Origin of the sequence: Paraburkholderia franconis (assembly GCF_009362735.1) — a bacterium.
GTDB classification, from domain to species: Bacteria; Pseudomonadota; Gammaproteobacteria; order Burkholderiales; family Burkholderiaceae; genus Paraburkholderia; species Paraburkholderia franconis.
Window position 1 is genome coordinate 229038 of sequence record NZ_WHNP01000003.1, and the last position, 55854, is coordinate 284891.

Sequence of the window (55854 nt, forward strand, 5' to 3'; positions counted from 1 at the left end):
GACGACGGGCAAGATGTTCGTCGGCGATTACATCGGCAGCTTCGCGCCGGGCAATCTCGTGCTGATGGGGCCGAACCTGCCGCACAACTGGGTCAGCGAAGTGCCCGAGGGCGTGACGATCGCGCAGCGCAATCTCGTCGTGCAGTTCGGCCAGGACTTCGTCGCGCATTGCACCGAGAGCTTTCCTGAATGGCGCACGCTCGAAGCGCTGCTCGCCGATTCGCGGCGCGGCGTGTCGTTCGGCGCGCAGACGAGCGCCGCCATCCAGCCGCTTTTCATGGAACTGCTCGAAGCGCGCGGCCTGCGCCGCATCGTGCTTTTCCTGTCGATGATGGAAATCCTGCTGAACGCGAGCGACCGCGAACTGCTCGCGAGTCCCGCGTATCAGAGCGACCCGACCAGCTATGCATCGACACGCATCAACCATGTGCTCTCGTATATCGGCAAGAACCTCGCGTCGGAGTTGCGCGAATCCGATCTCGCGCAGCTCGCGGGGCAGAGCGTGAGCGCCTTCTCGCGATATTTCCGCCGCCATACGGGCCTGCCGTTCGTGCAGTACGTGAACCGCATGCGCATCAATCTCGCGTGTCAGTTGCTGATGGATGACGAGCTGAGCGTGACCGACATCTGCTATAAGGTCGGCTTCAACAATCTGTCGAACTTCAACCGGCAGTTCCTCACGGCGAAAGGCATGGCGCCGTCGAAGTTCCGCCGCTTCCAGCAACTGAACGACGCGAGCCGCGCCGCTTCGGAAGCAGCAGCGGCGCTCGGCAAGGGCATCGCGAACGCGCCTTCGATCGTACCCGCCGTGCAGGCGCGAACCCATGCGCACGCTCAGCCACGCGCCGCGCCCACGGCGTATCCGCCTCCGGGCTCGCCTCTGACGACGACCTGACGCACTTCCCCGATACCAGTGTTTCACCTGCTCATCGCGCGCCCGAACCGCGCGAGGGACGCACTCATCCTCATAAACGGAGACAACCATGACGCACACCACTTCGAACCTTTCGCATCCTTCGCGCACGTTGCGCCTGCGCGCCGCGCTGACCTTCGCCGCCGTGATGCTCGGCGCGCCGCTTCTTGCACCGGCGACTGCCAACGCCGCGCCGCTGAAAATCGGCATGACGTTCCAGGAACTGAACAACCCGTACTTCGTGACGATGCAAAAGGCGCTGAACGATGCGGCCGCATCGATCGGCGCGACGGTCGTCGTTACCGATGCGCATCATGACGTGAGCAAGCAGGTGAGCGACGTCGAAGACATGCTGCAGAAGAAGATCGACATCCTGCTCGTCAATCCGACCGATTCGACGGGCATCCAGTCGGCGGTGACGTCGGCGAAGAAGGCGGGCGCCGTGGTCGTCGCCGTCGATGCGAACGCGAACGGTCCCGTCGATTCGTTCGTCGGCTCGAAGAATTTCGACGCGGGGCAGATGTCGTGCGAGTACCTCGCGAAAGCGATCGGCGGCAGCGGTGAAGTGGCGATTCTCGACGGCATTCCCGTCGTGCCGATTCTCGAACGCGTGCGCGGCTGCAAGGCGGCGCTCGCGAAGTTTCCGAACGTGAAGCTCGTCGATACGCAGAACGGCAAGCAGGAGCGCGCGACGGCGCTGTCCGTCACCGAGAACATGATCCAGGCGCATCCGAACCTGAAGGGCATCTTCAGCGTGAACGACGGCGGCTCGATGGGCGCGTTGTCCGCGATCGAATCGTCGGGCAAGGACATCAAGCTGACGAGCGTCGACGGCGCGCCCGAAGCGATCACCGCGATCCAGAAGCCGAACTCGAAGTTCATCGAAACGTCCGCGCAATTCCCCCGCGACCAGATCCGTCTCGCGATCGGCGTGGCGCTTGCGAAGAAGTGGGGCGCCAATGTACCTAAGGCGATTCCCGTCGACGTGAAGCTTGTCGACAAGGACAACGCGAAGGGCTTCAGCTGGTAAGCGATGTGTTGCGGCAGCAGTGACGCGCGCAACGCGCTGCGTCACTGCATGAAACGCAAAGGAAACACGATGGACACGGTCCTCAAACTCGACAACATCACGAAGAGCTTTCCGGGCGTGAAGGCGTTGCAGCGCATTCATCTCGAGATCGCGCGCGGCGAGATTCACGCGCTGCTCGGCGAGAACGGCGCGGGCAAGTCGACGCTGATGAAGATCCTGTGCGGCATCTATCAGCCCGACGACGGTACGATCGTGATCGACGGCGAAGCGCGGCACTTCGCGAACTATCACGATGCCGTTGCGGCGGGCGTCGGCATCGTGTTTCAGGAGTTCAGCCTGATTCCGTATCTGAACGCCGTCGAGAACATGTTCCTCGGACGCGAGCTGCGCAATCGCTTCGGCATGCTCGATCGGTCGCAGATGCGGCGCGCGGCGGCGGAGATCTTCGCGCGGCTCGGCGTTGCGATCGATCTGTCCGTGCCGATTCGCGAGCTCTCTGTCGCGCAGCAGCAGTTCGTCGAAATCGGCAAGGCGCTGTCGCTGAATGCGCGCATCCTGATTCTCGACGAGCCGACGGCGACGCTGACGCCCGCCGAAGCCGAGCATCTGTTCACGATCATGCGCGACCTGAAGCGGCACGGCGTCGCGATGATTTTCATCTCGCACCACCTCGAAGAGATTTTCGAAGTGTGCGACCGCATCACCGTGTTGCGCGACGGCCAGTATGTCGGCATGACGGATGTGGCGAAGACGGATGTCGGCCGGCTCGTCGAGATGATGGTCGGGCGCAAGATCGAAAGCAGCTTTCCGCCGAAACCCGCGTTGCCCGCCGATGCGAAGGTCGTGCTCGAAGTGAACGCATTGCAGTTGCACAAGGACGGCCCCGTGAATCGCTTCACGCTGCGCGAAGGCGAAATACTCGGCTTTGCGGGACTCGTCGGCTCGGGACGCACGGAGACGGCGCTCGCCGTCATCGGCGCGGACGCGGCGCACGTGAAGGACATTCGCATTAACGGCGCGCCGGCGAATCTGTCCGATCCCGCCGACGCATTGAAGTCCGGCATCGGCATCCTGCCTGAAAGCCGCAAGACAGAAGGGCTGATCACGTCGTTCTCGATCAAGCAGAACATCTCGATCAACAACCTCGGCAAGTACCGCGCCGCGCGCTTCTTCATCGACCACGGCAGCGAAGCGCGCGCAACCGCGGACATCATGAAGCGCGTCGGCGTGAAGGCGCCGACGATGAACACCGAAGTCGCGACGCTGTCGGGTGGCAATCAGCAGAAAGTGGTGATCGCGCGCTGGCTCAATCACCACACGAACATCCTGATCTTCGACGAGCCGACGCGCGGCATCGACGTCGGCGCGAAAGCGGAAATCTATCTGCTGATGCGCGAGCTCACTGCGCGCGGCTACTCGATCATCATGATCTCGTCGGAACTGCCGGAGATCGTCGGCATGTGCGATCGCGTCGCCGTGTTCCGGCAAGGGCGCATCGAAGCGATGCTCGAAGGCGACCAGATCGAATCGAATGCCGTGATGACTTATGCAACCGCTGGTGCAACAGCCGGCACTCGTGGAGCAACACAGCATGAACACGCCTGACACTTCCCCCAAGACCTCGACCGTCGCGTCCAATACGCCGGGCGCGCCCGGTCCTGGTGTAACGGCGCGCCTGAACTGGGCGAGCATCAAACGCTCGACGCTGTTCTATCCGTTCATCGGCTTGCTCGTCGTGTGCATCGTGATGGTGTTCGCGAGCGACAGCTTCCTGTCGGCGGCGAATCTCGAGAACGTGCTGCGCCAGGTGTCGATCAACGCGATCATCGCCGTCGGCATGACGGCTGTGATTTTGACGGGCGGCATCGACCTGTCCGTGGGCTCGGTCATGGCGCTCTCGGGCACGCTCGCGGCGGGCCTGATGGTCGCGGGGCTCAACGGCGTCGCGGCGATCGCGATCGGCATTGCCGTCGGGCTCGGCTTCGGCTTCGCGAACGGCTTCTTCGTCGCGTTCGCGGGCATGCCGCCCATCATCGTCACGCTCGCGACGATGGGCATCGCGCGCGGCCTCGCGCTGATCTACACGGGCGGTTATCCGATCGACGGCTTGCCCGACTGGGTGAGTTTCTTCGGCAGCGGCAAGGTGTTCGGCATTCAGGCGCCCGTGCTCATCATGCTCGTCGTCTATGCGATCGCGTGGTTGTTGCTCGAACGCATGCCGTTTGGCCGCTATGTGTATGCGATCGGCGGCAACGAGCAGGCGACGCGTCTTTCCGGCGTGCGCGTCGCGCGCGTGAAGCTGATCGTCTACACGCTCGCTGGCTTGACGTCGTCGTTCGCGGCCATCGTGCTTACGTCGCGCTTGATGAGTGGCCAGCCGAATGCGGGCGTCGGCTTCGAACTCGATGCGATCGCGGCCGTGGTGATGGGCGGCACGTCGATATCGGGCGGACGCGGCTCGATCATCGGCACGCTGATCGGCGCGCTGCTGCTCGGCGTGCTGAACAACGGACTCAACATGGTCGGCGTGAATCCGTACGTGCAGAACGTGATCAAGGGCGGAATCATTCTGCTCGCGATCTACATCAGCCGCGACCGCAAGAAGTGAATTCTTTCCCCACTGTTCTCCATTCTTCGCAGGGCAATGCAATGACCACTCAGGACACCACCAAAAGCATGACGGCGATCGTGTGCCACGCGCCGAAGGACTATCGCGTCGAACGCGTGACGAAACCGCAGGTGCGCGCGCACGAACTCGTGATTCGCATCGCGGCGTGCGGCATTTGCGCGAGCGACTGCAAATGCCATTCGGGCGCGAAGATGTTCTGGGGCGGCCCGAGCCCGTGGGTCAAGGCGCCCGTGATACCCGGCCATGAGTTCTTCGGCTACGTGGAAGAACTCGGCGAAGGCGCAGCAGAACACTTCGGCGTGAAGAAGGGCGACCGCGTGATCGCCGAGCAGATCGTGCCGTGCGGCAAATGCCGCTACTGCAAGTCCGGCCAGTACTGGATGTGCGAGGTGCACAACATCTTCGGCTTTCAGCGCGAAGTCGCGGACGGCGGCATGGCCGAATACATGCGCATTCCGCCGACGGCCATCGTCCACAAGATTCCCGATGGCATTTCGCTCGAAGATGCTGCGATCATCGAGCCGCTCGCGTGCGCGATCCACACCGTCAATCGCGGCGACATTCAGCTGGACGATGTGGTCGTGATCGCGGGCGCGGGTCCGCTCGGTCTGATGATGACGCAAGTCGCGCACCTGAAAACGCCGAAGAAGCTCGTCGTGATCGACCTCGTCGACGAGCGTCTCGAACTCGCGCGCGAATACGGCGCGGACGTAACGATCAATCCGAAGAAAGACGATGCGCTCGCCATCGTCCAGTCGTTGACGGAGAACTACGGCTGCGACGTCTACATCGAAACGACGGGCGTGCCTGCGGGCGTGAATCAGGGCATGGACCTCATTCGAAAACTCGGGCGTTTTGTCGAGTTTTCCGTGTTCGGCGCCGAGACTACAATGGACTGGTCGATCATCGGCGACCGCAAGGAACTCGATGTGCGCGGCGCGCATCTCGGGCCGTACTGCTATCCGATTGCGATCGACCTGCTGGCGCGTGGGCTTGTCACCTCGAAAGGCATCGTCACGCATGACTTCTCTCTTGAAGAGTGGGATGAAGCGATCAAGGTCGCGAACTCGCTCGATTCGATCAAGGTGCTGATGAAGCCGGCCCGATAGTCCCGTGCCTGATCCGTCATTCCGAAGGAAAACAGACAGTGCGCGTCGCAAGGACGCGCACACGGAGACACTATGAATTACGTCATCGGCGTCGATATCGGCACGCAGAGCACGAAGGCTGTGCTCGTCGACGAGAACGGCGCAATCGTCGCGCAGCATTCGAGCAGCTATCACCCGGATACGCCGAAGCCGTTGTGGGCCGAGCAGTGGCCGACGGTGTGGATGAAGGCCGTCGTCGAATGCATTGCGCGCTGTGTCGCGAAAGCGCGCGAGGCGGGCGTTGCGTCGAACGCGATCAAGGCCGTGTGCGTGAGCAGCCTGTATGGCGGCTCCGGTATTCCCGTCGATAGCGAAATGAAGCCGCTGTATCCGTGCCTGATCTGGATGGACCGGCGCGCGACGGCTCAGGTCGAGTGGGTGCGCAACAACGTCGATGTCGACCGGCTCTATGCGATCACGGGCAATGGCGTCGACAGCTATTACGGCTATACGAAGATGCTGTGGCTGCGCGAGAACGAGCCGAACGTATGGGCCAATACGCGCTTCTTCCTGCCGCCGAATGCGTACGTGATCTATCTGCTGACGGGCGAAGTGGCCGTCGATCACAGTTCGGCGGGCAACATCGGCGGCGTGTACGACATCGCGAAACGCGACTGGTCCGATGAAGCGCTCGACATGCTCGGCATTCCTGCGACGATGATGCCCGAGCATCTGGTCGAATCGTCGGACGTGGTGGGCGGTCTGCTGTCGCAGTGGACGGAGCAGCTCGGAGTCGAAGCGGGCACGGCGATTGTCGCGGGCGGCGTCGATGCGGCAATGGCGACCTACGCGGCGGGCGTCACGCGCGCGGGCCAGCATGTCGCGATGATCGGCACGAGCATGTGCTGGGGCTATATCAATCAGAGCGTCGATGCGCGGCACGGTCTCGTCAGCATGCCGCATGTGTTCAACGGCCAGCACGACATCTATGTGTTCGGCGGCGCGATTACGGCGGGCGCATCGGTGACGTGGTATCGCGAGCAGTTCTGTCACGCGGAAATCGAAGCGGCGAGAGCGATACCGGACGGCGACCCGCATCGGTTGCTCGAAGAAGACGCGGCACACATACCAGCGGGCTCGGATGGTGTGATGTTCCTGCCGTATCTGATGGGCGAGCGCAGTCCTGTGTGGGACGCGAAGGCGAGCGGCGCGTTCGTCGGCCTGAGCCTTTATCACACGCGTGCGCATCTGTACCGCGCGGTGCTCGAAGGCGTCTCGTTCGCGTTGCAACACAACATCGTCGCGGGGCGCAAGGGCGCGAAGTCGCTTGACGACAAGCTGATCGTCGTCGGCGGCGCGACGCATTCGGACCTGTGGATGTCGATCATCGCGGACGTCACCGGCTTTCCCGTCTACACGATCGAGCAGGAGGTGGAAGCGCCGATGGGCGCGGCGCTGCTGGCCGCGTACGGCGTGAAGCTGATCTCGCAGGAAACGGCGCGCGGCGGCTGGGTCAGGCTCGTCGAGCGCGTTAAGCCCGATCCTGCGCGTCAGGCCCTCTACGCGGAGCGCTTTTCCATCTACACGGATTTGTACCCGGCACTGAAGCCCGTCATGCATCGGCTGCAAGCGAAATGAACGCGACCTTCGATTTTTCCGGACGCTCGTATCTCGTGACGGGCGCATCGAGCGGCATCGGCCGCGTGACCGTCGAGCTACTGTGCGCGAGCGGCGGACAAGTCGTCGCGGCGGCGCGCAACGTCAACGAGCTTGCGCGGCTCGCGGAGGAGACGGGCTGCGAGCCCCTGGTGTTGGATGTTGGCGATGAAGCGGCTATTGATGACGCGCTCGGGTCGCTTGATGTCGTCTTCGACGGTCTTGTGAATTGTGCCGGCACGACGGTGCTCGAACGCGCGATCGATACGACGGCGGCGAGCTTCGACAGGGTGATGAACGTGAATGCACGCGGCGCCGCGCTGGTGGCGCGACATGTGGCGCGCGCGATGATCGATGCGAAGCGTGCGGGCAGCATCGTCAATGTGTCGAGCCAGGCGTCACTCGTCGGGCTCGACGATCATTTGAGCTATTGCGCGTCGAAGGCGGCAATGGATGCGATCACACGTGTGCTGTGCGTCGAGCTTGGACCGCATGGCATACGCGTGAACAGCGTGAATCCGACGGTGACGTTGACGCCGATGGCCGTGAAGGCGTGGAGCGAACCGGCGAAACGCGATCCCGCATTGCAGGCGATTCCTTTGAAGCGGTTCGCTGAGCCGCGGGAGGTCGCAGAGCCGATCCTGTTTTTGCTGAGCGATGCGGCTTCGATGATCAGCGGAGTGACGTTGCCGATTGATGGGGGTTATACGGCGAGGTAGGTTCGCTGGGTGGTTATTTGCCTCTCTTCGATGTGGGTTCGTTTCCGATCGTCATCCTCGCCATTCAGGTTATGGGCTCGAAATCAGGTGGCAGCGACAGGCATTCTTGTGGCTATGACGCGCGATTGGCATGCCGTTATCCGTGATGTTTTCGTGTCGGGAGGCAGCGGGCTCGTCACCGCATCGCCGTTGCGGGCGACACGGTGGCCGTCGCAACGAATCACCGTCCGATACTGACTATCGATAGGCTTCGTTGCAATCGAACGATTTCCAGCGCCCAACGCGTCCCTTGTAACAGCTTTCAGGCCTGTAAATCAGGTACTTGGAGTCCCACGTGTAGATCACTTTGGTTTCAAGAAAACCAGGAGGAGCTTGCGTGACAGACGACCAGGTCAGCGGCCGTTGCGACGATGCAAATACTCGGCCTGGAGTCAGGTCTGCGACAGGTGGCGAAGTGAGAACGACGCACCAATCACGCTCGTTCCGTTGTTCGAAGACCACCCGTTGCGAGTTGGTTCCAGAGGTAGTGTCACTCGAAATCACAAAATTGCGCGAGCCGATGTGCCGGCGAAACTGCACGATGTTTTCGTCTTCTTCAAAACCTACTCCATATGTGTCAGACAAGCCTGCCTTCAATGATGGGTAGCAAGAAGCGTAGTGCGAATCGCGCCACGGCTGCGGCAATGAAACTACTTCGGTGGCAACCGCGTTGCAGCTCGTGGCGATCATGACGATGCTAAGGAATTTGAGGCTCATAGCTAACTTGTATGGATAGAGTTGCGGTAACGGGTGCAGGTGGAAAGCTATGGCAAAGAGTTGGCTGCCCCGGTGGAGTTAGCGGCGGATAGCTAATCGTCGCGTGGCTAACACTGCTGGTGTCATCCGAGAGAATGCGAAAAATGAGCGCTGCAAACTGTTGACGATTTGCATATCCTGCGGCTCCGCCATTGATTAGCCAGCTGATGAATCCCACAACTGCAGGAGTTACTCCAAGGTCTGCCGCACGGTTAATATTGTTTTTCCCTCGAAAATGCTTGGATATCCAAAACATTCCTGACGATTCTGCGGCGTCGGCGAGGCTAGATGCTACGCGGGCCGGATCGTAGCGTGGGTACCAGCGCTGAACAGATCCGCCAGATGACCATTGATGTGTACTTGTAGTGGAAATCCTAGGGTCCGAATAGACCGATCCAGTGATATTCGACAATAGGCGGAACTTTCCGTATTCATCGTAGCCATTCGGCCAGGTAAGCTGAAGATAGCCTCGCCCAAAGAATGGGCCATATGATTTTCCATGGCCCGCTCCTCCTTCTGAAACCAAACTCAGGATGCCGGTCTCAATGTAGGTTTGAGCAAGAAAATGTACAAATCGCACTGTGCTTTCGCCAAGGTATTTGCGACGCAGGGCGTTGATCGCCTTCTGATGCTCAGTGGCTCGACGATGCGCTTCGTCCCACGGAGTTTGCCCTGTCAATGAACGACGGGGCAAACACTGGGCCAGTTCGTCGACAGTTAGCCAATTGCACGCCCTGAACTGCCGCACAAACGCCGTCGGTGGAAAATGCCAGCACTCGTTTGGAGGCGGGAAATCAGGGTCGCTGACATCCTCCCAGAAGGCCAGATCGCGGGCGTGATCCATCAAGGTATTGAAATCCGCATCGGACAACGGAGTGGTCAGCGCTTCGTGCGGATTCTTGAGCCAGTTGTAGCGCGCTTCAAGTCCAGCCTTGCTCCACTCGGTGGGAAACTTGCAGACCGCATGCGCCATGCGCTGCCGTACCGTCTCGACGTTCAGCGCCTGTACCGCCTTGGCATGGCTGATATGCCCTGAGCGATCGATGTCCAGCCATCGCTTTACCGTGGGCGAATCGCAGAGGCTGTCGGGCGTCGGGTCGTCGCTGACGAAACTCCATCCAGCCCACCCGGGGAAATCCGCATCGCTGTAGACGCGCACGCCGGCTTTCGACAGGTTGATCCATCCGTCACCGTCCGGTGTCTTCATCTTGCGCCAGTGATTGAAGCGCTGCCCGTTGCCGAGCCGGTCATTGATGCCGCGCCCGAAGCTGAGTATCTCGAAGATGGCGCTGGGCGACGGCGCCACCGTCGCGCCACCTATGCCGGCGAGACTGCTGTCGGTAAAACGGTCATGAAGCGCCGTGGCCCGCTGATACAGGTTGTATTCGGCGTCCCTTTCCGCAGGCATCGCACCGAACACCAACCAGTTACCATCCGCGTCCTGCTGGTAGGTCGTCAGCGTGCAGTCCTTTTCGTAACGCATGCGGATCACGAGATCGCGGCTCGTACCCGCCGGAACCAGAGATGGCTGCGGCTGGATCATCGCGGTAGCCGGTGCGCTGTCGTCCTCGCGGAAAGGATGAGGTTCATTGGCAAAAAGCTTCGTCCCATGCGGCACAAAAAACCAGGTGTCCCCATAGATGGCATCCGTGCGTCCCTGCGCGCCGACCGGCCCCGGTGCGCGACCAATGAACTTCTTCAGGCTCGCCTCGTCGCAGACGATCTCAAAGTGAATCTGCGGATACTGACCATAAATCTGGCCGGGTGTGCCGAGCACGTCCTTTCGATAGATCTTTTGACCCACGGCGAGCGTGGGCTGCACGGTTTGCAGATGCAGATAGACAGAGTAGTAGGTGACTCTTGCGTTGTCGCCTTCGCCGATTTCTGTGTCGTGTCGGATGACGACACAGCCGTCGTCGGTGCGCACGTTGCGATAGTGAAGGGTCGGCTTGCCGTTTGGCCCCGTCTTGCGCAGGTAGACGATCTTGCCGTCGGCGATCGCGCGCACGTAGGCGGCTTGGTTTCCGTCCGAGGGTGCCATCAGGTGCACACCGCCATGCCAGCCGAGGTTGAAGCTCACGGGGTACGCGCCGCCGCCGGGCGTGCATTCCAGCATGTTGGCGGTACAGACGTTGCCGCCGGGTACAACGGTATTGCCCGCATCTGGTTGCGCTGCGGATAGAAAGGGTGGGCTGATAATCATGGGACGGTTGGGATGTGAGGTAGCCAGAGCGAATGGGCGTGCCTGTCGGCAAGCGTGCCCGAACCGATTGGAGCGCAGTCTGAGTCTGTGCGCCATCAGAAGACTTCGATTTTTATGCGGGATTTTTCTGCCGTCCGATGTTTTCGACTCAGATAAAAAAACCCGCTCAGAGCGGGTTGAATGGCCTCTTTTGCAATCCGTAACCTGATGGCCAAGTCAGGACAACATCCGCGCCGCCAAGGCTCAGAGCGGATGGCGGCGAAAAGCTACAAAACCGCACGGACGAAAACTAACAACACAAAAACCCTCAGAGCAATGTCCGCACGTGCCACAACTCAGGAAACAGCACCACGTCCAGCATTTTCCGCAGATAAGGCGCACCGGTCGTCCCGCCCGTGCCCTGCTTGAACCCGATGATCCGCTCGACGGTCGTCACATGCCTGAAGCGCCACTGACGAAACGCGTCTTCGAGATCAACGAGTTCTTCCGCCATCTCGTACAGCTCCCAATGCTGCGACGGATTGCGATACACCTCGAGCCACGCCGCTTCGACTGACGGATCGTGCTGCGTCGGCTGTGTCCAGTCGCGTTCGAGCCGCGACGGATCGATTGCAAATCCGCGCCGCGCAAGCAGACGGATCACCTCGTCGTAGAACGACGGCGCTTCGAGGGACGCCTTCACTTCGGCATAGACATCTGGGTGATGCGCATGGGGCTTCAGCATCTGCTCGTTCTTGTTGCCGAGCATGAACTCCAGTTCGCGATACTGATACGACTGAAACCCCGACGAGCTGCCGAGGAACGGCCGCATCGACGTGTATTCCGACGGCGTCATCGTCGACAGTACGTTCCACGCCTGCACGAGCTGCTCGAGAATCCGCGACACGCGCGCAAGCATCTTGAACGCGGGCGGCAGTTCATCGCGATGCACGCACGCGAGCGCCGCGCGCAGTTCGTACAGCGCGAGCTTCATCCACAGCTCGCTCGTCTGATGCTGGATGATGAACAGCATCTCGTTGTGATCGGGCGAAAGCGGATGCTGCGCATGCAGGATCGAGCCGAGCGATAGATAGTCGCCATAGCTCATCGACTTGGAGAAATCGAGCTGCGCGTCGTGCCAGCCTTTGTCTTCGTCGGCGGCCATGTGCGATGTGTGGGTTTCGCGCGGCGCTTGTGTGCCGCCGTGTCCGAACGGACAACCTTGTGCGGGCTTCTCTTCCATCATTTTCATGTGATCGGTCATCGTCGTTCCTCAGGTCACGGCGCCGCGCGCGGCGAATTCGGGCGCGCGCCAGGTCTCGTGCGCGAGCACGTCGCGCAGATGCTCGACGGCATCCCATACATCGACATAGCGCGTGTACAGCGGCGTAAAGCCGAAACGCAGCACATGCGGCTCGCGATAATCGCCGATCACGCCGCGCGCGATCAGCGCCTGCATCACTTCATAGCCGCGCGGATGCTCGAAGCTCGCATGCGAGCCGCGCTGCGAATGCGCGCGCGGCGTCACGAGCTTGAGCGGAAACTCATTGCAGCGCGTTTCGACCAGCTCGATGAAGAGATCAGTCAGCGCGAGCGACTTCTTGCGGATCGCCTGCATGTCGGTTTGCAGGAACACGTCGAGTCCGCATTCGACGAGCGCCATCGACACCATCGGCTGCGTGCCGCACAGGAAGCGGCCGATGCCTTCGTCGGCGGCATACGTCGGGTCCATTGCGAACGGCGCGCGATGACCCCACCAGCCCGACAGCGGCTGCTCAAAGTCGCTCTGATGGCGATGCGGCACCCACGCGAACGCGGGTGAGCCCGGACCGCCGTTCAGGTACTTGTACGTGCAGCCGACGGCGCAATCCGCGCCGACGCTGTTCAGATCGACGGGCACGGCGCCCGCCGAGTGCGCGAGGTCCCACAGCGCGAGCGCGCCTTGCCGATGGATCAGCTGCGTGAGCGCGGCCATGTCATGCATATAGCCCGTGCGGTAGTTGACGTGCGTGATCATCACGACGGCGACATCGTCGGTGATGGCGGCAGGCAACTCGGACGGGTCGTCGACGAGGCGCAGTTCATAGCCGCGATTCAGCTGTTTGATCAGCCCTTGCGCGATGTACAGATCGGTCGGGAAGTTAGAGCGCTCCGACACGATCACGCGGCGCTTCGGGTCGCGCCTGTCCTGCAAGCGCAGCGCCGCCGACAGCACCTTGAAGAGGTTGATCGAAATCGTATCGGTGACGACGACTTCGTTGTGCGCCGCGCCGATCAGCGGCGCGAGCTTGTTGCCGAGGCGCCGCGGCAGCGAGAACCAGCCGGCCGTGTTCCAGCTGCGGATGAGGCCTTGCGCCCATTCGGCGCCGATCACGGTTTGCGCGCGCTGCGCGGCTGCGGCGGGCGGCACGCCGAGCGAATTGCCGTCCAGATAGATGACGTCCGGCGCCAGCGCGAACTGATCGCGCAAGGGCGCGAGCGGATCGGCGGCGTCGAGCGCGAGTGCTTCGTCACGTTGATTCATGATGGTTCGGTTGGGTTGATCGAGAGAGAGTGTCGAGGTTGCGAGGCCATCGGTTATCGTCAGGCTTGTCGTCACGCTGGCAACGCTCGCAACACGGCGCGTACCGGGCTCGCATCGAGCGTCGTCAGCTTGAGCGGCAGCGCGATCAGTTCGTAGTCGCCGGGCTCGACGGCGTCGAGCACGATGCCTTCGAGAATCGCCATTTGGTGCGCGCGTATGCGGCGGTGCGCGTCCATCGTCTTCGACTCCTGCGGATCGAGCGACGGCGTGTCGATGCCGATCAGCCTCACGCCATGCGCGGCGAGCAGATCGATCGTGTCAGGCGCGACGGCGCAGAAGTCGCTGTCCCAGGCAGTCGTCGGCGCCGCGCGATAGGTGCGCAGCAGCACGCGCGGCGGCACGCCGTCGAGCGATGCCGCGACGTGCTCAGGCGTGACCAGCGGCTTCGCGCCGATGCAATGGATCACGCGGCAGCGGCCCAGATACGCGTCGAGCGGCACTTCGCCGATGGCTGCGCCTTGGGCGTCGTAGTGAAGCGGCGCGTCGGTGTGCGCGCCCGTGTGCGGCGAGATCGTCAGCCGCGCGACGTTGACGGGCGAACCCGCCTCCATCCGCCATACGCGCTCGATGCCGACGGGTGTGTCGCCCGGCCAGACGGGCGTCGCCGTATCGACGGCGGGCGTGATATCCCAAAGTGTCTCCATGCGCCTGTCATATCGTTGTACGTCCATCTTTGGATGATAGGCGGCATGAAGCGAAATGTGCTTGCTAAAAAAACTGTTTATTTCGACCCCTTTGGAACATAATTTGAGGCAAACGGGAAAGGGAGACCGAAAATGAACGCGATCTCACTCGACGCCACCGATTGCCGTATCTTGACGGTGCTGCAGCACGAAGGACGAATCAGCAATCTCGATCTGGCGGAGCGAATCTCGCTTTCGCCGTCGGCGTGTCTGCGCCGTTTACGCCTGCTGGAAGAGCAGGGCGTGATCGAACGCTATCGCGCCTGTCTGAACCGCGAAGTGCTCGGCTTCGAACTGGAGGCGTTCGTGCAGGTATCGATGCGCAACGACCAGGAAAACTGGCACGAGCGCTTCGCCGAAGCGCTGCGCGACTGGCCGGAAGTGGTCGGCGCGTTTGTCGTGACGGGGGAGACGCACTATCTGCTGCGGGTGCTCGCCCACAATCTCAAGCACTATTCGGATTTCGTGCTCGGCCGGCTCTACAAGGCGCCGGGCGTGATGGACATCCGCTCGAACATCGTGCTGCAGACGCTCAAGGAGGATTCGGGCGTCCCCGTATCGCTGGTGACGGGCGCGAAGGTGCAACCGCACGGATAGCGGGCGCAGGCGGTGGAAACCTCGGGAAAGCCCGCGAAGTCTTTCTTTCTCGTCGCCGCTGAAAAGCCGCAAGCCGCAACCCGCGAGCCCGTCAGCACAGCGGCTTCAGCCCATGGAAATCGCCGTTCTGAAACACGAGCGGCTGGACCTGGCCGGCGCTTTCGTGGACGCCGCAGCGCTCCACTTCGCCGACGAAAATGACGTGGTCGCCTTCCTGGTAGCGGCTGCGGTTATGGCATTCGAACCAGGCGAGCGCGCCATCGAGCACAGGCATGCCCGTGTCGCCCGCCGCATGCGAGACGCCTTCGAAACGGTCGCCCTTGACGGTCGCGAAGCGCTTGCACAGCTCGAGTTGCGACGCTGCCAGCACATTGACGACATAATGACTGTTCGCCTGGAACACGGACATCGATGCCGAGCGCGTCGCGAGGCTCCACAGGACGAGCGGCGGCGTCAGCGAGACGGAATTGAACGAACTGGCCGTGATGCCGATCAGTGCGCCGGACGGCGCGCGCGTCGTGATCACGGTGACGCCCGTCGCGAACTGGCCGAGCGCACGACGAAACGCAGCATCGTCGAAATTGGGCGGGGCGGCGCGCTTCATCGCGTGAGGCATTCCGGCGAACGGACCGCTTGATGAAGCGACCAGATGGAAAAAATCGGTTTGAAGGTCATGTAGAAATTCGGCGAATTGTCCCAATTTTAACTGCAATCGCAGAGGGCCTGGCGCGGCAGGCGGTCGGCGTGGCGGCGCAGTCCGCCGTCGCGAGCCGCAAGGCTGCGCCTGATGTCACGAATTGCGCATGGTATGGATGGTGCGTGCGTCACGTGTTGAACAGAAGGACGGTGCCGCACGAACCTCCCGCCGGCCGGATGCGATGAAGCATTGGGTTTCAAGGTGACTGTGGCGAGTCAGCCCGTTCCGCGCGTCGTTGCGCGGCGGCGAGGCGAGCGAGCCAATCCAAGGAGCGAACATGAGTCAGTCGGTCGAGACCGCCACGCTGGGCGGCGGATGTTTCTGGTGTCTTGAGGCGGTGTATCTGGGCGTCGATGGTGTGACGTCCGTGGAGTCGGGCTACGCAGGCGGGCAGGTCGAAAGCCCGTCGTACGAGCAGGTGTGCGACGGCGACACGGGGCACGCGGAGGTCGTCAAGGTCGGGTTCGATCCGGCGCGCATCAGCTACCGCGAGATTCTGGATATTTTCTTCGCGATCCACGATCCGACGCAGCTCAACCGCCAGGGCAACGATGTCGGCACGCAGTACCGGTCGGTGATCTTCGCGCACTCGGATGCGCAACGCGAGACGGCGTTGCAGGCGATCCGCGAGATCGGCGCGGAGGGCATCTACGACGGCCAGATCGTTACGCAGGTGCTGCCGCTCGACGGCAACTACTGGCCCGCCGAAGCGTATCACCAGAACTACTTCGCGCAGCATCCGAATCAGGGCTATTGCGCGTTCGTCGTCGCGCCGAAGGTAGCGAAGTTCCGCCAGAAGTTCGCCCATCGGATCAAGGCAGGCGCCTGATCCTCAAGCGCGCCAAGGCGCGCGCTTTTGACGTTGCATGCGCAGCGCGGGCTCCAGGCGGCTTGCGCTGCGTTCTTGCTGTTCGGCTAAACGGCCTGTGCCGCGTTTTCCTGACGCGCATGCGCATTGCGAAGCCGCTCGCAGGCAGCGGCGATCTCCGCCGCGAGCTTCACGCAAGTCAGCGGCGCCGAGCCTTCGGCCTTGTTGTTCGCGGCGATCAGCACCGGCTGGCCCGCGATCGCATAGCGCGCGGCGAGTTCGGCGAGCGCAGCACGCGTATCGGGGTCTTCGTCGACGAGCTTGTCGAACGGCTCGTACTTCGCTTTCGCCTGTTCGTACTTGAAGCCTCCATGCAGGCTCCAGCGCACGATCAGCGGACCCGACGGCGCTTCGTCGAGCATCGCGAGAGCCGCCGCCTGGCGCGAAGGATCGGGCATCCGCGCATGAATGCCGACGCAGTAGCGCACGCCCGTCGCCTTCAGCGCGCGGATGAGGCGCGGCGTCAAAAGGCACGCATCGCGGATTTCGACGGCATAGCAGGTGTCGCCTTCGAGCGGCGGCAGCGCCGACAGGAACGCCGTCAACCGATCGACGAAGAGCACGGGCTGCGCGAGCATTTCATTCGGCAGCGGCGAGAACTGGAACACGAGCGCGCCCGCCTTCTTGCCGAGACCGTCGATGCACGGCCGCACGAATTCGTCGATGGCCAGTTGCGCGTTTAGAAAGCAGGGGTTCTCCGACACCGGCTCGCCGCGCTCCGCGCGCACGGTTGCATCGGTGACGAGCGCGGGCGCCTTCACGATGAAGCGGAAGTGGTCCGGCACCTGCTGTGCGTAGCGCAGATAGTCGGTGAGCGTGAGCGGCGCATAGAACGAGCGGTCGATGCTCACCGTGCGCAGCAGCGAATGCGCGCCGTATGCCGCGAGGCCATCGCGCGACAGCTTGCTGTTGCTGTAATCGTCGCCGTAGACGATGCCTTTCCAGCCCGGAAACGACCAGGTCGACGTGCCCAGATGCACGTGCGGCGGCAACTGGCTCGCGAGTTCGACGATATCTGCGGACGGCTGCGCGGCGAGGACATCACGGGCGCGGCGCTTTTTCGGCGGCGCGCCGGTCTGCGCGGGAGATGTGTCGGATGCGGTATCGGATGCCGCCGTGGGCGGCGAAGCGTCGGCGGCAGGCGTTTCGCCGACAGGGTTGCCGAACATGTCGAGTTGCGCGGAGTGCTCCGGCGTTTCTTCTTTCATCGATGCGTTGCGAGGGAGAGTGCGCTGATGTGAACCGCGCCTGATTCGGGCCGTCCCGGCGCAACATGCCGCGATAGCAGGCCCGAAGCGGTATGCCGCGCGATTCTACAGCGCCTTCTCGTACATATAACGGCGCGACCACGGCAGCGTCTTCGCGCTGCGTCCCGCCCTGCGGCACACGACCTGAAAGATCGATACGTCGTCGTTCTCGAACGCGTACGCACAGCCCGCGAGGTACACGCGCCAGATGCGGAACTTCTCGTCGTCGACGAGCTTCCTCGCTTGTTCCGCGTTTGCCTCGAAGTTTTCCGTCCAGATGTCGAGCGTGTGCGCATAGTGACGGCGCAGGCTTTCGACGTCGATGGCTTCGAGCCCGCCGCGCTGCATCGATTCGAGCGCGAGGCTGATATGCGGCAGCTCGCCGTCGGGGAACACGTACCGGTCGATGAACTCGCCGCCGCCGAGAGCCGTTTCGCCGCTGTCGTAGTCAGTCGACGTGATGCCGTGGTTCATTGCGATGCCGTCGTCCGTTAGCAGGTCGTGAATCTTCTGGAAGTACGCCGGAAGGTTCTTGCGACCCACGTGCTCGAACATGCCGACGCTCGTGACGCGGTCGAACTGGCCTTCGATATCGCGGTAGTCCTGCAGACGGATTTCGATCTGGCCTTCGAGGCCCGCGGCTTTCACGCGCTGCGTCGCGAGATCGAACTGGTTCTGCGACAGCGTCACGCCCACGCATTTCGCGCCGAACTTCTGCGCCGCGCGTAGCACGAGCGCGCCCCAGCCGCAGCCGATATCGAGCAGATGCTGGCCGGGCTGCACCTGGATCTTCGTGAGGATGTGATCGATCTTCTTGATCTGCGCGGTGGCGAGATCTTCGTCGCCGTTCTCGAAGTACGCGCACGAGTACACCATGTTCTCGTCGAGCCACAGCTTGTAGAACTCGTTCGAGACGTCGTAGTGATACTGGATCGCTTTCTTGTCCGACGTTTTCGAGTGATTGAAATAGCGCCGCACGCGGGCGAGCTTGCTGGCGTTCGTCACCGTGCTGCGCGCAAGCGAATAGCCGATGTTGATGATGTCCGACAGCTTGCCTTCGATATCGATCTTGCCCTTCACGTAGGCCTCGCCCAGATTGTCGAGGCTCGGTTCGAGCAGGAGGGGCAGCGCGGAAGCGCTATTCACTTTCAGCGTGACCTGCGGCGCCGCGAACGTGCCGAAGTCGTGTTGCTGGCCATCCCACAGAACGAGGCGCGCCGGAATATTGGCCTTCGTTTTCACTTCTTCTACCCACTGCGCCAGCTTCTTCTCCCAGAACATGTGATTTCTCCGTGTCCAATGAATCAAAGCAAAGCCTGTCGGATCGCAGTGCGCTGCGCGTGCCTGCCTGGCCCGCGTTAGCTACGCATATTCGAACGTCGGGCAGCGCGCGATCCAGCCGTCCGCGCATTGCGCCGCCGTCGCGCATCGGATGCGCGATGCGGCCGCGCGGGCCGGCCTATCGACGAGTCAGGGCGACAGACGGGCGATAGTCCAGTCGGCGCTGCCGCTGCTGCGCGTGTAGAGCAGCCGGTCGTGCAGACGTGATGGCCGTCCTTGCCAGAATTCGATCGCGTCGGGAATCAGCCGGTATCCGCCCCAGTGCGGCGGCCGCGGAGGATTCTCTCCGTATTGTGCGCTGAATTCACGTTCGCGCGCTTCCAGAAGCGCACGGCTTTCAATCACCTTGCTCTGGTCCGATGCCCATGCGCCGATGCGCGAGCCCAGCGGCCGCGATGCGTAGTACGCGTCGCTTTCCGCGTCACTCGTCTTGACGACGGTGCCCTCGATGCGCACCTGGCGTTCGAGTTCGATCCAGTAGAAGAGAAGGCTGGCGTGCGGGTTTTCCGCGAGTTCGTGGCCCTTGCGGCTTTCGTAGTTCGTGAAGAAGACGAAGCCGCGTTCATCGACACCCTTGATCAGCACGATGCGTGCCGAAGGCCGGCCGCGTGCGTCGACGGTTGCAAGCGTCATCGTGTTCGGCTCGGGCAGTTGCGCATCGACTGCCTGCTTGAACCATTTGTCGAACTGACGGAACGGATTGGGATCGACATCGGGGATGTCGAGAGAACCGCGCGAATAGTTTTTGCGGAGGTCGGCAAGAGTGCTCATATTTTTATGCAAGCGCTACAGTGGGGCCAGTATAGCGAAGGACGCGAATTTCTGTATTGAGTCGTGTCGGATCGACGGCTCGAGTGCGAAGAGGCGGCCGCGCACGTCGGGCGCTTGCGGGCGCGATCAGGCAAAATACGGGCTTGGATGCATGTGGATATCCGCACGATATCTGCACGCTCACGCCTGAATCCGTCAAGCCACACATCATGTCCACGCCTCTCGTCACCGAGCAATCCGATCTTACTACCGACCACAGCGCGCACGAAATGCACGCAACGCACGATCAGCACGCAACAAACGATGCGGCCGACCGCGCGCGCCGCTTCGGTGGCGTCGCGCGTCTGTACGGCGCGGATGCGCTGGCGGCATTCGAGCGCGCGCATGTCGCCGTGATCGGCATTGGCGGCGTCGGTTCGTGGGCGGCGGAAGCGCTCGCGCGCACGGCGATCGGCAGGATCACGCTGATCGATCTCGACAACGTGGCCGAGAGCAACACGAACCGGCAGATTCACGCGCTCGACGGCAACTACGGCAAGCCGAAAGTCGACGCGATGGCCGAGCGCATCAGGCTGATCGATCCGCGGTGCGATGTGCGCGTGATCGAAGATTTCATCGAGCCGGATAACTTCGACGCGGTGCTGGGCGGCGGCTTCGACTATGTGATCGACGCGATCGACAGCGTGCGCACGAAGACGGCGCTGATCGCATGGTGCGTCGAGCACAGGCAGCCTTTGATCACAGTCGGCGGTGCAGGCGGGCAGCTCGACCCGACGCGCATTCGCATCGACGACCTCGCGCTCACCATTCAGGACCCGCTGCTGTCGAAAGTGCGCGGCCAGTTGCGCAAGCAGCACGGCTTTCCGCGCGGACCGAAAGCGAAGTTCAAGGTGAGCGCCGTGTATTCGGACGAGCCGCTGATCTATCCGGAAGCGGCCGTCTGCGATATCGACGAAGAGGTGGAGCACGTCACGACGTCGCCCGGTCATCATGGACCCGTGGGCCTGAATTGCGCGGGCTTCGGATCGAGCGTGTGCGTGACGGCGAGCTTCGGGTTTGCCGCCGTGTCGCATGTGTTGCGAGCGCTCGCGAAGCAGGCGGCCTGAAGCGCATCTCTCGCATCAACGAAAAACGCGGCCACGTGGCCGCGTTTTTCATGCTGCATCGGAATGCATCGGCAGCGAACGGTCAGTTCAGCGACGCGCTCAGTTTGCGCCGCCACTTCGACACCAGTTCCGGCTGATGCGCGGCAAGGTCGAACACCGACAGCATCGTCTTGCGGCCGATGTCCTCGCGGAAGTTGCGGTCGCGCTGCACGATCGCGAGCAGATGCTCGAGCGCCGGGTCGTACTTGCGCCGCGCGATGAACGCGCTCGCTAGGTCGAAACGCGCTTCGAGGTCGTCGGGATTGTCGGCGACACGGGCTTCGAGCGCATCCGTGGGCGGCAGATCGGCGGCGGCATCGACGGCATCGAGCCGCGTCTTGATCGCGTTGTAGCGCGCGTCGATGCCCTGCGTCGTTTTCGGCGACAGCAGATCGTTTTCGTTCTGCGCTTCGTCGACGCGATGGTCTTCGAGCAGCAGTTCCATCAGATCGAGACGCGCTTCGTCGTAGCCCGGATCGAATGCAAGCGCGGCCTTCAGCGCATCGTACGCATCTTCGCGGCGGCCTTCGGAGACGGCCACGGCCGCTTCGGCACGCGCCGCTTCCGCGCCGTCGGGCACGAGGCGGTCGAGAAACTGGCGCAGCTGGCCTTCGGGCAGCACGCCGATGAACTGATCGACGGGCCGTCCGTCCGCGAAGGCGACGACGTGTGGAATGCTGCGCACCTGGAAGTGCGCGGCCAGTTCCTGGTTCTCGTCGACGTTCACCTTCACGAGACGCCATTTGCCTTCGTACTCGGCTTCGAGCTTTGCGAGCATCGGGCCGAGCGTCTTGCACGGTCCGCACCACGGCGCCCAGAAGTCGACCAGTATGGGCGTGAGCATCGATGCGCTGATGACGTCCTTTTCGAAGGTGGCGAGAGTGGTGTCCATTGCAATCTCTTCCTTGAATCTGTACTTGAAATAAATGGGGGCGGCCGGCGCGGTTTCAACGCGCGTCTTCGATTCTTCTGGTTTCAGTGCTTTCGGCGCCGCCCCTGCCGATGCTTTCGAGTCTAGCGCGGCTTGCGCTCCGGCAGCGGAATCCATTCGGTCTCGCCCGGCACCTTGCCCATTTCCTGATTCGTCCAGGCGGCCTTTGCACGCTCTATCTTCTCGCGCGAACTCGAGACGAAATTCCATTCGATGAAGCGTTCGCCGTCGAGTTTCTCGCCGCCGAGCAGCATCACCGTCGCGCCTTTCTCGCTCGCGAGCGTGACGGTTTCGCCGGGCGCGAGCACGGCCATCTGCTCGGCCTCGAGCGGCTGGCCGTCGAGCGACAGATCGCCGTCGACGAGGTACACGCCGCGCTCGTCGTGCTCCGGTTCGAGCGCAAGCGCGCTGCCGGGCGAAAAGTGCGCGGCAGCATACAGCGTGCCCGAGAACGTGCGCGCGGGCGCCGTCTGGCCGAACGACGTGCCCGCGATGATGCGCAAGACGACGCCGTTTCGTTCGATCTCGGGCAGCGTCGAGCCGGGATGATGCTCGAACGACGGCTCGGCGTCCTCGTCGGCGAGCGGCAGCGCGACCCAGGTCTGGATGCCGTGCACGGTCGAGCCGTTCGCGCGTTCCGGTTCGGGCGTGCGCTCCGAATGCACGATGCCGCGGCCGGCCGTCATCCAGTTGACGTCGCCGGGGACGATCCTCTGTTCGGAACCAAGGCTGTCGCGATGCATGATCGCGCCTTCGAACAGATACGTGACGGTCGCAAGGCCGATATGCGGATGCGGACGCACGTCGAGTCCTGTTCCAGCGGGCAGCGTCGCGGGGCCCATGTGGTCGAAGAAGATGAACGGACCGATGAGACGCGCGGCCATCGCAGGCAGCACGCGCCGCACGGCCAGATTGCCGATGTCGCGGACGTGGGGCTTGAGAACCGCTTTGATCGATGAGGGCATGACTGGCTCGACGGGTGGGGACAGGGCAGGTCATTCTACTGCCCATGCCGGCAGGCTGCGCGCGAGGGATGACGCGACGGGGAGCACGTGTCTCGCGAAGCAGAAGATGCCTTTGCCGCCGCTCCGCTAAACTCTTTTCTTTCAGAACAAGTAGAAGAGGAGTCGAGATGTCGCCGAAAGACCTGCTGCTGGCGCTGGTCGTCGTTCTCGCGTGGGGTGTGAATTTTGTGGTGATCAAGGTCGGCCTGCACGGCGTGCCGCCGATGCTGCTCGGCGGGTTGCGCTTCACGCTCGCCGCGATTCCCGCCGTGTTCTTCATCCGGCGGCCGAAGATGCCCTGGCGCTGGCTCATCGCTTATGGCGCGACGATCTCGCTCGGCCAGTTCGCGTTCCTGTTTTCGGCGATGTATGTCGGCATGCCGGCCGGTCTCGCGTCGCTCGTGCTGCAGGCGCAGGCGTTCTTCACGCTCGGTTTTGCCGCGCTGTTCCTGCACGAGCGCTTTCGCGCGCAGAACGTGCTGGGTCTCGTGATCGCGGCGATCGGGCTCGCGGTGATCGGCATGCAGGGTGGCCACGCGATGACGCTGACCGGCTTCATCCTCACGCTGTGCGCCGCCGTGATGTGGGCGCTCGGCAATATCGTCACGAAGAAGGTCGGCAAGGTCGATCTGGTCGGACTCGTCGTGTGGGGCAGTCTCGTTCCTCCTGTGCCGTTCTTCGTGCTGTCGTATCTGCTCGAAGGGCGGCAGCGCATCGAGGCGGCGTTGACGGGCATCGGCATGTCGTCGGTGTTCGCGATCGTCTATCTCGCGTTCGTCGCGACGCTGCTCGGCTACGTGCTGTGGAGCCGTCTGCTGTCGCGCTATCCGGCGGGACAGGTCGCGCCGTTCTCGCTGCTCGTGCCGATCATCGGGCTTGCGTCGGCATCGGTGCTGCTCGGCGAGTCGCTGTCGGCCGCGCAGATCGGCGGCGCGGCGCTCGTGATGGCGGGGCTTGCCGTCAACGTGTTCGGCGGCTGGGTCGTGCAAACGCTCGCGCTCGCGCGTTGAGCCGAGCTGATCCGAGTTGAACTTTAGCGACTCGTAAAACGGCAACGGCCGCACTTCGCAGTGCGGCCGTTTTGCTTGGGTTGCAGCGTGGTTTTAGCGGAAAGCCTGGCCTCAGGTCATCCGGCTCTTCGCGAGCGGCGGGTTCGCCGCAAAGTAGCGCTTGATGCCGCTCAGGATCGCGTTCGCCATCTTCTCGCGATACGCGTCGTCGTTCAGACGGCGCTCCTCGTCCGGGTTGCTGATGAACGCGGTCTCGACGAGGATCGACGGAATATCGGGCGCTTTCAGCACGGCGAAGCCCGCCTGTTCGACGCTGCCCTTGTGCAGCCTGTTGATCCCACCGATTTCCTTCAGCACGAACGTGCCGTAGCGCATCGAGTCGCGGATCTGCGCCGTCGTCGACATATCGAACAGCGCGCGGTTCACGCTCGCATCGGCGGACTTGATGTTGATGCCGCCGATCTGATCCGACGAGTTTTCCTTGTTCGCCATCCAGCGTGCGGCCGCGCTCGACGCGCCATGCTCCGACAGCGCGAACACCGACGAGCCGCTCGCTTCGGGCGTCGTGAACGCATCCGCGTGAATCGACACGAACAGGTCCGCGCCGACGCGCCGCGCCTTCTGCACGCGCACGTTGAGCGGCACGAAGAAGTCGGCGTCGCGCGTCATCATCGCCCGCATGTTCGGCTGCGCGTCGATCTTCGCGCGCAGCTTCTTCGCGATGTCGAGCGCGACGTGCTTTTCGTAAGTGCCGCTGCCGCCGATCGCGCCGGGGTCTTCGCCGCCGTGGCCCGGGTCGATCGCGACGGTCAGCAGGCGCACCGTCGTGCTGCCCTTCTTCGGCGTGATGAACTTGTACGTGTCGTCGCCGTTGTCGCCTTCGTTATCCGTATCGTTGTCGTTGTTGCGCGCGATGACGGACGGCGCGGGCGTCGGCGTTGGCTTCGACGGCGTGTGCGGCGCCGGCGCCGCATGCGTGGGCGGACGCGGCGCAGGCGTGGAAGGCGAAGGCGCGTTGTTCTGCGCGTACTTCTCGAAGAAGGCGTCGCTGTTGTCGGCGGGCGGAGTGGTCGGGCCGCTCAGCGTCGCGGCGGGCGGCGATGACTCTTCGTTGAGCTTGTCGAGCTGCTGCTGCTTGCGCTCCGTCTGCGCGAGCAGGTCCATCAGCGGATCGGGCGCGACGGCGGGGTACAGGTCGAACACGAGACGGTACTTATACGTGCCGACGGGCGGCAGCGTGAACACCTGCGGCTTCACCGAGCCCTTCAGGTCGAACACCATCCGCACGACATGCGGCTGATACTGACCCACGCGCACCGATTGAATCTGCGGATCGTTCGGCGCGATCTTCGAGACGAGATCCTTCAGTGCCTGGTCGAGATCGAGACCGTTCAGATCGACCACCAGCCGATCGGGGCCTTGCAGCAGCTGCTGCGTGTTCTGCAGCGGCTGGTCGGACTCGATGGTCACACGCGTGTAGTCGCGCGCGGGCCACACGCGCACGCCGAGCACCGACGACGCCCACGCGAAACGAGGAGCGGCAAGCCCGAGGACGAGGGTGGAAGCGCCCGCGCGAAGAATCTGCCGGCGACGCCAGTTATGCGTCGCCGTGGCCGCCGATTCGATCGAGCGGAACGGTTTGATCAACATCTTTCGAGACATGCCTTTCCTGATTCGCTATACGCCCGGGCGACCAGCGTGCGGCCATCGCCGTCGACGTCGAGCGAGAACACGAGATCCGGCACGCCTAGCAGACTGCCCGCGCGTTGCGGCCATTCGACAAGGCAGATTGCGCCGCTGTCGAAATACTCGCGAAAGCCTGCATCGGCCCATTCGGCCGGATCGTTGAAACGGTAAAGATCGAAGTGATACAGCTCGAGTTCCCCACCCGGCCGTTCGACCGCATAAGGCTCGACGAGCGTATAGGTCGGGCTGCGCACGCGGCCCGTGTGTCCGAGGGCGCGCAACGTGGCGCGCACGAGTGTCGTCTTGCCGGCGCCCAGGTCGCCGAAGAGCTGCACCTGAAGGCCGTGGAATGCAAGGTCGCCCGACACGCTGCTCGCGTTGCGCACGCTGTCGATTGCATGCGCGAAGCGTTCGCCGAATGCCATCGTGGCGGCTTCGTCCGCGAGCGCGAAATGGCGCTCCAGCAGGACGGCAGCGGACGGTTGATTCGCGAGACCGGATTGATCGGGCATTCTCGTAAAATGGCGTTATGAACCAAAGCCAGCAGCACCCCGACGCTTTGTCGGAGCAACATCGGGAGCGACGTCCCGACGCGCATTCGCCAACCCGTGCGGCGAACGACGAAGCACCTGCCACGCGTCATTACGATGAAGCGCAACTGGCGGCGCTTGCTTCGCGTATCCGGAGCTGGGCACGCGAACTGGGTTTCGGCGCGGTCGGCATCAGCGATATCGACCTGTCGAACGCTGAAGCGGGCCTTGCTGCATGGCTCGACGCGGGTTGCCACGGCGAGATGGATTATATGGCCAAACATGGGATGAAACGTGCGCGGCCAGCCGAGCTTGTGGCCGGAACGCGACGCGTGATTTCCGTGCGCATGGACTATTTGCCCGCACATTCGCCCCGTTCTTCGGATGTGCGAAAGGACGATGAAAGTGCGAGCGCGGACACTCGGAGCGTTCAGCACGACTGGCGACTGGAAGAACGCGCGCGTCTCGACGATCCGTCAGCGGCTGTCGTGTCGATCTACGCGCGCGGCCGCGACTATCACAAGGTGATGCGCAACCGTCTGCAGCAACTGGCCGGGCGGATCGAGGCGGAAGTCGGCCCGTATGGCCATCGCGTGTTCACCGATTCGGCGCCCGTGCTCGAAGTCGAGCTTGCGCAGAAGGCGGGCACGGGCTGGCGCGGCAAGCATACGTTGCTGCTGCAACGCGATGCGGGGTCGCTCTTTTTCCTCGGCGAGCTCTTCGTCGATCTGCCTTTGCCGACGGATGCCGAGACGGCCCCCGAGCGCGCGCCCGAAACGCCGGGCGCGCATTGCGGCAGTTGCGCGCGCTGCATCGGCGCATGTCCGACGGGCGCGATCGTCGCGCCGTATCAGGTCGATGCACGGCGCTGCATTTCCTATCTGACGATCGAACTGAAGGGCAGTATTCCCCAGGACTTGCGGCCGCTGATCGGCAATCGTGTGTATGGCTGCGACGATTGCCAGCTCGTATGTCCATGGAACAAGTTCGCGCAAGCCGCGCCCGTCGACGATTTCGATGTGCGTCATGGACTCGATCGCGCGTCGCTCGTCGAGCTGTTCGGCTGGAGCGCCGAGGACTTCGACACGCGCATGCAGGGCAGCGCGATCCGCCGCATCGGCTACGAGTGCTGGCTGCGCAATCTCGCCGTCGGCATGGGCAATGCGCTGCGGGCCGCGCCGCAGAGCCTTTCCGCCGACGCGCGCGCTGCCATCGTCGACGCGCTGCGCAAGCGCGCCGACGATCCGTCGCCGCTCGTGCGCGAGCATGTCGAGTGGGCGCTGGAAGCGGCTGAGCAACGTTGAATGGACCTTCCGAAAGGGGTGAGCACATCATGTTCGATGCAGTGATCGATGCGCCGTTCGGCAAGATCGGCTTGCGCGTGCAGGACGGACCCAAAGGCGAGACCGTGCGCGAAATCGTCTATCTGCCCGATTCGGTGGCGAACGTCGAGCCGCAGTCGCCCCTCGCGAAGCAGGCCGTCGAGCAGATCGAGCAATATTTGCAGCGCGCGTCCGCGACCTTCGATCTGCCGCTCGCCGATATCGGCACGCCTTTCCAGCGGCGCGTCTGGCAAGCGATCTGCGAGATTCCGCCGGGGGCGGTGCGGACCTACGGGCAGCTTGCGAAGAGCATCGGCAGCGTGCCGCGCGCCGTCGGCCAGGCGTGCGGATCGAACTTCTTTCCGATCGTGATTCCGTGTCATCGCGTGGTGGCGTCGGGCGGCATCGGTGGCTTTGCGCATACGGGCGGCGACGGCTACTATCGCAACGTCAAACGATGGCTGCTGAAACACGAGGGCGTACCCTACGCATGACTGATGTGCTGACCGAAGACGCGCGGCCCGCGTCGCCTCTGCTGCTGACGAGCGGCGCGTCGATCGACGCGTTCTGCGACGCGCTGTGGCTCGAACATGGGCTCGCGCGCAACACGCTCGATGCGTACCGCCGCGACTTGCGGCTCTTCTCCGAATGGCTCGCGGATACGCGCGATGCTTCACTGGACACGGCAACGGAAGCCGATCTGATGGCCTATAGCGCCGCGCGTGCGAAGGACAAGTCGACGTCGGCGAACCGGCGTCTGTCAGTGTTTCGCCGCTACTACGCGTGGGCCGTGCGCGAGCATCGCGCGGCGGCCGACCCGACGCTGCGCATCCGCTCGGCGAAGCAGCCGCCGCGTTTTCCGTCGACGCTGACGGAAGCGCAGGTCGAAGCGCTGCTGGGCGCGCCGGATGTGACGACGCCCCTGGGCTTGCGCGATCGCACGATGCTCGAGCTGATGTACGCGAGCGGCTTGCGTGTCAGCGAACTCGTGACGCTGAAGACGGTGGAAGTCGGCCTCAACGAAGGCGTCGTGCGCGTGATGGGCAAGGGCTCGAAGGAGCGGTTGATTCCGTTCGGCGAGGAGGCGCACGGATGGATCGAGCGCTATCTGCGCGAGTCGCGGCCCGCGCTGCTCGGCCGGCGTTCAGCCGATGCCCTGTTCGTCACCGCGCGCGCCGAAGGCATGACGCGCCAGCAGTTCTGGAACATCATCAAGCGCCACGCGATGACCGCGCATATTCACGCGCCGCTGTCGCCGCATACGCTGCGTCATGCGTTCGCGACGCATTTGCTGAACCACGGCGCAGACTTGCGCGTCGTGCAGCTGCTGCTCGGCCACACCGATATCTCGACGACGCAAATCTACACGCACGTCGCGCGCGAGCGCCTCAAGACGCTGCACGCGGTGCATCATCCGCGCGGGTGATTTTTTTGCGGCTGACTTTTCGCGCGCGATTCACGCGAGATCGCGCAATCGGTGCTTGAGAATCTTGCCCGTCGATGCGGCGGGCAGCGCGGCCAGCACCCTGATTTCGGCGGGCCGCTTGTACGGCGCGAGCCGCGTTTCGCACCATCGAGCGAGGTCGGCGGGCGTCGTGGTAGCGCCGCCGATCAGTTCGACGAACGCCACCACTTCTTCGTTGCCTTCCACCGCGCGCCCGATCACCGCGGACTGCAAGACATCGGGATGCGCATTCAGCGCCTGTTCGACTTCCGCCGGATACACGTTGAAGCCCGAGCGGATGATCAGCTCCTTGCTGCGCCCGGCGATATGCAGCGCGCCGTCCGCGTCCTGGCGCGCGAGATCGCCCGTCTTGAGCCAGCCGTCTGCGGTGACGGCGGCCTGCGTCTGCTGCGGGTTGCGGTAGTAGCCGAGCATCACGTTCGGTCCGCGCACCCACAGTTCGCCGACTTCGCCTTGCGCGACATCCGCGCCGTTCACGCCGACGAAGCGCACCTCGATGCCCGGGATCGGCTGGCCGACGGAGCAATCGGCGCGCGGCGCGTCGATCATCGTTTGCGAGACGGTCGGGCTGCTCTCGGTCATCCCGTAGCCGTTGTGAAGCGTGACGCCATACATGGCTTCGACGCGCGTCTTCAACGCGGCGTCGAGCGGCGAGCCGCCCGAGTACGCGAAACGCAGTTGCGGCGCGGACCACGTCAACCCGTTCGCCTGCAGATATTCGAGCAGCTTCGCGTGCATCGCGGGCACGCCCTGGAAGATCGACACGCGCTCTTCGGCGAGCGCGCGGCGCACGGCTTCGGGCGAGAAGCGCGGCGCGAGCCTGAGCGTCGCGCCCGCATACAGGCTGCCGAGACACACCGATGCAAGTCCGTACACATGCGAGATCGGCAACACGGCGTAGACGACGTCATAGGCATTGACTCGCCTCAGCGTGCTCGACATCGCCGCGATGAACAGCAGGTTGCGATGCGACAGCATTACGCCCTTCGGCGCGCCCGTCGTGCCCGTGGTGTAAATCAGCGCGGCGCATTGACGGTCGGCGGCGTTTTCGACGGGTTCCACTTGCGCTGCGTCGTCGATCGCGCAGGACCACGCGCCGATGTCGATATCGATGCCGGGCGCGGGCATCGCGCCGTGGCGTTCGGCGTGCTGCCGCGCATCGGGCGATGCGTCGACGGCATACGCGACGATGCGCGGCTTCGCGTGCGCGCGGATCGCATCGAGCTCGCCCGCCGACAGCCGCGCGTTCGACACCAGCGCCCACGCATCGAGCTTCGCGGTCGCGAACAGCAGCACGATTTGCACGATGCTGTTTTCCGCGACGATCATCACGCGGTCGCCGGCGCGCACGCCTTGCTCGCCCAGCAGCGCGGCGACGGCGTCCACGGCTTGTGCGAGTTGCGCGCGCGTGAGACGCCGTTCGTCCTCGATCAGCGCGACGTGCTGCGGATCGCGCGCGGCAATCAGCGCCGGAATATCGGCGATGCGCGCCGGGAGCGAGGCGAGCAGGGCGGCGGGATCAATGCGCTGCGGCGCGTCTTTCGCGACGGCAGGCCGCTGCGAGGCTGGCTTCAACGATGTCTCCTTCATGGACGATCCGTGCGCCTGGATCGGCTGCATGCCGTTGCGCCGGAAGGCTCTCGAACGAGCGTGCCATAATCCGCGAGCGCGCACAATTGGCCATCTGGCAAATGGTCGTTGCGTCGCGCGGACATTACAATGCGCCGATGAGTAAGTCCAGACACGTTTCCGAAACCCCTGCCACGCAGTTCCTGCGCCGTCACAAGGTGGAGTTCGGCGAGCATCCGTACGACTACGTCGACCACGGCGGCACGAGCGAATCGTCGCGGCAGCTTGGCGTCGACGAACACCACGTCGTCAAGACGCTCGTGATGGAGGACGAACAGGCCAAGCCGCTGATCGTGCTGATGCATGGCGACCGCACCGTGTCGACGAAGAATCTCGCGCGGCAGATCGGCGCGAAACGTGTGGAGCCGTGCAAGCCGGAAGTCGCGAGCCGGCATTCGGGTTATCTGATCGGCGGCACGTCGCCGTTCGGCACGAAGAAAGCGATGCCCGTGTACGTCGAATCGACCATACTCGAACTGGACAGGATATTGATCAACGGTGGGCGGCGCGGCTTTCTCGTCAGCATCGCGCCGGGCGTGCTGACGTCGCTGCTGTCCGCGAAGCCGGTGCAGTGCGCAAGCGTCGATTGAAGCGCGCATCTGTATCTGTAAAAGCGGGTGAACGCGGCGGTAGAATGTGCGCCGTTGCGCCTGCGCCGCCAGGAGACCCGCGCCGCTTGCTGCGCTTTCCAATACTGATAAGAGTTTCAACATGGAAAACCTGATTGTCGCCGTCGTGGCTTATCTGATCGGCTCGGTGTCGTTTGCCGTGATCGTCAGCGCCGCGATGGGACTCGCCGATCCGCGCTCATACGGCTCGAAGAACCCCGGCGCCACGAATGTGCTGCGTAGCGGCAACAAGAAGGCCGCGATTATCACGCTGATCGGCGACGCGTTCAAAGGCTGGATCGCCGTGTGGCTCACCGGGCATTTCTCGGCGCGTTTCGGACTCGACGATACGTCCGTCGCGATCGCCGCGATCGCCGTTTTTCTCGGCCACCTGTATCCCGTCTTCTTTCGCTTCAAGGGCGGCAAGGGCGTCGCGACGGCGGCGGGCGTGCTGCTCGCGATCAATCCCGTTCTTGGCATCGCGACGATGCTGACCTGGCTGATCGTCGCGTTCTTCACGCGCTACTCGTCGCTAGCTGCGCTGTGCTCGGCCATCTTCGCGCCGCTGTTCGACGGCTTTCTGTTCGGCGCGAACGTGATTGCGCTGGCTATCGTCGCGATGAGCGCGCTGCTGATCTGGCGTCACCGCGCGAACATCGCGAAGCTGGTGGCAGGGCAGGAAAGCCGCATCGGCGACAAGAAGAAAGCGGAAACGGCTACGCGGGCGGCGTCGAACAAGCACTGAACTTGCGAGAGGCGGCGACGCCGTATCGCTGCTTTTGTTCGAGCCGTATATCAAGCGATCGACATGCGCAGCCCGGCGAGCAGCGCATGTCCGGCACACATCAGTCGCGGAAGTTGTTGAAGTCGAGCGGCGTATCGGTCACGTCCTTGCGCAGCAGCGCGATCACGCTTTGCAGATCGTCGCGCTTCGTGCCCGACACGCGCACCGCATCGCCCTGAATGCTCGCCTGAACCTTGATCTTGCTGTCCTTCACGAGCTTGACGATTTTCTTCGCGAGATCGCCGGACACGCCCTTCTTCACGGTAACGACCTGCTTGACCTTGTCGCCGCCGATCTTCTCGATCTTGCCGTAGTCGAGGAAGCGCACGTCCACGCTGCGCTTCGCCATTTTCGACACGAGCACGTCCTTCACCTGGCCGAGCTTGAACTCGTCGTCGGCGTACGCGGTGAGCTCGCGCTCTTTCTGCTCGACGCGGGCGTCCGAGCCCTTGAAGTCGAAGCGCGTCGAGATTTCCTTGTTGGACTGCTCGACGGCGTTCTTCACTTCGATCATGTTGGCTTCGCAGACGACGTCAAACGATGGCATTGCATTCTCCCATTTGTATCGAGAGGCGGCGCGGCTGGACGGCTGCGCGCGACGCACTCGCTATAATCACGAACCGGTGTCATTTTACCGACCCCTTTCCCTTTTGCCCAAGGCTCGTGAACCGATTGCGCCGTACCGTTCGCGCTTCGCAGGGCGCTTGCCAGAACACCTGATGTCCGAGTCCGATCTGCTCCCGTTCGTCGCCGGCTTCCCGCTGAAGTCGCGCAACACCTTTGGCTTCGATGTGCGCGCGCGTCTCGCATGCCATATCGAAAGCGAGGCGCAGCTGCTTGCGGCCGTGCGCGATCCTCGCGTGGCGGGCTTGCGGCGACTCGTGCTGGGCGGCGGCAGCAACGTCGTGTTGACGGGCGATTTCGACGGCGTCGTGCTGCTGATCGCGCTGCGCGGACACAAGCTGGTCCGCGAGGACGCCGATGCATGGTACGTCGAAGCCGCTGCGGGCGAGATCTGGCACGACTTCGTTTCATGGACGCTCGCAGAGGGCATGCCAGGCCTCGAAAATCTCGCGCTGATTCCGGGCACGGTCGGCGCGGCGCCGATCCAGAACATCGGCGCGTATGGGTTGGAGATGTGCGAGCGCTTTGCGTCGCTGCGCGCAATCGAGATCGCGACGGGCGAGACGGTCGAACTCGATGCCGACGATTGCCGCTTCGGCTATCGCGACAGCTTTTTCAAGCAGGAAGGGCGCGACCGTTTCGTGATCACGTCGGTGACGTTCAGATTGCCGAAAGCGTGGACGCCGCGCGCCGGTTACGCGGATATCGCGCGCGAGCTTGCCGCCGTCGGCCTCGGCGATGCGACGCCCACGCCGCAGGCGATCTTCGATGCCGTCGTCGCCGTGCGCCGCGCAAAGCTTCCCGATCCGCTCGCGCTCGGCAACGCGGGGAGCTTTTTCAAGAATCCCGTCGTCGACGCGGCGCAGTTCGACGCCTTGCTCGCGAAGGAGCCGGAGATCGCCTCGTATCGGCAGCCGGATGGACGCGTGAAGCTCGCAGCGGGCTGGCTGATCGACCGCTGCGGCTGGAAGGGGCGTGCGATGGGCGCGGCGGGCGTGCATGAGCGCCAGGCGCTCGTGCTCGTGAATCGCGGCGGCGCGAGCGGGGCGGAGGTGCTGGCGCTCGCGAAAGCGATCCAGCAGGACGTGGCGCAGCGATTCGGCGTCGAGCTAGAGGCCGAGCCGGTTTGCCTTTGAGTTTGAAAGGCTCGCTCGGATGCGAGCCTGAAATGAAAAAGCGCCGGGTTTGAATCCGGCGCTTCGTCGTTTACAGCAGCGTTTTATCGCTTAGCCACGCTTGCGGCGTGCGTTTTCAGCGATACGCATACGCAGCGCGTTCAGCTTGATGAAGCCGCCGGCGTCGGCCTGGTTGTAGGCGCCGCCGTCGTCGTCGAACGTTGCGATGGTCTTGTCGAACAGCGTCTCCTTCGAGTCGCGCGCGACGACCGAAACGCTGCCCTTGTACAGCTTCACGCGCACCCAGCCGCTGACCTTCTCCTGCGTGTGGTCGATCAGCACCTGAATCGCGCGGCGCTCCGGGCTCCACCAGTAGCCGTTGTAGATCAGCGACGCGTAGCGGGCCATCAGGTCGTCCTTCAAGTGCGCGACTTCGCGGTCGAGCGTGATCGATTCGATGCCGCGGTGCGCCTTCAGCATGATCGTGCCGCCCGGCGTTTCATAGCAGCCGCGCGACTTCATGCCGACGTAGCGGTTCTCGACGAGATCCAGACGGCCGATGCCGTGCTTGCCGCCGAGGCGGTTCAGCTCGGTCAGCACTTCGGCGGGCGACATGCGCTTGCCGTTCAGCGCGACGGGGTCGCCGTGCTCGTACTCGACGTCGAGGTATTCCGGCTGATCCGGCGCTTCTTCCGGCGACACCGTCCAGCGCCACATTTCCGGTTCGGCTTCCGCCTTCGGGTCTTCGAGGTGACGGCCTTCGAACGAGATGTGCAGCAGGTTCGCGTCCATCGAGTACGGCGCGCCGCCTTGCTTGTGCTTCATTTCGATGGGAATGCCGGCCTTTTCTGCATACGCGAGCAGCTTTTCACGCGACAGCAGGTCCCATTCGCGCCACGGGGCGATCACCTTGATGCCCGGCTCCAGCGCGTAGTAGCCGAGTTCGAAGCGCACCTGGTCGTTGCCCTTGCCCGTCGCGCCGTGCGACACGGCTTGCGCGCCGCTCGCGCGCGCGATTTCGATCTGGCGCTTCGCGATCAGCGGACGCGCGATCGACGTGCCGAGCAGATACTCGCCTTCGTAGATCGTGTTCGCGCGGAACATAGGGAACACGAAGTCGCGCACGAACTCTTCGCGCAGGTCTTCGATATAGATGTTTTCCGGCTTGATGCCGAGTTGCAGCGCCTTCTTGCGAGCCGGTTCCAGTTCTTCGCCCTGGCCGATATCGGCCGTGAACGTGACGACTTCGGCGTCGTAGTTGTCCTGCAACCACTTCAGGATGACGGAGGTGTCGAGACCGCCCGAATAGGCGAGCACGACTTTGTTGATATCGCTCATGGTGAACTCGTAGCTGGGAGAACTGAGCGCGTCGGCCGGTCCGGCGCGCGGAAAAACCATATTTTGACACTAAACCGCCACATGTCCCGCGATTTCGGGTGCGACGGCCAGTGAGCCGAGGCATTCTCGCCGCGCGAGGCGCCTCGCTGGAGAGGCGGCGCGGAACTTGGCCGATGCCCCGTTTCCGCTCGCCGCCTGTCTGCTGCCGGTTTGCTGCCCGGCTTTTTATCTGCGTATCGCTTTGAACCTGCGTGTTGCTTTGAACGCCTTGCCGCCGGATCGCTCCGACGGCTTTTGCTGCGTTTGGCCGGATGCCTAGTGATTCAGCTTGCCGAGCAGCAGGAATTCCATCAGCGCCTTCTGCACGTGCAGACGGTTTTCCGCTTCGTCCCACACGACGCTCTGCGGCCCGTCGATTACTTCGGCGCTCACTTCCTCGCCGCGATGCGCGGGCAGGCAGTGCATGAAGAGGGCGTCCTTGTTCGCGCGCGACATCATGTTGGCATCGACGCACCAGTCGGCGAACGCTTTCTTGCGCGCTTCGTTTTCGGCTTCGAAGCCCATGCTGGTCCACACGTCCGTCGTGACGAGATCGGCGCCCTTGCAGGCCTGGTTCGGATCGTCGAATTCTTCGTAGAACGGCGCGCTTTCCGGTGAGACCAGCCCACGGTCGAGCTTGTAGCCCGGCGGCGTGGACAGGCGCAGCTTGAAACCGAGGATTTGCGCGGCTTCGATCCACGTATAGAGCATGTTGTTCGCGTCGCCGACCCACGCGACCGTCTTGCCGCGAATCGGGCCGCGATGCTCGTAGTACGTGAAGATGTCGGCGAGCACCTGGCACGGGTGATATTCGTTCGTCAGGCCGTTGATGACGGGCACGCGCGAATTTTCCGCGAAGCGCTGGATGATGTCCTGGCCAAACGTGCGGATCATGATGATGTCGACCATCCGCGAGATGACCTGCGCCGCGTCTTCGATCGGCTCGCCGCGGCCAAGCTGCGTATCGCGCGTGCTCATGAAGACGGCGTGACCGCCCAGCTGGAAGATGCCCGCTTCGAACGACAGGCGCGTGCGCGTCGAATTCTTCTCGAAGATCATCGCGAGCGTGCGGTCGTGCAGCGGATGATACGTCTCGTAGTTCTTGAACTTGCGCTTCAGGATGCGGGCGCGTTCGAGCACGTACTCGTAGTCTTCCAGCGAGAAATCGTTGAACTGCAGATAGTGGCGGATTGTCTTGGAGGTCATGAAACAAATACGGCGGATTCACCCGGGCGAAATTGCCGGACTGGGCCGCCGTCGTTTGTGGTAACTCAATGCAGCATAAAGGATTTTGAATGTTTTGACGAGTCGGCCAAAAGGCATGGGCGATGTTCCGGAACGCGCAAAGGACTGTTCCGAAGGGCTTGTGTGCAGTGCGGAAAAACCCTGGCTGCGCTATAATCTCAGAGTTTTCTCAAAGCCCGGCAGGCAGGTTTCACGCTTGCAGGACACGGCTTTCGCACATCCGGCATGCGCCGTATTGTGCGCCATCTGATCGCTGCCCGAAGCGCCCTCGCTGGCTCGCTGCGGCGGCCGGACTCCAAGGCTTGATGCAGGATTCACTGTGGGTTCGGGTGGTCGCAAGACGTGTTCGAACAGCGTTTTCTGGCAGCCATCTTTCGCCGGCTTGTCACTGGCAGTTCGCCGGGCAGTCACACAGGGTTTCGTACATGGCCGATACACCCCCAACCGAGTATTTCATTCAAGGCATCACGTCGGCCGGGCGCAAGTTTCGTCCGAGCGACTGGTCGGAGCGACTGGCGGGCGTGATGTCGTGTTTTGGTCCGGGCGCGAAAGGGCCGAACGCCCGTCTTCAGTATTCCCATTACGTGCGTCCCACCATGATCGGCGAGCTGAAATGCGTGATCCTCGATTCGCGGCTGCGGGACATCGAGCCGATGGCTTTCGACTTCGTGATGAATTTCGCCAAGGACAACGATCTGCTCGTCACCGAGGCGTGCGAGCTTCCGCCGGAGCATGAGGCGCAAAAAGCGTCATCGCGTTGAGGTGAGCGCGCGTCCGCGCAGCATCGGCAACAGGCTGGATGAACAATGGAACCCGCATCGGCGGGTTTTTTTGTGTCCGCAACTGGATCGGCTTCGCGCACCATCATCGATCGAAGCGCAAAGCGCGACGCGATGCGCAGCCCGGCGAAAAACAAAAAAGCCCGCGATGGCGGGCTTTGATGACGCAGCGGAAACAGGAAGCAGCTCGCTCGCGCGAGCTGCCGGATTCGACAATTTACTGCGCTGCGGGCGCTTGCAGACCCTTGATGGCTGCAGCGAGGCGGCTCTTATGGCGAGCTGCCTTGTTCTTGTGAACGATTTTCTTGTCGGCAATGATGTCCAGCGTCTTTGCCGATGCCTTGAAGATTTCAGCGGCTTGTGCTGCGTCGCCGGCTTCGATTGCCTTGCGGACAGCCTTGACAGCCGTGCGGTACTTCGAGCGCAGCGCCGAATTGTGCGAATTTGCCTTGGCGGCTTGACGGGCGCGCTTGCGTGCTTGTGCGGAGTTAGCCATGACGGTTCCTTATCCTGTTCCTGTTTCCAGTGCCTGCCTTTGACGACGGCGGGCGCTGCTTTTAGATCGAACCCCTGAGAGCGATTGCCCAAGGGCGCAAATATAGACAAACAACTGAGAACTACGTGAAATCCCGCTCGTTCCGACTCCGATGGAGTAGGGCAGAAAGGTGAGCGAGCTTCGAAACGGGCGATTATAGCAACAAAATCAGACACGTGGCAACCGCGTGCAGTCCCGGCTTCACTGGCTCACGAGTGCGCGCCGGCGGCGCGCGCGCCATCGAAGGCCGTCCGGTGTCGTGAGCGGACGGCCTGGCGAGCCCGCGCGACCGCTCGAAAGACGCGAATCCTTCACAAATTCGCGGTCGAATCGAACGTATTTCGCGCAACACGGTCCGATTCGGTCCCGATTACGAGGAATCTTGCCCTGACATGCTGACCGCCCTGGGCGCACCCGTATAATAAGCGCCCCATGAATCTATTCCGAGCCCTGCTGACGGTCAGCGGCTTCACGCTGCTTTCGCGCGTGACCGGACTGGCCCGCGAGACCCTGATCGCCCGCGCATTCGGCGCGAGCCAGTACACCGACGCGTTCTACGTCGCTTTCCGAATCCCGAATCTGCTGCGCCGGATTTCCGCCGAGGGTGCGTTCTCGCAAGCCTTCGTGCCGATCCTCGCCGAGTTCAAGAACCAGAAGGGCCACGACGCGACGAAGGCGCTCGTCGATGCGACCTCGACGGTGCTCGCCTGGGCGCTGGCGATTCTCTCCCTGCTGGGCGTGGCGGGCGCGACGTGGGTCGTGTTCGTGGTCGCGTCCGGCCTGCGCAGCGACGGCCAGGCGTTCACGCTGGCCGTGTCGATGACGCGGATCATGTTTCCTTACATCGTGTTCATTTCGCTGACGTCGCTGGCGTCGGGCGTGCTGAACACGTACAAGAACTTTTCGCTGCCCGCGTTCGCGCCCGTGCTGCTGAACGTCGCGTTCATCGTCGCGGCCGTGTTCGTCGCGCCGCATATGAAGGTGCCCGTTTTCGCGCTCGCGTGGGCGGTGATCGCGGGCGGCGTCGCGCAGTTCGTCGTGCAGCTGCCGGGCCTGAAGAAGATCGACATGATCCCGCGCATCGGGCTCGATCCGTTCAAGGCGATCGCGCATCGTGGCGTGAAGCGCGTGCTCGCGAAGATGGTGCCGGCGATGTTCGCGGTATCGGTTGCGCAGATCAGCCTCATCATCAATACGAACATCGCGTCGCACATCGGGCCTGGCGCCGTCTCGTGGATCAACTACGCGGACCGCCTGATGGAGTTCCCGACGGCGCTGCTCGGCGTCGCGCTCGGCACGATCCTGCTGCCGAGCCTGTCGAAGGCGCACGTCGATGCCGACGCGCACGAGTACTCGTCGCTGCTCGACTGGGGCTTGCGCGTGACGTTCCTGCTCGCCGCGCCGAGCGCGATCGCACTGTTCTTCTTCGCCGAGCCGCTCACGGCGACGCTCTTCCATTACGGCAAGTTCGACGGCAACGCGGTGGTGATGGTGGGGCGCGCGCTGGCTGCGTACGGCGTCGGCCTGATCGGCCTCATTCTGATCAAGATCCTCGCGCCCGGTTTCTACGCGAAGCAGGACATCAAGACGCCCGTGAAGATCGGCATCTTCGTTCTGGTCGTCACGCAGCTGAGCAACTACGTGTTCGTGCCGATCTTCGCGCATGCGGGGCTGACGCTGTCGGTCGGGCTCGGCGCTTGCGTCAACGCGCTGTGCCTTTTCATCGGCTTGCGGCGGCGCGGCATCTATATGCCGTCGTCGGGCTGGACCGTGTTCTTCGTGCAGATGATCGGCGCGTGTCTCGTGCTGGCGGGCGTCATGCACTGGTTCGCGATCAACTTCGACTGGATCGGCATGCATGCCCAGCCCGTGCGGCGCATGGTGCTGCTGGCGGCGTGCCTGGTGCTGTTTGCCGCGCTATATTTCGGTATGCTGTGGCTGATGGGCTTCAAGTGCGCGTATTTCAAAAGGCGAGTGAAGTGATCACGATGACGCGGGTTCTCGATTATTTCAGCGCGCTCGTCGCCGAAGACGATGGGTTTCCGCTCACGGAAGCGGCGCTGTCGCTCGCGCAGGACGCCTATCCCGATCTCGATCTGCAAGCGGTGCTCGCGGAGATAGACGAACTCGCGCTGCGCGTCAAACGCCGCATTCCCGACGACGCCGACATCCAGCAGCGCGTCGGCATTCTCAATCGCTATTTCTTTCGCGAGCTAGGCTTCGCGGCGAACGTCAACGACTACTACGATCCCGACAACAGCCACCTGAACATGGTGCTCAAGCGCCGGCGCGGCATTCCGATCTCGCTCGCGGTGCTGTATCTGGAGATGGCGTCGCAGGTCGATATTCCCGTGCGCGGCGTGTCGTTTCCCGGACATTTCCTGCTGCGCGTCACGCTGCCCGAAGGCGACGCGATGATCGACCCGACCACGGGCCATCCGCTGACGGAACACGAGATGGTCGAGATGCTGGAGCCTTATGTCGCGAAGGCGGGCGAGTCGGTGGGCCGCGCGCTGCGCATGCTGCTGCAACCGGCGATGCGCCGCGAGATCGTCGCGCGCATGTTGCGCAACCTGAAGGCGACGTATCTGCAGACGGAACGCTGGCAGCGGCTGCTCGCCGTGCAGCAGCGTCTTGTGATCCTGTTGCCGGAGAACATCGAGGAAGTGCGCGATCGCGGCTTCGCGTATGCGCGGCTGGATTACCTGAGGCCCGCGCTCGAAGACCTCGAACGCTATCTCGACGACAGGCCGGATGCCGAAGACGCAACGGTCGTCGAATCGCAGCTGAGCGAATTGCGGCAGCGCACGCAGCACAACGATCGCGATTGATCGGTTGACGCGTTGTTCCGATCCAAACGAAAACGCCTGCGCAGAACATGCGCAGGCGTTTTTCATTGCAGCGGCCGTTCGTGTATGGCGCGTGTTGCGCTCACTTCGGCTGCATGCGAATCGCGCCGTCGAGGCGGATCACTTCGCCGTTCAACATCGGGTTGTCGAAGATCTGCTTGACGAGCATCGCGTACTCGTTCGGCTTGCCGAGCCGGGGCGGGAACGGCACCATCGCGCCGAGCGCGTCCTGCACTTCCTGCGGCATGCCGAGCAGCATCGGCGTTTCGAAGATGCCGGGCGCGATCGTCATCACGCGGATCGCATTGCGCGACAGATCGCGCGCGACCGGCAGCGTCATGCCCGCGACGCCTGCCTTCGACGCCGCATACGCGGCCTGGCCGATCTGTCCGTCGAACGCGGCCACGGATGCCGTGTTGACGATCACGCCCCGTTCGCCGAGCGCATTCGGCTCGTGCTTCGACATTTCGGCGGCTGCGAGTCGAATCATGTTGAACGTGCCGACGAGATTGATCGAGATCGTGCGCGCGAACGAATGCAGCGGATGCGGGCCGTCCTTGCCGATCGTTTTCATCGCGGGCGCGACACCCGCGCAATTGACGAGGCCGCGCAGCGTGCCGAGCTTCATCGCCGCTTCGACGGCCTGCACGGCATCGTCTTCGCGGCTCACATCGCACTTGACGAACACGCCGCCCAGTTCCTGCGCGAGTGTCTCGCCCGCTTCGTGATTCAGGTCCGCGAGCACGACCTTGCCGCCACCTTCCGCGATCATGCGCGCCGTCGCGGCGCCGAGCCCCGATGCGCCGCCCGTGATCAGAAACACGTTGTCCTTGATGTCCATGTCTTCTCCTTGATTGGATGCGTTGATCGCGTGATTCGAATATTTATCGCTGAACGATTTTAACGGCTCGACCCGACGCGTCAAACCGCGCAAAACGGCAACGGCTGTCACACGTGCGTCGATATTTCCGGTGCCTCCGCTCAGTGCTCCAAATGAGCCGCGACGTCGCGAAGCAAAGCGCGATGCCAAACAAAAAACCCGCCGTGAGAGGCGGGTTCTTCGTATATTACGTGGCCTTGCGTGACGAAGCGTGCTGCTTACTTCAGCGCGTCGAACACGCGAGCACGGATTTCATCGACCGTGCCGAGGCCCGAGATGCGGCGGTATTGCGGCGCCTTCAGTGAAGTGGACGCGTCGCCTTTCTGCGCCCAGTCGTTGTAGTAGTCGATCAGCGGCTTCGTCTGCGCGACATACACGTCGAGGCGCTTCTTCACCGTCTCTTCCTTGTCGTCGTCGCGCTGGATCAGCGGCTCGCCCGTCACGTCGTCGATACCTTCGACCTTCGGCGGATTGAACTTCACGTGATACGTGCGGCCCGATGCCGGGTGTGTGCGGCGGCCGCTCATGCGCGTGATGATCTCGTCGAACGGGACATCGATTTCGAGCACATAGTCGATGGGCACGCCCGCCTGCTTCATCGCTTCCGCCTGCGGGATCGTGCGCGGGAAGCCGTCGAAGAGGTAGCCGTTCGCGCAGTCCGGCTGTTGCAGGCGTTCCTTGACGAGGTTGATGATGAGTTCGTCGGTGACGAGTTCACCCGCATCCATGTAGCGCTTTGCTTCGATGCCAAGCGGCGTGCCCGCTTTGACCGCAGCGCGCAGCATATCGCCCGTCGAAATTTGCGGAATGCCGAACTTCTCCTTGATGAAGTTGGCCTGGGTGCCCTTGCCCGCGCCAGGAGCGCCCAACAGGATCAAACGCATTTGATATCTCCAGATTTATGTCAATTCTGTGCGGCGCGCTGTTTGCGGCAGTCTGCGCTCTTGATTTTTCGTTGCACGCTGTTTCCGTCGGGCAGGTCTTCACTGCGAGCTTCGCGCAGCACGTCATATACGGCGCTGCGAAACAGACGACAGAACAAGCGGCTTATAACTACGGGCGAATGGCGATATCGATTGATGCGCACCGATATCGGAGTGAATCGCATGAACGACCGATTATGCCATGGCTTTTTACACAGACGACCCAAAAAACGCCTGTACGCGGGCAAGATCTTCCGGTGTGTCGACGCCTGGCAGCGGCGCGTCCTGCGTGACGAGCACGGCGATCCGCTCGCCGTGCCACATCGCGCGCAACTGTTCGAGGGCTTCCGCCTGTTCGATCGGCGAAATCGACAAGCTCGGGTAAGTACGGAGAAACTTCGCGCGATACGCATACAACCCGATATGCCGATAGACGGTGGCGGGCGCGGGCGGCGCAGGCATCTTCGCGACGTTAGGCCAGTGCGGCTGGTACGCATCGCGGGCCCACGGAATCGGCGCGCGCGAGAAGTACAGCGCGACGCCGCGCGCGTCCAGCACCACTTTGACCACGTTCGGATTGAACACGTCCGCCGGCTCGTGGATCGGATGCGCGGCCGTTGCGATCGCGCAGCCGTCCGTGGCCGCGAGATGCGACGCTACGCCACGCACCAGCGCGGGATCGATCAGCGGCTCGTCGCCCTGCACGTTGACGACGATCGTGTCGTCGCTCCAGCCGTAGTGCGACGCGACTTCCGCGAGACGGTCCGTGCCCGACGGATGATCGGCGCGCGTCATCATCGCGTCGATGCCGTGCGCGCGCGCAACGTCGAACACCGATTGCGCGTCGGTCGCGACGAGCACGCGCTGCGCGCCCGATTCGAGCGCGCGCTCCGCGACACGCACGACCATCGGCTTGCCCCCGATATGGGCGAGCGGCTTGTTCGGCAGACGCGTCGACGCAAGCCGGGCCGGAACGACGGCGATGAAGGGCGGAGTGTGCTGGGTATCGGTCATCGGTGGAGCGGCCGTGTTGGGCTCGACTTAAAGGAGGCTCGAAAGGGGCTCAGCGCAAAAGGGCCAGCGTAAAAGGCCACCGTAAAGGGCCACCATAGGCCCGAAGCGCCGAGAAAAAAGCGCCGCCATGATCGGCGGCGCGTTTGGGTTCGGTGCTCTCGCTTGCCGTCAACGGGACAACGACGTGCCCGTTACGGCGACTCATCGCGCGTCATCATCGGCGCGGAGTCGGCAGGCGAATCACGCAACCGAGCCGGGGTTCAGATCGACGGGCGTGCCTTCGACCGTCTGACGCGCTTCGTCGACGAGCATCACGGGAATGCCGTCGCGGATCGGATAGGCGAGCTTGTCTGCGCTGCAGATCAACTCCTGCGCGGCGCGATCGTAGCTGAGCGGGCCCTTACAGATCGGGCAAACGAGGATTTCAAGCAGGCGAGCGTCCACGGACTTTCTCCACAACAAGTGCAATGAGGCGATGATCGAGCGTGGCTTCGACGGGAACGACCCACAGCCGCGCGTCACGCCAGGACGCCAATTTTACCGCATCCTTTTCGGTGATCAGGATGGCGTCGGCGTCCACGTCGACGAACGGATTCGCACTGAACGCGTAATGATCGGGCAGCGCGCGCGTCTCGGGCGCGAGGCCCGCCGCGCGCAGCGTCGCAAAGAAGCGCTCCGGCGCGCCGATGCCCGCGGCGGCCAGCACGCGCTCGCCCGCGAACTGCGCAAGCGGGCGGCGCAGGCGCGGATTGTCGAGATGCCAGGCGTCGCCGGGCGCAAGCTCCAGCGAGAACGTGTTCGGCCACGGCGGCAGCACGCGGTCGTACGGATTGTTGATCAGCGTTGCGTCTCGCTTGCGCGACAGCGGTTCGCGCAATGGGCCAGCGGGCAGCAGAAAACCGTTGCCGCCCAGCCGGTGATCGAACACGACGATCTCCGCGTCGCGCTGGAGCCGGTAGTGCTGCAGGCCGTCGTCGCTGACGATCACATCGACATTGCGATGCGCGAGGCACAGCGCCTCGGCGGCAGCCACGCGGTCGGGACACACGAACACGGGCGCGCCCGTGCGGCGCGCGATCAGCAGCGGCTCGTCGCCCGCTTGCGTGGCATTCGAAGTCGGCGTGACGAGCGTCGGCAGCGTGATCTTCGCGCCGTAGCCGCGCGACACGATGCCCGGCGTGAAGCCCGCGCTGCGCAATGCCTGAACGAGCGCGATCACGGTCGGCGTCTTGCCCGTGCCGCCGACTGTCACGTTGCCCACGACGACGATAGGCACGCGAACGCGCACCGACTTCAGCCAGCCGAGCGAGTACGCGGAGCGGCGCGCGAGCGCGATCGCGCCGAAGATGCACGCGAACGGTGTCATCGCCCACGCAAGCGGGCCGCGCTTCTGCCACTCGCGCGCAATACGCGCTTCGATGCGGGACGCGAGTTCGCTCATCGGAAGCAAGCCGGCCAGCGCGGCGCGTCAGACAGAACGGACAGTGCGAACATCAACGGGCATCTCCGGGCGGTCGGCTGCACCGACGGTTGAAAGACAAGGACGAAAGGGAACCACGAAACGCGGACGACAAAAGTGGCAACAGCAAAGCGGCAGCGCCGGGTCAGCCATGGGACGGCCCAGGCGCCTGATAAGCACGAGACGAACCATCCCGACAGGGCGCGCATCCATATCGACCAGATTCCGCCCGAACCCGGCACTCTAGCGCGCGAGCGGCGTCGGCCGCAAGTCGGGACGGCCTTCGTGCGCGAGGCAGGCGCCGCTCATGCTCAATCCATAGTCTGTGGATAACTTTGTGGAGAACGTGGCTTGCAGACTGTCGGAAAGGCCGTCGCGCAAGCCTCAGATCGGTGAACGGGAACTCTCGCCGACCAAAAAATGTTTAAAAATCATAAAGTTGGATGGTATCAAGTGGGCTCTTGAGCACTTTCACGCCGCCAAATCAAGGCGCTCCCGACATGTGGACACTTTTAACAATCCGGCTAAAGCCCCTGACGAGGTGCTGGACCTGACTGGCCGATCGGTCTATCGTCTGTCCGGCCTGTTCACACAATTCCTCGCATGAATTCCGAAAGTCCTTTCTCGTCCGCCGCCGGAGCGGGCGGCGATGCTGTCGTTCCCGTATCGGCGCTCAACCGTGCAATCGGGACGATGCTCGAACGCACGTTTCCTCTCGTCTGGGTATCCGGCGAGGTGTCGAACTTCACGCGCGCCGCCAGCGGACACTGGTACTTCTCGATCAAGGACGCGCAGGCGCAGATGCGCTGCGTGATGTTTCGTGGCCGCGCGCAATACGCCGAGTTCACGCCGCGCGAAGGCGACAAGATCGAAGTGCGCGCGCTCGTCACGATGTATGAGCCGCGCGGCGAGCTTCAGCTGAATGTCGAAGCCGTGCGCCGTACGGGCCAGGGTCGGCTGTACGAAGCGTTTCTGCGTCTGAAGGCGCAACTCGAAGCCGAAGGCCTGTTCGACCCGCAACGCAAGCGCGCATTGCCCGCGCATCCGCGCTCGATCGGCATCGTCACGTCGTTGCAGGCGGCCGCGTTGCGCGACGTGCTGACGACGCTCGCGCGCCGCGCCCCGCATATTCCCGTGATCGTCTATCCGGCGCCCGTGCAGGGCGCAGGCGTGGGTGCGAAGCTGGCTGCGATGGTCGAGTTAGCGAGCCGTCGGCGCGAGGTGGATGTGCTGATCGTCTGTCGGGGCGGCGGCTCGATTGAAGACCTGTGGGCGTTCAACGAAGAAGTGCTGGCACGAGCGATTGCGGCGAGCGAAGTACCCGTTGTGAGCGGCGTCGGTCACGAAACCGACTTCACGATCGCCGACTTCGCCGCTGACGTTCGCGCGCCGACACCCACGGGCGCCGCCGAACTCGTCAGTCCGCAGCGCGTGTTGCTGCTGCGCGATCTCGATCATCGGCATGCATCGCTTGCGCGCGGCTTTGGCCGCATGATGGAGCGCCGCGCGCAACAGCTCGACTGGCTCGCGCGACGTCTCGTGTCGCCCGCTGAAAGGCTCGCGCGGCAACGCACGCATCTTCAGCAGCTATGTGCGCGTCTCGCGTCGGCGGGGGCGCGGCCCGTGCGCGATGCGCGCGCGCATTTTTCGCTCGTGCAGATGCGCTGGCAGCGCTGGCGTCCCGATCTCTCCCAGCATCGTGCAACTGTGAACGGGCTTGGCGAACGGCTGGAGCGCGCATTGTTGCGTCAGCATGAAAGACACCTTGCCCGAGTGGAAACACTTGCTGCGCGGCTCGAAGTATTGAGTCCGCAACGCACGCTCGAGCGCGGCTATGCGGCGCTGCTCGATGCGCAAAGCGGACGCGCGGTCCGTGCGCCATCGGCATTGAAGCCCGGCCGGCGCATGACGCTTCATCTCGCGGAAGGCTCGGCGGACATCGCGCTTTCGGATGTGCAGCCGCGTCTTACGGATGGCTTTTGATGTGCGCCAGGCACAGTACTTTTGACCTTCGTATGACGTGTGCAAACGCGCTGCGCGAGCATTAATTACGCTGCCCGCGCAGCGCGTTTTCGCAATGAACGCCATAAAGGGCTTGTGTTTGCGGGGTTATTCCAAGTCGCCTACAATCGAGTGCTCCACAGCGTTATCCGCAGACTCCCCATAAACAGATACAAAGGAATAGCACCATGGAACATACGCTCCCGCCGCTGCCTTTCGCAAAGAACGCGCTCGCTCCGCACATGTCGGAAGAGACGCTTGAATTTCACTACGGCAAGCACCACCAGACCTATGTGACGAACCTGAACAATCTGATCAAGGGTACCGAGTTCGAAAAGCTGTCGCTGGAAGAGATCGTCAAGAAGTCGTCGGGCGGTGTCTTCAACAACTCCGCGCAAGTGTGGAACCACACGTTCTTCTGGAACAGCCTGTCGCCGCAGGGCGGTGGCGCGCCGAAGGGCAAGCTGGCGGACGCGATCAACGCGAAGTGGGGCTCCTTCGACAAGTTCAAGGAAGAATTCACGAAGACGGCAGTCGGCACGTTCGGCTCGGGCTGGGCCTGGCTCGTGAAGAAGGCTGACGGTTCGCTCGACCTGGTGTCGACCAGCAATGCCGCCACGCCGCTGACCACGGACGCGAAGCCGCTGCTCACGATCGACGTGTGGGAACACGCGTACTACATCGACTATCGCAACGCACGTCCGAAGTTCGTCGAAGCGTACTGGAACATCGTGAACTGGGATTTCGCTGAAAAGAACTTTGCGTAAGTTCTTCTTCTTTTGCTGAAGCTGAAGTTCAGGATTCGCACAGAAAAAAGCCCTCGTTTCGAGGGCTTTTTTTGTTTCCGATGCACCAGACGTGCGGCGCATTTCGTTAGCCATCCGGATCAGATCCGGAGTACGAGCGACGACAACGACATCGCTCAACTGGCGTCGCTGCTCGGCTCGGCTTTGCGCGGGCGGCGGCTTCGCGTCGTCGACTTGCGCGGCGCCTTCTTGGCGGCGGGAGCTTTGGCTGCGTGAAGTTCTGCGTCGGGTGTCATGACCTGCGGCTCTGTCGCTGCGGCGTGTTCGGTAACGGGCGGCGCATCGGCAGGAACGGGTGAACCGGCATCGGTATCGGCAGCATCCGTTCGCTCAGTCTTCGCCTTGCTCGCTTTCTTCGCCTTCTTTGCCGCAGGCTTACGCGTGCCGCGGCTCTTGCGGCGTGTACCGTTCCTTTCGCTGTCCGCGTGTTCGTGCTGCGTCACGGATGCCTGCCCGATTGCCGTGACGTCCTCGCCAGTCGGGCTATTCTCTTCGTGAGTTTCAACCGCGTCATCTGTTTCAGCCATTGCAGCGGCTGTGGGCATCGCGGTCCATTCGTCGCCCGTGTCGCGCGAACTCGCGATGTCGCTCGTGCTCACGACGGCGCTCGCGCTGCGATACACGAACGTGCCCGACTTCTCGTCGCGGCCCACTTCCAGAAGCCCGCGCGATTGCGCCTCTTCCAGCAGATTGCCGAATGCGCGGAAACCGTAGTACGACTCGTTGAAGTCGGGCTTGCGGCGCTTGATCGCATCCTTCAGCGCCGACGCCCAGATCTTGCCGCTGTCGCCGCGCTCCGATGCGAGCGCATCGAAAGTATGCACGGCAAACTCGATGGCCTTCGTCTTGCGCGTTTCCAGATCTTCCTTGCGCTTTTCGCCATCGGACGCGCGCTTCATCGCCTGTTGTGCTGCCTGTTGCGCAGCCTTCGCGCTCTCGCGCTTCGCGGTCGCGCGCTGGCTCTCGCGTACCAGATCGTCGTAAAAAATGAACTCGTCGCAATTGGCCGTGAGCAGATCCGACGTCGAGCGCTGCACGCCGACGCCGATCACCTGCTTCGCGTTCTCGCGCAGCTTCGACACGAGCGGCGAGAAATCCGAGTCGCCGCTGATGATGACGAACGTGTTGACGTGCGACTTCGTATAGCAGAGATCGAGCGCATCGACGACGAGCCGGATATCCGCCGAGTTCTTGCCGGACTGCCGCACATGCGGAATTTCGATCAGCTCGAAGTTCGCTTCGTGCATCGCGGCCTTGAAGCCCTTGTAACGATCCCAGTCGCAGTACGCCTTCTTCACGACGATGCTGCCCTTCAGCAGCAGCCGTTCGAGAACCAGCTTGATGTCGAATTTCTCGTATTTCGCGTCGCGCACGCCGAGCGCGACGTTTTCGAAATCGCAGAACAGCGCCATGCTGACGGTATCCTGGGATGACGCCATGTATCTCTCCAATGAAGTGCAGGTACGATCGTCTCACACAACGCGGCGTCGATCGAGCACTTGTATGCGAGCGGCTTGCGCGCAATGCGTTCAGGCGCCGCCGAACGTGCCCGTTTCGGCGACCGCGCCAATAAATTCCTCTGTCGAGCGCACGAAGCCCATGCGCGGAAAGATGTGCTCGACGGGAAAGCGATGCACGTCGCCGGTGAAGCTCGACATCGCGTCTTCGATGAAGACCAGTTCGTAGCCGCGATCGAAGGCCGCACGGGCAGTCGATTCGACGCCGAAGTTCGTCGCAATGCCCGTCAGCACAATCGTGCGAATGCCACGGCGACGCAATTGCTGTTCCAGATCGGTGCCATAGAACGCGCCCCATTGACGCTTCGTCACGATCACGTCGCCGGCCTGCACATTGCATTCGGGCACGAGCTCCGACGCTTGCGGCGGCGGGGCGGGCGCGTCGCGCGGACGCAGCGGCGCGTCGGCGGGCAGCGACAGCAGTTGCGGGATATCGACGCGCACGAACACGACCGTGCCGCCCGCCGCGCGCAGTGCATCGGCGGCGCGCAGGGAACGCGCGACCACGTCGGCGGCCGAATGCGGCTCCAGTTGCCGTCCAATGTTGCTGTGCTGCAAATCGATCAGCACGATCGCCGTGCTGCGTGGGTCGATGGAAAGCGCTTGCGCCATATGTCACCTATATGTGAGGATGTGCTCATATCATGATACGACAGAAATATGAGTCAGGCCTCAGATAATCCGAAAATGCGGCGCGTGCCGCAGCAGGAGCGCGCGGCGAAGCGCGTCGATGCGCTGCTCGATGCGGCCGGCGAGGTGATCGCGGAACGCGGCTTCGAGGCCGCGACGATGACGGCCATCGCCGAGCGCGCAGGCACGTCGATCGGCGCGGTTTATCAATACTTTCCGAACAAGCATGCGCTCGTTCTTGCGCTGCGCACGCGCTACAGCAACGAAATGGATGCGCAATGGAGCGCGCTCAGCGAGGCGGCGCAAGCGTGGAGCGTCGAAGAACTGGTCGAGCGGCTGTTCGCGCTGATGGTCGAGTTCATGGCGGCGCGGCCTGCGTATCTGCCGCTGCTGTCGGTGTCGCTGAATTTCCGGCGCGATGCCGCCGCGCGCAACCGCTTGCGCGGCAAGTTCGCCGAACTGTTTCAACGCTACAGTCCGGCGCTGTCGGCCGACGACGCATTTCGCGTCGCCGAAGTCACGCTGCAGGTCGTGAAGAGCCTGAGCCCGCTGTACGCGGCCGCGAAGCCAAAAGAGCGCAAGCCGCTCGTCGACGAATACATGATGGTCGTTTCATCGTATCTGGCCGCGCGGGTGCGCTAGGCGCTTCACGTCGGGCCCATCACATCGGCGAATCACATCGGCGAATCACATCGCGCGATGCGCGGCGTCGATGACGCTCGCTTCACGCGTCGCGAGCACGTCGTCGATCAGGCCATACGACTTCGCCGCATCCGCCGACATGAAATTGTCACGGTCGGTGTCCTTCTCGATCTGCGCGATGCTCTGGCCTGTGCGCTGCGCGAGCACGGCGTTCAGGCGCTCGCGCAGATACAGCACTTCCTTCGCCTGGATTTCGATGTCCGACGCGGTGCCCTGGCCGCCGCCCGAAGGCTGATGAATCATGATGCGCGCATTGGGCAGCGCAAAGCGCTTGCCGGGCGCGCCCGCCGCAAGCAGGAACGTGCCCATGCTGGCCGCGAAGCCGGTGCATAGCGTCGAGACATCGGGCTTGATGAACTGCATCGTGTCGAAGATCGCGAGGCCGTCATAGACCGAGCCGCCCGGCGAGTTGATGTAAAAAGAAATATCCTTGTCAGGGTTCTCCGATTCGAGGAACAGCAGTTGCGCGACGATCAGGCTCGCCGACTGTTCGTTGACTGGGCCGACCAGAAATACGATCCGCTCGCGCAACAGGCGCGAATAGATGTCGTAGGCGCGCTCGCCGCGGCTCGATTGCTCGATGACGGTCGGCACGAGATTGAATCCGGAGTACGTCGTTGAAATGAAATGACGATGCATGCGTTCCTCGCTGATGGGCTCGTGTGTGCGAAAGGACCGCGCCGGTGCGCGGCTCCCATCGCAAGACGCGAAAGCGCGGGCGCGCGTGACAGAAGAATTTTTGCGTCCGCGTGTCACATCGCAGGCGGTTGGTCCGTCTAGCCGATGGGAACGCGAGAGGAGTGGCATGCATGGACCAGACAGAACAAGACAAGCCGGCGCAGTTCGAAGCGGTGCGCGCGAAGCTCTTCGCGCTCGCGTACCGGATGCTCGGCAGCCGCGCGGAAGCGGAAGACATCGTGCAGGACGCCTGGCTCAAATGGCATGCCGCCGACGCCAGCGAGCTGCGCTCATCCGCTGCGTGGCTCACGACGGTGACGACGCGCCTCGCGATCGACCGCCTGCGTCATCTGCAGACGGAGCGCGCGACGCATTCGGGCGGCTGGCTGCCGGACCCGTGGCTCGATGGGCTTGCGCCGTCGGCGGAAGATCTCGCGCTGCGGGCGGTGCAGATGTCATACGGCGTGATGTTGCTGCTCGAGCGCCTGAAGCCCGACGAGCGCGCCGCGTTCGTGCTGCATGAGGCATTCGATTGCGACTACGCGGAGATCGCGAAGATTCTCGCGAAGACACCCGCCCATTGCCGGCAGATCGTGCATCGCGCGAAAACGCGCTTGCGGCGCGAAGGTGTGCCGGCGAAGCACGCCGATCCCGCCGCGCATGCGCGCATCGTCGAACGCTTGCGGGCGGCGATGGAAGCGCAGGACCGCGTCGCGCTCGTGCGGCTCTTCTGTGAAGTGCCGAGCGTGGTCAGTGATGCGCCCGAACTGGTCGATGCCGTCGCGTCGGCGGAACACGTGGCGGCCACGCTGGCGATGCGCGGCAGCGGCGATCAGATGGAAACGGTGTCGATGAACGGCGCGAGCGCGGTGGCGCTGATGCGCGACGGAGAGATCGACACGCTGCTCGATATTTCAATCGGCGAGGACGAGCGCATCGTCGCGTTGCATATCGTGACGGGCGCGCTGCGGCTCGCGCCCGCTGCGCGCGTGTTCGGACGCGCGGCGATCTTGCGGCTCCTGCGACCGATCAGCAGCCAGGCCGCGTCAGTTACGATGCGCGGCCACCTCCCAGTTGATATCCACGCATAGCACCTGCATGCCGCGCGCGGTCTCCGCCGCGATCGACGCCGTCACGCACAGGTGCGCCTCGTTGATCGACAGATACGGCGGCGTCAGATGCACTTGCCCCGGCGCGCGCACGGCTTCGATGAAATACGGACGGCGCTCCCAGCTCGCGCCTTCCGAATGCATGAGCGGCCGGAACCGCTTCGCGCGCTGCGATGCGCGGCCCGGCGGCAAGACGTTGTCGCCGATCTGGCGGCCCGAGCCGTCGAGCAGGAAGCAGCGCGCCGTCTCGCGCAACACGAGCAGCGGCGCGGTCGCATCGGCCATCGTTTCGCCTTCGACAAGGTGCGTACTCGCCGCTTCCAGTGCCGTGACGAACGGCGCGAGCCGCTCGGCCTGCGCACGCTTGCGCTCTGCCACGCGCTGACGCAGCGCCGCCGATAGTTCGTCCATGAGCTTCACCGTCGCCTGGCGCGCGACGGGCTCGACGCTCGGCGCTGCGAAGAACGTGCCCTGCACGAAATCGACATTGCATTCGAGCGCGATCAGCGCATCGCGCTCGGTGGAAAGGCCGCCCATCAGCACCAGTTGCCCCGACTCGTGCAGCATCGACACGATGCCGGGCAGCACGCGCTCGATATGCGAATGCTCGGTGGCCTGCGCGAGAATGCAGCGGTCGAGCGTGACGATATCGGGCCGCAGATTCCACACGCGGTCGATGTTCGAATGCTTCGCGCCGAAGCCGTCGAGCGCGATCAGAAAACCGGACTTGCGCAACGCATCGATGATTGCGGTGAAGCGGGTCGTCTCGCCGCCCGAATGCTCGGAGACTTCGAGCACCACGCGCTGCGGCGGCAGGCCGAGCGCCTTCAGGCCGGCGAGCAACGCGTCGCCGTAGCTCGTGTCCATCAGCGCGGCGGGATGCAGGCTCAGGAAGAGCCATTCGTCGTGGCTGTCGAACGCGTTGAAGTTGCCCAGATGCAGCGATTCGGCGAGACGCCCGAGCTCAAGCAGATCGCCACGGCGTGCTGCTTGCGTGAAGACTTCCGCCGATGGCACCTGCTTGCCGTTTTCATCGTGCGCGCGCAGCGACGCGTGATAGCCGATCGCGCGTCGATGCGAAACCGAAAAGACAGGCTGAAACACGCTGAAAACCGTGTAGCCGCCATACCGGACGGTGCGGCGCGAACCTTCGTCGCCCGCCACGGGGCGCGTCTGGAAGCCGGGAGGATCGAGTTCGATCATGCTCATCGTGTCGGTCATCGGTAGAGAAGCGAGGCAAGCCGCGCGCATTGCGCGGACACGTCGAGTTTACTCGATAGGTCAGCAAGAAACATGCGCAGAACGAAATGCCGCGGCCATTTGCGGCTGAATCGCGTTGATCGCGCTCGTGCATCGCGCCTTCCTTCGGAGCGTGCGGGGGCGTGCTTCGGGTCTTGCTTCGCGCGTTGCTTCGATTGTGCGCCGGGAAAGCGGCCACTGTCATGCGCGCGGCGCGCGATGCGCACATCGATGGTGCGGCACGCGCCCCGTAACGGTTCCGACGGGTGCCACGAATCATGCGCGTCCCGTTCGGGAGCGTGCCGCCATCATGTGCGTTCCTGCGGATCGGCGCGCTTCGCGGGCTGCCGGATGTCGGCCGACAACTGCGCGAAGATCCACGACGTCGCGGCCGTGATCAGGCCGACGCACAGGAACGTCGCGTGAAAGGCGGGCAGCGAGTTCGCGGCCGTCACGCGCGGGATGATGCCCGTGAACGTCGTGAGCAGAGCGCCCGCGACAGTGACGCCGAGACTCATCGCGAGCATCTGCACGAGCGAGAAGAGGCTGTTGCCGCTGCTTGCGCCGCCCGTGCCGAGGTCTTTCAGCGTCAGTGTGTTCATCGCGGTGAACTGCATCGAGTTGACACCGCCGAAGAACGCGAGCTGCACGAGGCGCAGCCACAGCGGCTGATGCATGCTCGTCAGCGAGAAGCTGGCCATCGCGAGGCCGACGAGCACGGTGTTCGACACGAGCACGCGCCGGTAGCCGTACTTCATGATGAGGTTCGTGACGAGGCGCTTCGACGACATGCCGGCGGCAGCGACGGGCAGCATCATCAGGCCCGCTTCGAATGCGCTGTAGCCGAGGCTCACCTGCAACAGCAGCGGAATCAGATACGGCATCGCGCCGCTGCCGATCCGCGCGAACAGATTGCCGAGCAGGCCGACGCTGAACGTGTGAATCTTGAAGAGGTCGAGCGAGAAGATCGGGTTCGCTGCGCGCACCGCATGCAATCCGTAGGCGACGAAACAGCCGAGCGAAAGAATCAGCAGCATTAGCACCGTTGCATGCTGAATGGAAAACTCGGTGCGTCCGTCGAGCGCCATCGAGATCGACACCATCCCGACGATCAGCAGCAGATAGCCTTTGATGTCGAACGGCGCGGTGTCGGGATTGCGGCTGTCGGGCATGAAGATGAATGTCGCGATCACGCCCGCGATGCCGACGGGCACGTTGATCAGGAAGATCCAGTGCCACGACGCGATCTTGACGAGCCAGCCGCCGAGCGTCGGTCCGATCAGCGGGCCGATCAGGCCAGGAATCGCGACGAACGACAGCGCGGGCAAATAACGTTCGGCGGGAAACACGCGCAGCACGGCGAGGCGTCCGACGGGCAGCAGCATCGCGCCGCCCACGCCTTGCAGCACGCGATAGATCACCAGTTGCGTGAGCGTATGCGCGTTCGCGCACAGCAGCGAGCCGACTGTGAAGATCAGGATCGCGCTCATGAACACGCGCCGCGTGCCGAGCTTGTCCGCGAGCCAGCCGGACACGGGAATCATCACGGCCATCGTCAGCGAGTACGCGATCACGACTGATTGCATGCGCAACGACAGCTCGCCGAGACTCGTCGCCATCGCGGGCAATGCGGTGTTGACGATCGTCGAATCGAGCGTCTGCATGAAGAAGCCCGTCGCGACGATCCACAACATCACCGACAGCGAGCGGGCAGTGGGCGCGGTGTGAGCAGTGTGATGGGCGGTCGATTCGGACATGAACGCTAGGCAGGACGGCTGGGCGGGGGGAGCCCACATTCTAAGGAAAAAGCGCTGTGCCCGTATGACGGGGCCGCACGGGCAAAAAGCGCGCAGGCCGTGAGCAAAAGGCACGCAGGCAGAGGCAGCAAGCCGCGCGCCTCGCCGTTCGTCATGGCTCCAGTTGCGCTGCCGCCTCGAAGAATGCCCGCGCGCGCGGATCGTTCGCGAACGCGGCGTTGATGCGTATCCACGGGCTCGTTTCCGCGTTCGGGCGGAAGTAGCTGCCGGGCGCAACGGTCACGCCGAGCGGCGCACCGCACTCCACCAGCCGCTGCGCATCGTCGACATGCGGCACGCGCGCCCACACGAACTTTCCGCCCAACGGATTTTCGAACACCTGCCAGCCGCTCATTTCCAGTGTCTGCACTGTCGCGCCGAGCGCATCGCGCATGCGCCGGCGCAATCTTTCGAGATGCTTGCGATACATCCCGCGTTCGAGCAGTGCGACCGTAACCGCTTCCGCGAAGCGCGATCCGCCGATGCTCGTGAGCATCTTGATGTCGGCGAGATCCTTGATCGTTGCGTGGTCCGCGATCACATAGCCGATGCGCAGCGACGACGACAGCGTTTTCGACAGCCCGCCGATATAGATCACGTGTTCGAGCTGATCGAGTGTCGCGAGCCGATCGGTCGGCTCCGCCTGGAAGTCCGCATAAATG

The 55854-nt window shown here is 63.4% G+C and carries 55 protein-coding genes (2 of these 55 running past the window's edge); 26 read left to right on the top strand and 29 right to left on the bottom strand.

The annotated features are described in order from the left end of the window. From GCT13_RS04475 to GCT13_RS04505, 7 genes are all read left to right on the top strand, one after another. Window positions 1–895, top strand: partial view of an AraC family transcriptional regulator gene (locus GCT13_RS04475; RefSeq protein WP_321574184.1) — the 3' portion only. It extends 128 nt beyond the left edge of the window; only the last 895 of its 1023 coding nucleotides appear in the window; its start codon lies off the left edge, out of view; it ends in the stop codon at window positions 893–895. An 88-nt stretch (window positions 896–983) separates the two neighbouring features. Next, a complete protein-coding gene (locus GCT13_RS04480; RefSeq protein ID WP_152755542.1) occupies window positions 984–1943 on the top strand; it encodes an ABC transporter substrate-binding protein in 960 nt (319 codons plus the stop codon). A 69-nt stretch (window positions 1944–2012) separates the two neighbouring features. Continuing rightward, a complete protein-coding gene (locus GCT13_RS04485; RefSeq protein WP_152755543.1) occupies window positions 2013–3548 on the top strand; it encodes a sugar ABC transporter ATP-binding protein in 1536 nt (511 codons plus the stop codon). Then, complete coding sequence (locus GCT13_RS04490) at window positions 3535–4551, top strand: ABC transporter permease (protein ID WP_152755544.1); 1017 nt, start codon at window positions 3535–3537, stop codon at window positions 4549–4551. Before GCT13_RS04485 ends, GCT13_RS04490 begins: the two co-directional genes overlap by 14 nt. A gap of 41 nt (window positions 4552–4592) precedes the next feature. Continuing rightward, window positions 4593–5681 (top strand): alcohol dehydrogenase catalytic domain-containing protein, encoded by a 1089-nt coding sequence (locus GCT13_RS04495; RefSeq protein WP_152755545.1) that lies wholly within the window; start codon window positions 4593–4595, stop codon window positions 5679–5681. Between the two features lie 72 nt (window positions 5682–5753). Beyond that, entirely contained in the window at window positions 5754–7298 is a 1545-nt protein-coding gene (locus tag GCT13_RS04500; RefSeq protein WP_152755546.1) for an FGGY-family carbohydrate kinase, read from the top strand. Beyond that, window positions 7295–8035, top strand: coding sequence for an SDR family oxidoreductase (locus GCT13_RS04505; protein WP_152755547.1), 741 nt, complete (start codon window positions 7295–7297; stop codon window positions 8033–8035). Before GCT13_RS04500 ends, GCT13_RS04505 begins: the two co-directional genes overlap by 4 nt. 237 nt (window positions 8036–8272) lie before the next feature. On the opposite strand, the gene GCT13_RS04515 is transcribed toward GCT13_RS04505, so the two are convergent. From GCT13_RS04515 to kynB, 5 genes are all read right to left on the bottom strand, one after another. Then, window positions 8273–8791: a hypothetical protein gene (locus GCT13_RS04515; RefSeq protein WP_152755548.1), complete on the bottom strand. Its 519-nt coding sequence runs from the start codon at window positions 8789–8791 to the stop codon at window positions 8273–8275. After that, window positions 8772–11033 carry a M23 family metallopeptidase gene (locus tag GCT13_RS04520; RefSeq protein ID WP_193727575.1) on the bottom strand — a complete coding sequence of 754 codons (2262 nt, stop codon included), beginning with the start codon at window positions 11031–11033 and terminating at the stop codon, window positions 8772–8774. The genes GCT13_RS04515 and GCT13_RS04520 overlap by 20 nt, the downstream gene beginning before the upstream one ends. 307 nt (window positions 11034–11340) lie before the next feature. Beyond that, window positions 11341–12276, bottom strand: coding sequence for a tryptophan 2,3-dioxygenase (kynA, locus tag GCT13_RS04525; protein ID WP_152755550.1), 936 nt, complete (start codon window positions 12274–12276; stop codon window positions 11341–11343). Between the two features lie 9 nt (window positions 12277–12285). After that, the gene (gene kynU / locus GCT13_RS04530) at window positions 12286–13536 is read right to left on the bottom strand and encodes a kynureninase (protein WP_152755551.1); all 1251 of its coding nucleotides are present in this window, start codon (window positions 13534–13536) and stop codon (window positions 12286–12288) included. A 71-nt stretch (window positions 13537–13607) separates the two neighbouring features. After that, window positions 13608–14240 carry an arylformamidase gene (gene kynB, locus GCT13_RS04535; RefSeq protein ID WP_152755552.1) on the bottom strand — a complete coding sequence of 211 codons (633 nt, stop codon included), beginning with the start codon at window positions 14238–14240 and terminating at the stop codon, window positions 13608–13610. A gap of 132 nt (window positions 14241–14372) precedes the next feature. On the opposite strand from kynB, the gene GCT13_RS04540 reads away from it, so the two are divergent. Beyond that, window positions 14373–14876: an Lrp/AsnC family transcriptional regulator gene (locus GCT13_RS04540; protein WP_152755553.1), complete on the top strand. Its 504-nt coding sequence runs from the start codon at window positions 14373–14375 to the stop codon at window positions 14874–14876. Window positions 14877–14967: 91 nt separating this feature from the next. On the opposite strand, the gene GCT13_RS04545 is transcribed toward GCT13_RS04540, so the two are convergent. Continuing rightward, on the bottom strand, window positions 14968–15480 hold the full coding sequence (locus GCT13_RS04545) for a flavin reductase family protein (protein ID WP_152755554.1): 513 nt from the start codon (window positions 15478–15480) through the stop codon (window positions 14968–14970). Window positions 15481–15850: 370 nt separating this feature from the next. On the opposite strand from GCT13_RS04545, the gene msrA reads away from it, so the two are divergent. Next, window positions 15851–16402 (top strand): peptide-methionine (S)-S-oxide reductase MsrA, encoded by a 552-nt coding sequence (gene msrA / locus GCT13_RS04550; RefSeq protein WP_152755555.1) that lies wholly within the window; start codon window positions 15851–15853, stop codon window positions 16400–16402. 86 nt (window positions 16403–16488) lie between these two features. On the opposite strand, the gene GCT13_RS04555 is transcribed toward msrA, so the two are convergent. From GCT13_RS04555 to pdxH, 3 genes are all read right to left on the bottom strand, one after another. Continuing rightward, window positions 16489–17649 (bottom strand): DUF72 domain-containing protein, encoded by a 1161-nt coding sequence (locus GCT13_RS04555; protein WP_152755556.1) that lies wholly within the window; start codon window positions 17647–17649, stop codon window positions 16489–16491. Between the two features lie 105 nt (window positions 17650–17754). Beyond that, window positions 17755–18969, bottom strand: coding sequence for an SAM-dependent methyltransferase (locus tag GCT13_RS04560; RefSeq protein ID WP_152755557.1), 1215 nt, complete (start codon window positions 18967–18969; stop codon window positions 17755–17757). 189 nt (window positions 18970–19158) lie between these two features. Beyond that, a complete protein-coding gene (gene pdxH, locus GCT13_RS04565) occupies window positions 19159–19800 on the bottom strand; it encodes a pyridoxamine 5'-phosphate oxidase (RefSeq protein ID WP_152755558.1) in 642 nt (213 codons plus the stop codon). A 209-nt stretch (window positions 19801–20009) separates the two neighbouring features. On the opposite strand from pdxH, the gene tcdA reads away from it, so the two are divergent. Further along, on the top strand, window positions 20010–20906 hold the full coding sequence (tcdA, locus tag GCT13_RS04570; RefSeq protein ID WP_152755559.1) for a tRNA cyclic N6-threonylcarbamoyladenosine(37) synthase TcdA: 897 nt from the start codon (window positions 20010–20012) through the stop codon (window positions 20904–20906). An 82-nt stretch (window positions 20907–20988) separates the two neighbouring features. On the opposite strand, the gene trxA is transcribed toward tcdA, so the two are convergent. Next, the gene (trxA, locus tag GCT13_RS04575) at window positions 20989–21837 is read right to left on the bottom strand and encodes a thioredoxin (protein WP_152755560.1); all 849 of its coding nucleotides are present in this window, start codon (window positions 21835–21837) and stop codon (window positions 20989–20991) included. Window positions 21838–21959: 122 nt separating this feature from the next. Next, the gene (locus GCT13_RS04580) at window positions 21960–22841 is read right to left on the bottom strand and encodes a pirin family protein (RefSeq protein ID WP_152755561.1); all 882 of its coding nucleotides are present in this window, start codon (window positions 22839–22841) and stop codon (window positions 21960–21962) included. Between the two features lie 167 nt (window positions 22842–23008). Here GCT13_RS04580 and GCT13_RS04585 point away from each other — a divergent pair, with 167 nt between their 5' ends. Continuing rightward, window positions 23009–23890: an EamA family transporter gene (locus tag GCT13_RS04585; protein WP_152755562.1), complete on the top strand. Its 882-nt coding sequence runs from the start codon at window positions 23009–23011 to the stop codon at window positions 23888–23890. A gap of 111 nt (window positions 23891–24001) precedes the next feature. Here GCT13_RS04585 and GCT13_RS04590 read toward each other — a convergent pair whose 3' ends face one another. Together GCT13_RS04590 and tsaE are read right to left on the bottom strand one after the other, a co-directional pair. Further along, window positions 24002–25552, bottom strand: coding sequence for an N-acetylmuramoyl-L-alanine amidase (locus GCT13_RS04590; RefSeq protein WP_152755563.1), 1551 nt, complete (start codon window positions 25550–25552; stop codon window positions 24002–24004). After that, window positions 25534–26088 carry a tRNA (adenosine(37)-N6)-threonylcarbamoyltransferase complex ATPase subunit type 1 TsaE gene (tsaE, locus tag GCT13_RS04595; RefSeq protein WP_152755564.1) on the bottom strand — a complete coding sequence of 185 codons (555 nt, stop codon included), beginning with the start codon at window positions 26086–26088 and terminating at the stop codon, window positions 25534–25536. Before tsaE ends, GCT13_RS04590 begins: the two co-directional genes overlap by 19 nt. 146 nt (window positions 26089–26234) lie before the next feature. Between tsaE and queG the strand changes: the two genes are divergently transcribed. Genes queG through xerD form a run of 3 tightly spaced genes read left to right on the top strand, consistent with a single transcriptional unit; the run spans window position 26235 to window position 28854 of the window. Then, a complete protein-coding gene (gene queG / locus GCT13_RS04600; RefSeq protein WP_407670747.1) occupies window positions 26235–27410 on the top strand; it encodes a tRNA epoxyqueuosine(34) reductase QueG in 1176 nt (391 codons plus the stop codon). A gap of 29 nt (window positions 27411–27439) precedes the next feature. Beyond that, window positions 27440–27922, top strand: coding sequence for a methylated-DNA--[protein]-cysteine S-methyltransferase (locus tag GCT13_RS04605; protein WP_152755566.1), 483 nt, complete (start codon window positions 27440–27442; stop codon window positions 27920–27922). Further along, the gene (xerD, locus tag GCT13_RS04610; protein WP_152755567.1) at window positions 27919–28854 is read left to right on the top strand and encodes a site-specific tyrosine recombinase XerD; all 936 of its coding nucleotides are present in this window, start codon (window positions 27919–27921) and stop codon (window positions 28852–28854) included. The genes GCT13_RS04605 and xerD overlap by 4 nt, the downstream gene beginning before the upstream one ends. A 30-nt stretch (window positions 28855–28884) precedes the next feature. Here the strand turns inward: xerD and GCT13_RS04615 are convergent, their stop codons facing one another. Next, a complete protein-coding gene (locus tag GCT13_RS04615; RefSeq protein ID WP_152755568.1) occupies window positions 28885–30483 on the bottom strand; it encodes a class I adenylate-forming enzyme family protein in 1599 nt (532 codons plus the stop codon). Between the two features lie 137 nt (window positions 30484–30620). Here GCT13_RS04615 and ybaK point away from each other — a divergent pair, with 137 nt between their 5' ends. Beyond that, a complete protein-coding gene (ybaK, locus tag GCT13_RS04620) occupies window positions 30621–31112 on the top strand; it encodes a Cys-tRNA(Pro) deacylase (RefSeq protein WP_152755569.1) in 492 nt (163 codons plus the stop codon). Between the two features lie 121 nt (window positions 31113–31233). Then, window positions 31234–31875, top strand: coding sequence for a glycerol-3-phosphate 1-O-acyltransferase PlsY (gene plsY, locus GCT13_RS04625; protein ID WP_152755570.1), 642 nt, complete (start codon window positions 31234–31236; stop codon window positions 31873–31875). A 100-nt stretch (window positions 31876–31975) separates the two neighbouring features. Here plsY and GCT13_RS04630 read toward each other — a convergent pair whose 3' ends face one another. Next, the gene (locus GCT13_RS04630; RefSeq protein WP_087739445.1) at window positions 31976–32461 is read right to left on the bottom strand and encodes a YajQ family cyclic di-GMP-binding protein; all 486 of its coding nucleotides are present in this window, start codon (window positions 32459–32461) and stop codon (window positions 31976–31978) included. A gap of 172 nt (window positions 32462–32633) precedes the next feature. Here GCT13_RS04630 and murB point away from each other — a divergent pair, with 172 nt between their 5' ends. Beyond that, window positions 32634–33674, top strand: a complete 1041-nt coding sequence (gene murB, locus GCT13_RS04635) for a UDP-N-acetylmuramate dehydrogenase (RefSeq protein ID WP_152755571.1) — start codon at window positions 32634–32636, stop codon at window positions 33672–33674. 90 nt (window positions 33675–33764) lie between these two features. Here the strand turns inward: murB and GCT13_RS04640 are convergent, their stop codons facing one another. Both GCT13_RS04640 and argF read right to left on the bottom strand, forming a co-directional pair. After that, a complete protein-coding gene (locus GCT13_RS04640; protein WP_152755572.1) occupies window positions 33765–34991 on the bottom strand; it encodes an argininosuccinate synthase in 1227 nt (408 codons plus the stop codon). Between the two features lie 315 nt (window positions 34992–35306). After that, window positions 35307–36236 (bottom strand): ornithine carbamoyltransferase, encoded by a 930-nt coding sequence (gene argF, locus GCT13_RS04645; protein WP_152755573.1) that lies wholly within the window; start codon window positions 36234–36236, stop codon window positions 35307–35309. Window positions 36237–36700: 464 nt separating this feature from the next. Here argF and GCT13_RS04650 point away from each other — a divergent pair, with 464 nt between their 5' ends. Continuing rightward, window positions 36701–37036 (top strand): DUF3579 domain-containing protein, encoded by a 336-nt coding sequence (locus GCT13_RS04650; protein WP_152755649.1) that lies wholly within the window; start codon window positions 36701–36703, stop codon window positions 37034–37036. A gap of 45 nt (window positions 37037–37081) precedes the next feature. Next, window positions 37082–37216, top strand: a complete 135-nt coding sequence (locus GCT13_RS50485) for a hypothetical protein (RefSeq protein ID WP_265335269.1) — start codon at window positions 37082–37084, stop codon at window positions 37214–37216. A gap of 55 nt (window positions 37217–37271) precedes the next feature. On the opposite strand, the gene rpsT is transcribed toward GCT13_RS50485, so the two are convergent. Further along, window positions 37272–37550 carry a 30S ribosomal protein S20 gene (rpsT, locus tag GCT13_RS04655; protein ID WP_054916931.1) on the bottom strand — a complete coding sequence of 93 codons (279 nt, stop codon included), beginning with the start codon at window positions 37548–37550 and terminating at the stop codon, window positions 37272–37274. A gap of 471 nt (window positions 37551–38021) precedes the next feature. Here rpsT and murJ point away from each other — a divergent pair, with 471 nt between their 5' ends. Next, window positions 38022–39572, top strand: a complete 1551-nt coding sequence (murJ, locus tag GCT13_RS04660; protein WP_152755574.1) for a murein biosynthesis integral membrane protein MurJ — start codon at window positions 38022–38024, stop codon at window positions 39570–39572. A gap of 5 nt (window positions 39573–39577) precedes the next feature. After that, complete coding sequence (locus GCT13_RS04665) at window positions 39578–40420, top strand: SirB1 family protein (RefSeq protein ID WP_152755650.1); 843 nt, start codon at window positions 39578–39580, stop codon at window positions 40418–40420. 100 nt (window positions 40421–40520) lie between these two features. Here GCT13_RS04665 and GCT13_RS04670 read toward each other — a convergent pair whose 3' ends face one another. From GCT13_RS04670 to lpxK, 5 genes are all read right to left on the bottom strand, one after another. After that, entirely contained in the window at window positions 40521–41279 is a 759-nt protein-coding gene (locus GCT13_RS04670; protein WP_152755575.1) for a 3-hydroxyacyl-CoA dehydrogenase, read from the bottom strand. Between the two features lie 257 nt (window positions 41280–41536). Next, complete coding sequence (gene adk / locus GCT13_RS04675; protein ID WP_152755576.1) at window positions 41537–42202, bottom strand: adenylate kinase; 666 nt, start codon at window positions 42200–42202, stop codon at window positions 41537–41539. A 249-nt stretch (window positions 42203–42451) separates the two neighbouring features. Further along, the gene (kdsB, locus tag GCT13_RS04680; RefSeq protein WP_152755577.1) at window positions 42452–43255 is read right to left on the bottom strand and encodes a 3-deoxy-manno-octulosonate cytidylyltransferase; all 804 of its coding nucleotides are present in this window, start codon (window positions 43253–43255) and stop codon (window positions 42452–42454) included. Between the two features lie 240 nt (window positions 43256–43495). Further along, window positions 43496–43699, bottom strand: a complete 204-nt coding sequence (locus GCT13_RS04685; protein ID WP_321574186.1) for a Trm112 family protein — start codon at window positions 43697–43699, stop codon at window positions 43496–43498. Then, window positions 43680–44696: a tetraacyldisaccharide 4'-kinase gene (gene lpxK, locus GCT13_RS04690; RefSeq protein ID WP_152755578.1), complete on the bottom strand. Its 1017-nt coding sequence runs from the start codon at window positions 44694–44696 to the stop codon at window positions 43680–43682. The genes GCT13_RS04685 and lpxK overlap by 20 nt, the downstream gene beginning before the upstream one ends. Before the next feature lie 355 nt (window positions 44697–45051). On the opposite strand from lpxK, the gene GCT13_RS04695 reads away from it, so the two are divergent. The 3 genes from GCT13_RS04695 (at window position 45052) to GCT13_RS04705 (ending at window position 47482) form a co-directional block, all read left to right on the top strand. Then, entirely contained in the window at window positions 45052–45321 is a 270-nt protein-coding gene (locus GCT13_RS04695; protein WP_152755579.1) for a hypothetical protein, read from the top strand. Then, on the top strand, window positions 45318–46697 hold the full coding sequence (xseA, locus tag GCT13_RS04700) for an exodeoxyribonuclease VII large subunit (RefSeq protein WP_152755580.1): 1380 nt from the start codon (window positions 45318–45320) through the stop codon (window positions 46695–46697). The genes GCT13_RS04695 and xseA overlap by 4 nt, the downstream gene beginning before the upstream one ends. A 206-nt stretch (window positions 46698–46903) precedes the next feature. Then, a complete protein-coding gene (locus GCT13_RS04705; protein WP_090865657.1) occupies window positions 46904–47482 on the top strand; it encodes a superoxide dismutase in 579 nt (192 codons plus the stop codon). A 155-nt stretch (window positions 47483–47637) separates the two neighbouring features. Here GCT13_RS04705 and GCT13_RS04710 read toward each other — a convergent pair whose 3' ends face one another. Both GCT13_RS04710 and GCT13_RS04715 read right to left on the bottom strand, forming a co-directional pair. Then, entirely contained in the window at window positions 47638–48960 is a 1323-nt protein-coding gene (locus tag GCT13_RS04710; RefSeq protein ID WP_152755581.1) for an NYN domain-containing protein, read from the bottom strand. A 90-nt stretch (window positions 48961–49050) separates the two neighbouring features. Further along, window positions 49051–49650: an isochorismatase family protein gene (locus GCT13_RS04715; RefSeq protein ID WP_152755582.1), complete on the bottom strand. Its 600-nt coding sequence runs from the start codon at window positions 49648–49650 to the stop codon at window positions 49051–49053. Between the two features lie 48 nt (window positions 49651–49698). Between GCT13_RS04715 and GCT13_RS04720 the strand changes: the two genes are divergently transcribed. Continuing rightward, entirely contained in the window at window positions 49699–50310 is a 612-nt protein-coding gene (locus GCT13_RS04720; RefSeq protein WP_152755583.1) for a TetR/AcrR family transcriptional regulator, read from the top strand. A gap of 45 nt (window positions 50311–50355) precedes the next feature. Here GCT13_RS04720 and clpP read toward each other — a convergent pair whose 3' ends face one another. Beyond that, window positions 50356–51009 carry an ATP-dependent Clp endopeptidase proteolytic subunit ClpP gene (clpP, locus tag GCT13_RS04725; RefSeq protein ID WP_152755584.1) on the bottom strand — a complete coding sequence of 218 codons (654 nt, stop codon included), beginning with the start codon at window positions 51007–51009 and terminating at the stop codon, window positions 50356–50358. Between the two features lie 170 nt (window positions 51010–51179). Between clpP and GCT13_RS04730 the strand changes: the two genes are divergently transcribed. Then, on the top strand, window positions 51180–52139 hold the full coding sequence (locus GCT13_RS04730) for a sigma-70 family RNA polymerase sigma factor (RefSeq protein WP_152755585.1): 960 nt from the start codon (window positions 51180–51182) through the stop codon (window positions 52137–52139). On the opposite strand, the gene GCT13_RS04735 is transcribed toward GCT13_RS04730, so the two are convergent. The 3 genes from GCT13_RS04735 to GCT13_RS04745 all read right to left on the bottom strand — a co-directional run. After that, window positions 52095–53366 (bottom strand): EAL domain-containing protein, encoded by a 1272-nt coding sequence (locus GCT13_RS04735; RefSeq protein ID WP_152755586.1) that lies wholly within the window; start codon window positions 53364–53366, stop codon window positions 52095–52097. The two genes, GCT13_RS04730 and GCT13_RS04735, sit on opposite strands and share 45 nt — an antisense overlap. A 338-nt stretch (window positions 53367–53704) precedes the next feature. Further along, window positions 53705–55153, bottom strand: a complete 1449-nt coding sequence (gene mdtD, locus GCT13_RS04740; protein WP_152755587.1) for a multidrug transporter subunit MdtD — start codon at window positions 55151–55153, stop codon at window positions 53705–53707. A 151-nt stretch (window positions 55154–55304) separates the two neighbouring features. Continuing rightward, window positions 55305–55854, bottom strand: the end of a protein-coding gene (locus GCT13_RS04745) for an aminotransferase-like domain-containing protein (RefSeq protein WP_152755588.1). It continues 863 nt past the right edge of the window; the window shows 550 of its 1413 coding nt (coding positions 864–1413); its start codon lies beyond the right edge, outside the window — the gene reads right to left on this strand; it ends in the stop codon at window positions 55305–55307.

Bases quoted from the DNA above. Each gene is read 5' to 3' on its own strand.
- GCT13_RS04480 (WP_152755542.1), top strand. From the start codon at position 984: ATGACGCACACCACTTCGAACCTTTCGCATCCTTCGCGCACGTTGCGC.
- GCT13_RS04520 (WP_193727575.1), bottom strand. From the start codon at position 11,033: ATGATTATCAGCCCACCCTTTCTATCCGCAGCGCAACCAGATGCGGGC.
- kynA (WP_152755550.1), bottom strand. From the start codon at position 12,276: ATGACCGATCACATGAAAATGATGGAAGAGAAGCCCGCACAAGGTTGT.
- GCT13_RS04545 (WP_152755554.1), bottom strand. From the start codon at position 15,480: ATGAAGCGCGCCGCCCCGCCCAATTTCGACGATGCTGCGTTTCGTCGT.
- GCT13_RS04560 (WP_152755557.1), bottom strand. From the start codon at position 18,969: ATGTTCTGGGAGAAGAAGCTGGCGCAGTGGGTAGAAGAAGTGAAAACG.
- GCT13_RS04710 (WP_152755581.1), bottom strand. From the start codon at position 48,960: ATGGCGTCATCCCAGGATACCGTCAGCATGGCGCTGTTCTGCGATTTC.
- GCT13_RS04505 (WP_152755547.1), top strand. From the start codon at position 7,295: ATGAACGCGACCTTCGATTTTTCCGGACGCTCGTATCTCGTGACGGGC.
- GCT13_RS04515 (WP_152755548.1), bottom strand. From the start codon at position 8,791: ATGAGCCTCAAATTCCTTAGCATCGTCATGATCGCCACGAGCTGCAAC.
- argF (WP_152755573.1), bottom strand. From the start codon at position 36,236: ATGACCTCCAAGACAATCCGCCACTATCTGCAGTTCAACGATTTCTCG.
- GCT13_RS04640 (WP_152755572.1), bottom strand. From the start codon at position 34,991: ATGAGCGATATCAACAAAGTCGTGCTCGCCTATTCGGGCGGTCTCGAC.
- GCT13_RS04715 (WP_152755582.1), bottom strand. From the start codon at position 49,650: ATGGCGCAAGCGCTTTCCATCGACCCACGCAGCACGGCGATCGTGCTG.
- adk (WP_152755576.1), bottom strand. From the start codon at position 42,202: ATGCGTTTGATCCTGTTGGGCGCTCCTGGCGCGGGCAAGGGCACCCAG.
- kynB (WP_152755552.1), bottom strand. From the start codon at position 14,240: ATGGAGACACTTTGGGATATCACGCCCGCCGTCGATACGGCGACGCCC.
- GCT13_RS04665 (WP_152755650.1), top strand. From the start codon at position 39,578: ATGACGCGGGTTCTCGATTATTTCAGCGCGCTCGTCGCCGAAGACGAT.
- rpsT (WP_054916931.1), bottom strand. From the start codon at position 37,550: ATGGCTAACTCCGCACAAGCACGCAAGCGCGCCCGTCAAGCCGCCAAG.
- GCT13_RS04670 (WP_152755575.1), bottom strand. From the start codon at position 41,279: ATGGACATCAAGGACAACGTGTTTCTGATCACGGGCGGCGCATCGGGG.
- GCT13_RS50485 (WP_265335269.1), top strand. From the start codon at position 37,082: ATGGAACCCGCATCGGCGGGTTTTTTTGTGTCCGCAACTGGATCGGCT.
- GCT13_RS04500 (WP_152755546.1), top strand. From the start codon at position 5,754: ATGAATTACGTCATCGGCGTCGATATCGGCACGCAGAGCACGAAGGCT.
- clpP (WP_152755584.1), bottom strand. From the start codon at position 51,009: ATGCATCGTCATTTCATTTCAACGACGTACTCCGGATTCAATCTCGTG.
- GCT13_RS04605 (WP_152755566.1), top strand. From the start codon at position 27,440: ATGTTCGATGCAGTGATCGATGCGCCGTTCGGCAAGATCGGCTTGCGC.
- GCT13_RS04720 (WP_152755583.1), top strand. From the start codon at position 49,699: ATGAGTCAGGCCTCAGATAATCCGAAAATGCGGCGCGTGCCGCAGCAG.
- murJ (WP_152755574.1), top strand. From the start codon at position 38,022: ATGAATCTATTCCGAGCCCTGCTGACGGTCAGCGGCTTCACGCTGCTT.
- GCT13_RS04540 (WP_152755553.1), top strand. From the start codon at position 14,373: ATGAACGCGATCTCACTCGACGCCACCGATTGCCGTATCTTGACGGTG.
- GCT13_RS04590 (WP_152755563.1), bottom strand. From the start codon at position 25,552: ATGTCTCGAAAGATGTTGATCAAACCGTTCCGCTCGATCGAATCGGCG.
- murB (WP_152755571.1), top strand. From the start codon at position 32,634: ATGTCCGAGTCCGATCTGCTCCCGTTCGTCGCCGGCTTCCCGCTGAAG.
- mdtD (WP_152755587.1), bottom strand. From the start codon at position 55,153: ATGTCCGAATCGACCGCCCATCACACTGCTCACACCGCGCCCACTGCC.
- GCT13_RS04495 (WP_152755545.1), top strand. From the start codon at position 4,593: ATGACCACTCAGGACACCACCAAAAGCATGACGGCGATCGTGTGCCAC.
- GCT13_RS04580 (WP_152755561.1), bottom strand. From the start codon at position 22,841: ATGCCCTCATCGATCAAAGCGGTTCTCAAGCCCCACGTCCGCGACATC.
- tsaE (WP_152755564.1), bottom strand. From the start codon at position 26,088: ATGCCCGATCAATCCGGTCTCGCGAATCAACCGTCCGCTGCCGTCCTG.
- ybaK (WP_152755569.1), top strand. From the start codon at position 30,621: ATGAGTAAGTCCAGACACGTTTCCGAAACCCCTGCCACGCAGTTCCTG.
- GCT13_RS04630 (WP_087739445.1), bottom strand. From the start codon at position 32,461: ATGCCATCGTTTGACGTCGTCTGCGAAGCCAACATGATCGAAGTGAAG.
- kynU (WP_152755551.1), bottom strand. From the start codon at position 13,536: ATGAATCAACGTGACGAAGCACTCGCGCTCGACGCCGCCGATCCGCTC.
- plsY (WP_152755570.1), top strand. From the start codon at position 31,234: ATGGAAAACCTGATTGTCGCCGTCGTGGCTTATCTGATCGGCTCGGTG.
- msrA (WP_152755555.1), top strand. From the start codon at position 15,851: ATGAGTCAGTCGGTCGAGACCGCCACGCTGGGCGGCGGATGTTTCTGG.
- lpxK (WP_152755578.1), bottom strand. From the start codon at position 44,696: ATGAGCGAACTCGCGTCCCGCATCGAAGCGCGTATTGCGCGCGAGTGG.
- GCT13_RS04735 (WP_152755586.1), bottom strand. From the start codon at position 53,366: ATGAGCATGATCGAACTCGATCCTCCCGGCTTCCAGACGCGCCCCGTG.
- trxA (WP_152755560.1), bottom strand. From the start codon at position 21,837: ATGGACACCACTCTCGCCACCTTCGAAAAGGACGTCATCAGCGCATCG.
- GCT13_RS04490 (WP_152755544.1), top strand. From the start codon at position 3,535: ATGAACACGCCTGACACTTCCCCCAAGACCTCGACCGTCGCGTCCAAT.
- xseA (WP_152755580.1), top strand. From the start codon at position 45,318: ATGAATTCCGAAAGTCCTTTCTCGTCCGCCGCCGGAGCGGGCGGCGAT.
- GCT13_RS04650 (WP_152755649.1), top strand. From the start codon at position 36,701: ATGGCCGATACACCCCCAACCGAGTATTTCATTCAAGGCATCACGTCG.
- GCT13_RS04555 (WP_152755556.1), bottom strand. From the start codon at position 17,649: ATGAAAGAAGAAACGCCGGAGCACTCCGCGCAACTCGACATGTTCGGC.
- GCT13_RS04615 (WP_152755568.1), bottom strand. From the start codon at position 30,483: ATGAAGGAGACATCGTTGAAGCCAGCCTCGCAGCGGCCTGCCGTCGCG.
- tcdA (WP_152755559.1), top strand. From the start codon at position 20,010: ATGTCCACGCCTCTCGTCACCGAGCAATCCGATCTTACTACCGACCAC.
- GCT13_RS04485 (WP_152755543.1), top strand. From the start codon at position 2,013: ATGGACACGGTCCTCAAACTCGACAACATCACGAAGAGCTTTCCGGGC.
- pdxH (WP_152755558.1), bottom strand. From the start codon at position 19,800: ATGAGCACTCTTGCCGACCTCCGCAAAAACTATTCGCGCGGTTCTCTC.
- GCT13_RS04585 (WP_152755562.1), top strand. From the start codon at position 23,009: ATGTCGCCGAAAGACCTGCTGCTGGCGCTGGTCGTCGTTCTCGCGTGG.
- kdsB (WP_152755577.1), bottom strand. From the start codon at position 43,255: ATGACCGATACCCAGCACACTCCGCCCTTCATCGCCGTCGTTCCGGCC.
- xerD (WP_152755567.1), top strand. From the start codon at position 27,919: ATGACTGATGTGCTGACCGAAGACGCGCGGCCCGCGTCGCCTCTGCTG.
- GCT13_RS04730 (WP_152755585.1), top strand. From the start codon at position 51,180: ATGGACCAGACAGAACAAGACAAGCCGGCGCAGTTCGAAGCGGTGCGC.
- GCT13_RS04705 (WP_090865657.1), top strand. From the start codon at position 46,904: ATGGAACATACGCTCCCGCCGCTGCCTTTCGCAAAGAACGCGCTCGCT.